The organism is Streptomyces sp. NPDC053431 (genome assembly GCF_044544925.1).
In the GTDB taxonomy this organism is placed as follows: domain Bacteria; phylum Actinomycetota; class Actinomycetes; order Streptomycetales; family Streptomycetaceae; genus Streptomyces.
Map to the genome: position 1 here is coordinate 1142092 of NZ_JBITXX010000001.1, position 56553 is coordinate 1198644.

At 73.2% G+C, this 56553-nt stretch carries 50 protein-coding genes (1 of these 50 only partly in view); 31 read left to right on the forward strand and 19 right to left on the reverse strand.

Going from position 1 to position 56553, the window contains the following annotated elements; genetic code table 11:
• Nucleotides 1-21: 21 nt before the first annotated feature.
• The gene (locus ACIGXE_RS05055) at nucleotides 22-192 is read right to left on the reverse strand and encodes a hypothetical protein (protein ID WP_399743150.1); all 171 of its coding nucleotides are present in this window, start codon (nucleotides 190-192) and stop codon (nucleotides 22-24) included.
• 150 nt (nucleotides 193-342) lie between these two features.
• Here ACIGXE_RS05055 and ACIGXE_RS05060 point away from each other — a divergent pair, with 150 nt between their 5' ends.
• On the forward strand, nucleotides 343-1077 hold the full coding sequence (locus tag ACIGXE_RS05060; protein WP_382483013.1) for a hypothetical protein: 735 nt from the start codon (nucleotides 343-345) through the stop codon (nucleotides 1075-1077).
• 428 nt (nucleotides 1078-1505) lie between these two features.
• On the opposite strand, the gene ACIGXE_RS05065 is transcribed toward ACIGXE_RS05060, so the two are convergent.
• The gene (locus tag ACIGXE_RS05065) at nucleotides 1506-2717 is read right to left on the reverse strand and encodes a pyridoxal phosphate-dependent aminotransferase (RefSeq protein ID WP_399743153.1); all 1212 of its coding nucleotides are present in this window, start codon (nucleotides 2715-2717) and stop codon (nucleotides 1506-1508) included.
• 84 nt (nucleotides 2718-2801) lie between these two features.
• Here ACIGXE_RS05065 and ACIGXE_RS05070 point away from each other — a divergent pair, with 84 nt between their 5' ends.
• Nucleotides 2802-3440, forward strand: coding sequence for a winged helix-turn-helix transcriptional regulator (locus tag ACIGXE_RS05070; protein ID WP_399743156.1), 639 nt, complete (start codon nucleotides 2802-2804; stop codon nucleotides 3438-3440).
• Between the two features lie 109 nt (nucleotides 3441-3549).
• Here ACIGXE_RS05070 and ACIGXE_RS05075 read toward each other — a convergent pair whose 3' ends face one another.
• Together ACIGXE_RS05075 and ACIGXE_RS05080 are read right to left on the reverse strand one after the other, a co-directional pair.
• A complete protein-coding gene (locus ACIGXE_RS05075; protein WP_399743159.1) occupies nucleotides 3550-3972 on the reverse strand; it encodes a MerR family transcriptional regulator in 423 nt (140 codons plus the stop codon).
• A gap of 26 nt (nucleotides 3973-3998) precedes the next feature.
• The gene (locus tag ACIGXE_RS05080) at nucleotides 3999-4763 is read right to left on the reverse strand and encodes an SDR family NAD(P)-dependent oxidoreductase (RefSeq protein ID WP_399743163.1); all 765 of its coding nucleotides are present in this window, start codon (nucleotides 4761-4763) and stop codon (nucleotides 3999-4001) included.
• A 61-nt stretch (nucleotides 4764-4824) separates the two neighbouring features.
• Between ACIGXE_RS05080 and ACIGXE_RS05085 the strand changes: the two genes are divergently transcribed.
• The gene (locus tag ACIGXE_RS05085; protein ID WP_399743166.1) at nucleotides 4825-5460 is read left to right on the forward strand and encodes a uridine kinase; all 636 of its coding nucleotides are present in this window, start codon (nucleotides 4825-4827) and stop codon (nucleotides 5458-5460) included.
• Nucleotides 5461-5487: 27 nt separating this feature from the next.
• Here ACIGXE_RS05085 and ACIGXE_RS05090 read toward each other — a convergent pair whose 3' ends face one another.
• Genes ACIGXE_RS05090 through ACIGXE_RS05105 form a run of 4 tightly spaced genes read right to left on the reverse strand, consistent with a single transcriptional unit; the run spans nucleotide 5488 to nucleotide 9394 of the window.
• Nucleotides 5488-6378, reverse strand: a complete 891-nt coding sequence (locus ACIGXE_RS05090; protein WP_399743168.1) for a carbohydrate kinase family protein — start codon at nucleotides 6376-6378, stop codon at nucleotides 5488-5490.
• Entirely contained in the window at nucleotides 6375-7286 is a 912-nt protein-coding gene (locus ACIGXE_RS05095; RefSeq protein ID WP_399743171.1) for a pseudouridine-5'-phosphate glycosidase, read from the reverse strand. Before ACIGXE_RS05095 ends, ACIGXE_RS05090 begins: the two co-directional genes overlap by 4 nt.
• A 49-nt stretch (nucleotides 7287-7335) precedes the next feature.
• The gene (locus ACIGXE_RS05100) at nucleotides 7336-8544 is read right to left on the reverse strand and encodes a hypothetical protein (protein ID WP_399743174.1); all 1209 of its coding nucleotides are present in this window, start codon (nucleotides 8542-8544) and stop codon (nucleotides 7336-7338) included.
• Nucleotides 8528-9394 (reverse strand): hypothetical protein, encoded by an 867-nt coding sequence (locus ACIGXE_RS05105; protein WP_399743176.1) that lies wholly within the window; start codon nucleotides 9392-9394, stop codon nucleotides 8528-8530. The genes ACIGXE_RS05100 and ACIGXE_RS05105 overlap by 17 nt, the downstream gene beginning before the upstream one ends.
• 569 nt (nucleotides 9395-9963) lie before the next feature.
• On the opposite strand from ACIGXE_RS05105, the gene ACIGXE_RS05110 reads away from it, so the two are divergent.
• From ACIGXE_RS05110 to ACIGXE_RS05125, 4 genes are all read left to right on the forward strand, one after another.
• Entirely contained in the window at nucleotides 9964-10320 is a 357-nt protein-coding gene (locus tag ACIGXE_RS05110) for a cupin domain-containing protein (protein WP_399743179.1), read from the forward strand.
• 376 nt (nucleotides 10321-10696) lie between these two features.
• Complete coding sequence (locus ACIGXE_RS05115) at nucleotides 10697-12064, forward strand: discoidin domain-containing protein (RefSeq protein ID WP_399743182.1); 1368 nt, start codon at nucleotides 10697-10699, stop codon at nucleotides 12062-12064.
• Nucleotides 12064-13335, forward strand: a complete 1272-nt coding sequence (locus tag ACIGXE_RS05120) for an MFS transporter (RefSeq protein WP_399743184.1) — start codon at nucleotides 12064-12066, stop codon at nucleotides 13333-13335. Before ACIGXE_RS05115 ends, ACIGXE_RS05120 begins: the two co-directional genes overlap by 1 nt.
• Nucleotides 13332-14321, forward strand: coding sequence for a TolB family protein (locus ACIGXE_RS05125; RefSeq protein WP_399743187.1), 990 nt, complete (start codon nucleotides 13332-13334; stop codon nucleotides 14319-14321). Before ACIGXE_RS05120 ends, ACIGXE_RS05125 begins: the two co-directional genes overlap by 4 nt.
• 15 nt (nucleotides 14322-14336) lie before the next feature.
• Here ACIGXE_RS05125 and ACIGXE_RS05130 read toward each other — a convergent pair whose 3' ends face one another.
• Together ACIGXE_RS05130 and ACIGXE_RS05135 are read right to left on the reverse strand one after the other, a co-directional pair.
• Complete coding sequence (locus tag ACIGXE_RS05130; RefSeq protein ID WP_399743189.1) at nucleotides 14337-15629, reverse strand: MFS transporter; 1293 nt, start codon at nucleotides 15627-15629, stop codon at nucleotides 14337-14339.
• Nucleotides 15630-15713: 84 nt separating this feature from the next.
• Complete coding sequence (locus ACIGXE_RS05135; RefSeq protein WP_399743192.1) at nucleotides 15714-16277, reverse strand: methylated-DNA--[protein]-cysteine S-methyltransferase; 564 nt, start codon at nucleotides 16275-16277, stop codon at nucleotides 15714-15716.
• Nucleotides 16278-16433: 156 nt separating this feature from the next.
• Here ACIGXE_RS05135 and ACIGXE_RS05140 point away from each other — a divergent pair, with 156 nt between their 5' ends.
• The 5 genes from ACIGXE_RS05140 (at nucleotide 16434) to ACIGXE_RS05160 (ending at nucleotide 23602) form a co-directional block, all read left to right on the forward strand.
• A complete protein-coding gene (locus ACIGXE_RS05140; RefSeq protein ID WP_399743194.1) occupies nucleotides 16434-17345 on the forward strand; it encodes an MHYT domain-containing protein in 912 nt (303 codons plus the stop codon).
• A gap of 71 nt (nucleotides 17346-17416) precedes the next feature.
• Nucleotides 17417-19549 carry an excinuclease ABC subunit UvrB gene (uvrB, locus tag ACIGXE_RS05145; RefSeq protein WP_399743196.1) on the forward strand — a complete coding sequence of 711 codons (2133 nt, stop codon included), beginning with the start codon at nucleotides 17417-17419 and terminating at the stop codon, nucleotides 19547-19549.
• A gap of 129 nt (nucleotides 19550-19678) precedes the next feature.
• Nucleotides 19679-20257, forward strand: a complete 579-nt coding sequence (locus tag ACIGXE_RS05150; RefSeq protein WP_399743199.1) for a TerD family protein — start codon at nucleotides 19679-19681, stop codon at nucleotides 20255-20257.
• A gap of 66 nt (nucleotides 20258-20323) precedes the next feature.
• The gene (locus ACIGXE_RS05155; RefSeq protein ID WP_399743202.1) at nucleotides 20324-22351 is read left to right on the forward strand and encodes a TerD family protein; all 2028 of its coding nucleotides are present in this window, start codon (nucleotides 20324-20326) and stop codon (nucleotides 22349-22351) included.
• Nucleotides 22352-22570: 219 nt separating this feature from the next.
• Nucleotides 22571-23602 carry a TerC/Alx family metal homeostasis membrane protein gene (locus ACIGXE_RS05160; RefSeq protein ID WP_399743205.1) on the forward strand — a complete coding sequence of 344 codons (1032 nt, stop codon included), beginning with the start codon at nucleotides 22571-22573 and terminating at the stop codon, nucleotides 23600-23602.
• 120 nt (nucleotides 23603-23722) lie between these two features.
• Here ACIGXE_RS05160 and ACIGXE_RS05165 read toward each other — a convergent pair whose 3' ends face one another.
• The 3 genes from ACIGXE_RS05165 to ACIGXE_RS05175 form a co-directional block, all read right to left on the reverse strand.
• Complete coding sequence (locus tag ACIGXE_RS05165; RefSeq protein WP_399743787.1) at nucleotides 23723-25015, reverse strand: MFS transporter; 1293 nt, start codon at nucleotides 25013-25015, stop codon at nucleotides 23723-23725.
• A 131-nt stretch (nucleotides 25016-25146) separates the two neighbouring features.
• Complete coding sequence (locus tag ACIGXE_RS05170; protein ID WP_399743208.1) at nucleotides 25147-25803, reverse strand: MBL fold metallo-hydrolase; 657 nt, start codon at nucleotides 25801-25803, stop codon at nucleotides 25147-25149.
• Nucleotides 25804-25864: 61 nt separating this feature from the next.
• The gene (locus ACIGXE_RS05175) at nucleotides 25865-26566 is read right to left on the reverse strand and encodes a maleylpyruvate isomerase family mycothiol-dependent enzyme (RefSeq protein WP_399743211.1); all 702 of its coding nucleotides are present in this window, start codon (nucleotides 26564-26566) and stop codon (nucleotides 25865-25867) included.
• 214 nt (nucleotides 26567-26780) lie between these two features.
• Between ACIGXE_RS05175 and uvrA the strand changes: the two genes are divergently transcribed.
• Nucleotides 26781-29777, forward strand: a complete 2997-nt coding sequence (gene uvrA / locus ACIGXE_RS05180; protein ID WP_399743214.1) for an excinuclease ABC subunit UvrA — start codon at nucleotides 26781-26783, stop codon at nucleotides 29775-29777.
• Nucleotides 29778-29912: 135 nt separating this feature from the next.
• On the opposite strand, the gene ACIGXE_RS05185 is transcribed toward uvrA, so the two are convergent.
• The gene (locus ACIGXE_RS05185) at nucleotides 29913-30806 is read right to left on the reverse strand and encodes a carbohydrate kinase (RefSeq protein WP_399743217.1); all 894 of its coding nucleotides are present in this window, start codon (nucleotides 30804-30806) and stop codon (nucleotides 29913-29915) included.
• Nucleotides 30807-30934: 128 nt separating this feature from the next.
• On the opposite strand from ACIGXE_RS05185, the gene ACIGXE_RS05190 reads away from it, so the two are divergent.
• Nucleotides 30935-31360 carry a Rieske (2Fe-2S) protein gene (locus ACIGXE_RS05190; RefSeq protein WP_399743220.1) on the forward strand — a complete coding sequence of 142 codons (426 nt, stop codon included), beginning with the start codon at nucleotides 30935-30937 and terminating at the stop codon, nucleotides 31358-31360.
• Nucleotides 31361-31553: 193 nt separating this feature from the next.
• Here ACIGXE_RS05190 and ACIGXE_RS05195 read toward each other — a convergent pair whose 3' ends face one another.
• Complete coding sequence (locus ACIGXE_RS05195; RefSeq protein WP_399743222.1) at nucleotides 31554-32486, reverse strand: hypothetical protein; 933 nt, start codon at nucleotides 32484-32486, stop codon at nucleotides 31554-31556.
• 234 nt (nucleotides 32487-32720) lie between these two features.
• On the opposite strand from ACIGXE_RS05195, the gene ACIGXE_RS05200 reads away from it, so the two are divergent.
• Together ACIGXE_RS05200 and ACIGXE_RS05205 are read left to right on the forward strand one after the other, a co-directional pair.
• The gene (locus ACIGXE_RS05200) at nucleotides 32721-33353 is read left to right on the forward strand and encodes a papain-like cysteine protease family protein (protein ID WP_399743224.1); all 633 of its coding nucleotides are present in this window, start codon (nucleotides 32721-32723) and stop codon (nucleotides 33351-33353) included.
• Complete coding sequence (locus ACIGXE_RS05205) at nucleotides 33350-34246, forward strand: hypothetical protein (protein ID WP_399743227.1); 897 nt, start codon at nucleotides 33350-33352, stop codon at nucleotides 34244-34246. The genes ACIGXE_RS05200 and ACIGXE_RS05205 overlap by 4 nt, the downstream gene beginning before the upstream one ends.
• Before the next feature lie 862 nt (nucleotides 34247-35108).
• Here the strand turns inward: ACIGXE_RS05205 and ACIGXE_RS05210 are convergent.
• Entirely contained in the window at nucleotides 35109-35864 is a 756-nt protein-coding gene (locus tag ACIGXE_RS05210; RefSeq protein ID WP_399743230.1) for an SDR family NAD(P)-dependent oxidoreductase, read from the reverse strand.
• 58 nt (nucleotides 35865-35922) lie between these two features.
• Here ACIGXE_RS05210 and uvrC point away from each other — a divergent pair, with 58 nt between their 5' ends.
• The 10 genes from uvrC to ACIGXE_RS05260 all read left to right on the forward strand — a co-directional run bounded on the left by uvrC (nucleotide 35923) and on the right by ACIGXE_RS05260 (nucleotide 48091).
• A complete protein-coding gene (gene uvrC / locus ACIGXE_RS05215) occupies nucleotides 35923-37902 on the forward strand; it encodes an excinuclease ABC subunit UvrC (protein ID WP_399743233.1) in 1980 nt (659 codons plus the stop codon).
• Nucleotides 37899-38858, forward strand: coding sequence for an RNase adapter RapZ (gene rapZ / locus ACIGXE_RS05220; protein WP_399743236.1), 960 nt, complete (start codon nucleotides 37899-37901; stop codon nucleotides 38856-38858). Before uvrC ends, rapZ begins: the two co-directional genes overlap by 4 nt.
• On the forward strand, nucleotides 38855-39892 hold the full coding sequence (gene yvcK / locus ACIGXE_RS05225; protein WP_399743239.1) for a uridine diphosphate-N-acetylglucosamine-binding protein YvcK: 1038 nt from the start codon (nucleotides 38855-38857) through the stop codon (nucleotides 39890-39892). The genes rapZ and yvcK overlap by 4 nt, the downstream gene beginning before the upstream one ends.
• Nucleotides 39883-40872, forward strand: coding sequence for a DNA-binding protein WhiA (gene whiA, locus ACIGXE_RS05230; RefSeq protein ID WP_030205188.1), 990 nt, complete (start codon nucleotides 39883-39885; stop codon nucleotides 40870-40872). Before yvcK ends, whiA begins: the two co-directional genes overlap by 10 nt.
• A 158-nt stretch (nucleotides 40873-41030) precedes the next feature.
• Complete coding sequence (locus tag ACIGXE_RS05235; RefSeq protein WP_399743242.1) at nucleotides 41031-43982, forward strand: M14 family zinc carboxypeptidase; 2952 nt, start codon at nucleotides 41031-41033, stop codon at nucleotides 43980-43982.
• Nucleotides 43983-44228: 246 nt separating this feature from the next.
• A complete protein-coding gene (gene gap / locus ACIGXE_RS05240; protein WP_384421891.1) occupies nucleotides 44229-45236 on the forward strand; it encodes a type I glyceraldehyde-3-phosphate dehydrogenase in 1008 nt (335 codons plus the stop codon).
• Nucleotides 45237-45344: 108 nt separating this feature from the next.
• A complete protein-coding gene (locus ACIGXE_RS05245; protein WP_399743247.1) occupies nucleotides 45345-46556 on the forward strand; it encodes a phosphoglycerate kinase in 1212 nt (403 codons plus the stop codon).
• Nucleotides 46557-46563: 7 nt separating this feature from the next.
• Nucleotides 46564-47340, forward strand: coding sequence for a triose-phosphate isomerase (gene tpiA, locus ACIGXE_RS05250; RefSeq protein WP_399743250.1), 777 nt, complete (start codon nucleotides 46564-46566; stop codon nucleotides 47338-47340).
• A 107-nt stretch (nucleotides 47341-47447) separates the two neighbouring features.
• Nucleotides 47448-47678, forward strand: coding sequence for a preprotein translocase subunit SecG (gene secG / locus ACIGXE_RS05255; RefSeq protein WP_265866124.1), 231 nt, complete (start codon nucleotides 47448-47450; stop codon nucleotides 47676-47678).
• A gap of 77 nt (nucleotides 47679-47755) precedes the next feature.
• Nucleotides 47756-48091 carry an RNA polymerase-binding protein RbpA gene (locus ACIGXE_RS05260; protein ID WP_003957010.1) on the forward strand — a complete coding sequence of 112 codons (336 nt, stop codon included), beginning with the start codon at nucleotides 47756-47758 and terminating at the stop codon, nucleotides 48089-48091.
• A gap of 82 nt (nucleotides 48092-48173) precedes the next feature.
• Here ACIGXE_RS05260 and ACIGXE_RS05265 read toward each other — a convergent pair whose 3' ends face one another.
• Entirely contained in the window at nucleotides 48174-49028 is an 855-nt protein-coding gene (locus ACIGXE_RS05265) for a MurR/RpiR family transcriptional regulator (RefSeq protein WP_399743254.1), read from the reverse strand.
• A gap of 64 nt (nucleotides 49029-49092) precedes the next feature.
• On the opposite strand from ACIGXE_RS05265, the gene ACIGXE_RS05270 reads away from it, so the two are divergent.
• From ACIGXE_RS05270 to ACIGXE_RS05290, 5 genes are all read left to right on the forward strand, one after another.
• Complete coding sequence (locus ACIGXE_RS05270; RefSeq protein WP_399743257.1) at nucleotides 49093-50010, forward strand: N-acetylglucosamine kinase; 918 nt, start codon at nucleotides 49093-49095, stop codon at nucleotides 50008-50010.
• Between the two features lie 131 nt (nucleotides 50011-50141).
• Nucleotides 50142-50906 carry a sugar isomerase domain-containing protein gene (locus ACIGXE_RS05275; RefSeq protein ID WP_399743260.1) on the forward strand — a complete coding sequence of 255 codons (765 nt, stop codon included), beginning with the start codon at nucleotides 50142-50144 and terminating at the stop codon, nucleotides 50904-50906.
• 92 nt (nucleotides 50907-50998) lie between these two features.
• Nucleotides 50999-52657, forward strand: a complete 1659-nt coding sequence (pgi, locus tag ACIGXE_RS05280; RefSeq protein WP_399743790.1) for a glucose-6-phosphate isomerase — start codon at nucleotides 50999-51001, stop codon at nucleotides 52655-52657.
• Between the two features lie 10 nt (nucleotides 52658-52667).
• Nucleotides 52668-53168, forward strand: a complete 501-nt coding sequence (locus tag ACIGXE_RS05285; RefSeq protein WP_399743263.1) for a PH domain-containing protein — start codon at nucleotides 52668-52670, stop codon at nucleotides 53166-53168.
• Nucleotides 53165-54709, forward strand: a complete 1545-nt coding sequence (locus ACIGXE_RS05290) for a PH domain-containing protein (RefSeq protein ID WP_399743266.1) — start codon at nucleotides 53165-53167, stop codon at nucleotides 54707-54709. Before ACIGXE_RS05285 ends, ACIGXE_RS05290 begins: the two co-directional genes overlap by 4 nt.
• A 25-nt stretch (nucleotides 54710-54734) precedes the next feature.
• Here ACIGXE_RS05290 and pgl read toward each other — a convergent pair whose 3' ends face one another.
• Both pgl and opcA read right to left on the reverse strand, forming a co-directional pair.
• Nucleotides 54735-55517 carry a 6-phosphogluconolactonase gene (gene pgl, locus ACIGXE_RS05295; RefSeq protein WP_399743269.1) on the reverse strand — a complete coding sequence of 261 codons (783 nt, stop codon included), beginning with the start codon at nucleotides 55515-55517 and terminating at the stop codon, nucleotides 54735-54737.
• Nucleotides 55514-56553 carry the 3' portion of a glucose-6-phosphate dehydrogenase assembly protein OpcA gene (gene opcA / locus ACIGXE_RS05300; RefSeq protein ID WP_399743272.1) on the reverse strand. The gene runs 22 nt beyond the window's last position, so 1040 of the gene's 1062 nt are visible here — the last part of the coding sequence; the start codon falls outside the window, past its right edge — the gene reads right to left on this strand; its stop codon occupies nucleotides 55514-55516. The genes pgl and opcA overlap by 4 nt, the downstream gene beginning before the upstream one ends.

Below are 56553 nucleotides of genomic sequence, written 5' to 3' on the forward strand. Positions count from 1 at the left end.
CCGGTTCTACCCGTGCGCGCCTCAGCGCACGCCCGGCGCGGCGGCCTCGACGAACCGGGCCAGGGCCTCCTTCGCCTCGTCCGAGCGCCGCAACCGGTCGGCGTCGTCCGTCGCCTCGTGCATGCGGTGGGTCGTCTCGAAGGCGGTCTCGGCGAGCCGGCGGGCGCGCGGGTCCTCGCAGCCGAGCTGCACCCGGAAGAGGGCCTGGCGGGCGGCGGTGCGCTGCCGGTACGACGCGTGCCGGGAGGCCTCCGCGTCCTCGGAGCCCGGCTCGTGCTGGCCTTCTCAACCGGCAGGAAAAACAGTTCGATTCGCGGGGTGCCGACCTCTAGGGTCGGTCCCGTGGCAACGAAACTCAATCAGATCATCGCAGTAGAGAAAGGCGTCAAGTCCCGGGCGCATCAGGACCTGACCACCGCCCACCACGGACTGCAGAAGCCCGCCCTGCTGGCCGGCATCTCGCGTACCTACCAGCCGAAGGACGAGGAGGGCGAGCAGCTGCCGCCCGAGTCGACGCTGGTGCAGGTGAAGGCCGAGGACGTGCTGCGCGACACCGCGCGGACGCTGACCCGCCTCTTCGACGTCACCGCCACCAAGGACTGGGCGAACTGCGAGGCCCGCGCCGACATCACCGTCGACGGCCGGGTCCTGGTGAGCGACGTGCCGGTCGCGTATCTGCTCTTCCTGGAGAAGCAGCTGACGGACATCCTCACCTTCGTCCGCAAGCTGCCGGTGCTCGACGCCGCCGAGTCGTGGACGCAGGACCCGTCGACGGACGCGTGGAAGACCGAGCCGGTCCGCACGGTCCGTACGAAGAAGGTGCCGCGCAACCACGTCAAGGCGGAGGCGACCGAGAAGCACCCGGCGCAGGTCGAGGTGTACTACGAGGACGTGCCGGTCGGGTACTGGACGACCGTGAAGTTCTCCGGCGCGCTGCCCGCCCGGCGGGTGAACGAGCTGACCGAGCGGGTCGAGAAGCTCCAGCAGGCGGTGAAGTTCGCCCGCGAGGAGGCGAACGGCAGCGAGGTCACCGACCAGCGGGTCGGCGACGCCGTCTTCGGCTACCTTTTCGGATAGCCCCATGAACTCCCCGGCCGCGAGCGCGGCCGGGGTGCGCGAGGAGCGCAAAGCTGAAGCTGAGCCTTGTCGTGAAATCCGCGGTTCCAGTGGAGGTTCGAGTCCTCCTCCCGGCGCTCTTCGTCCATGCCGGGATAGCCCAAGCAGGCAGAGGCAGACCGCGATCAATCTCAGACTATTGCTCCAGACTCAGCATGCGCCGCTCATCGCCGGATCGACCGGGCCCGGGCCCTGGTGCGTCGAAATGCCAGTTCGAATCTGGTCCGCCGAGCTTCGATCGGCGGTGGTCCAACGGCAGGACGCGACGCAATGACGACTGACCCGGGTCCTCAAGTGCGCCGGCGTGTGAAGAGGAGCGGCATCGACAGGGTCCGGGGGCAGGCTACGCCCTCGGACCCGCCGCCGTTTCCGGCGGAGGAACGGCCCCGCTACTGGCGGTAGCTGCTCAGGAAGCGTCCGATGCGGCTGATCGCGGCGTCGAGGTCGTCCGCGTACGGCAGGGTCAGGATGCGGAAGTGGTCCGGGCGCGGCCAGTTGAAGCCGGTGCCCTGGACGACCTGGATCTTCTCCCGCAGCAGCAGGTCGAGGACGAACTTCTCGTCGTCGTGGATCCGGTGCACGGCGGGGTCGAGGCGCGGGAAGGCGTAGAGCGCGCCCTTCGGCTTGACGCAGGTGACGCCGGGGATCTCGTTGAGCTTCTCCCAGGCCCGGTCGCGCTGTTCGCGCAGCCGGCCGCCGGGAGCGGTGAGCTCGTGGATGGACTGCCGGCCGCCGAGCGCGGCCTGGATGGCGTACTGGGCGGGCGCGTTGGGGCACAGACGCATGGAGGCCAGCATCGTCAGGCCCTCCAGATAGCTCTTGGCGTGCTCCTGGGGGCCGGTGACCACCAGCCAGCCCGAGCGGAAGCCGGCCACCCGGTAGGTCTTGGAGAGGCCGCCGAAGGTGAGCACGACGAGGTCGGGGGCGAGGGAGGCGGTCGGGTAGTGCACGGCCTCGTCGTAGACGATCTGGTCGTAGATCTCGTCGGCGAAGACCATCAGGCCGTGGCGGCGGGCGAGGTCGAGGATGCCCTCGACGATCTCCTTCGGATAGACCGCCCCGGTGGGGTTGTTGGGGTTGATGACGACGACGGCCCGGGTGCGGTCGGTGATCTTCGACGCCATGTCGTCGAGGTCCGGGTACCAGTCGGCGGACTCGTCGCACAGGTAGTGCACCGGCTTGCCGCCGGCGAGGGTCGTGACGGCGGTCCACAGCGGGTAGTCCGGGGCCGGGATCAGGACCTCGTCGCCGTCCTCCAGGAGCGCCTGGGTCGCCATGGAGATGAGCTCGGAGACACCGTTGCCCAGGTAGACGTCGTCGACGTCCACGTCCGTCAGGCCCATCGACTGGTAGCGCTGGGCGACGGCGCGGCGGGCGGAGAGGATGCCACGCGAGTCGGTGTAGCCGTGCGCCCTGGGCAGCATCCGGATCATGTCCTGGACGATCTCCTCGGGCGCCTCGAAGCCGAAGAGCGCGGGGTTGCCGGTGTTGAGGCGCAGCACGCTGTGGCCCGCCTCCTCCAGGGCGTTGGCGTGTTCGATGACCGGGCCGCGGATCTCGTAGCAGACCTCGCTCAGCTTGCTCGACTGCCGGAACTCCATGCGCCGACCTCCCCAGAAGTGTTGTTGCTTGGTTTTACCAAGTTCGAGCTTGGAAAGTCCAACAACATGTCTAGACTGCGTCGCATGCCACCTCAGTCACGCCAGGCGCGTCCGTCCCGCCGCCGGAGCTACGACCAGTACTGCGCCGCAGCGCGCGCCCTCGACGCCGTCGGGGACCGGTGGACCCTGCTGATCGTCCGTGAACTCCTCGCCGGACCACGCCGCTACACCGATCTGCACGCCGATCTCCCGGGCGTCAGCACCGACATGCTCGCGGGCCGCCTCAAGGACATGGAAGGCGCCGAACTCGTCACCCGCCGACGGCTGCCGCCGCCCGTCTCCGCGTACGTGTACGAGCTGACCGAGCGCGGCCGGGCGCTGCTGCCCGTCCTGCGCGCGCTCGCCGCCTGGGGCGCGCCCGCCCTCGACGAACCCCGGCCGACCGACGCCGTCCGCGCGCACTGGTTCGCCATCCCGCTTCTCTCCGCCCTGGAGGGACTCGGCGCCCGGGTCGTCGGAATCACCCTGGACGAAGGGGAGTTCCACGTACGGACCGGGGACGGCGGTCAGCTGACGTACGGGGAGGGCCCGGCCGACGACGCCGACGTGCGGCTGCGGACCGACGTGGCGACCTGCCGGGCGCTCGCCGGCGGGCAGCTGACCCTGGCGGAGGCGGTCGAGGCGGGCCGCGCCGTCCTGGAGGAGCCGGCCCGAAGCTCCTGAGCGAAGGCCCTCGGCCGCCCTTCCCGGCCGCGACCCCGGGAGCGCCGGGGCGCGCCCCGTTTCCCCGAGCGCGGCCCCGAAGCGGCGAGCCCCTCGGGCGCTCCCGCCCCTACCCGCTGACCCGGGGCGTGCCGTCGTCCGTCGAGGAGCCGGCCGCGCGCCGCGCGACGCCCACCGGTCGGCCCTCCGCGGCGGAGGCCAGGGCGGCGGCGAGCCGGTCCCTGGCCTCCGTCTGCGCGGCGATCCGCGCGTCGAGCACCGCGAGCCGCTCGCGGGCGATCTCCAGGCCCCGGGCCGAGGGCGGCGCCGCCGGCACGTTCCCGTCGAGGCAGGCGGCGAACACGGCCACGTCGTCCAGCGTCAGGCCCGCGTCCAGGAAATGACGGATGTTGGACACCCGCACCACGGCACCCTCGTCGTACACCCGGTACCCGTTGTCCGCGCGCGTCGAGGAGATCAGCCCCGCCTGCTCGTAATGGCGCAGCGCCCGTGCCGTCGTCCCCGTCTGCCGGGCCAGTTCACCGATGCGCAAGGCCCCCACCTCCCCGCGCAGTCGTATCACGACACCAGGGCGCCTCCGTCGACGGGCAGCACCGTGCCCGTCAGATATCCCGCGTCCGGCGCGGCCAGCGCGGTGATCGCCCAGGCCACCTCCTCCGGGCGGCCGATCCGCCCCAGCGGGATGTGCGCCAGTTGCCACGCCCGTACCGCCTTCCGCTGCTCCGCATCGAGCCCCATGTGGTCGGCGATCGGCGTCTCGATCGCACCCGGCGCGACCGCCACCACCCGCACCCCGCGCGGCGCGAGCTCCACGGACCAGCAGCGGGTCAGCGTCTCCAGCGCGCTCTTCGTCGCCGGATAGACGGAGTTGCCGGGCCAGCCGCGCTGCCCGACCGTCGTGGTCACGTTGACCACGACGCCCCGGGAGGCCTCGAGAGCCGGCACGGCCGCCTGCGTGAGCAGGACCGGGGCCACGAGATTCGTCTCCAGGAGCGGGCCGATCACCTCACGGGCCAGCGTGCCGAGCGGACCGCCGCCCGCGACGCCCGCGTTGTTCACGAGCACGTCGAGCCGTCCGTACCCGTCGACCGCCGTGCGCACGATCTCCTCCGGCGCGCCCGGCGCCGTGATGTCCGCGACCAGCGGCCGGACCCCCGGACTCTCCGCCGCCGTCTCGTCGAGCGGCCCCGGCCTGCGCCCCACGGCGACCACCGTCGCCCCCTGGCGCGCGAAGGCCACGGCCGTCGCCCGGCCGATCCCGGTGCCGGCACCGGTGACGACGACGACACGACCGGTGCTCCGCTGCTGCGTGGTGCTGTCCATGCGGTGATCCTCGAACCCTGCCGCCAGTGGCAAGGTCAAGCCCGTGCGGCAGGATGGACGGATGCGACTCGAAGCGATCAGCTGGGAGCGTCTCACCGAGGCCGTGACCGAACGGGTCGACCGGGCCGCGCCCGGCGACGGCAGCGACTGGCTCAAGGTGGGCGTCGACGGCGCACCGGCCGCGCCGGGCGCGGAGTTCGCCGACCGGATCGCCGACGCGCTGCGGCTGCGCGGACGGTCCGTGCTCGTGGTCGCGACCGGCGGATTCCTGCGGCCGGCCTCGCTGCGCTTCGAGCACGGCAAGCAGGACCCCGACGCGTACTACACCGACTGGTACGACACCGGCGCGATGTGGCGGGAGGTGTTCGGCCCGCTGGAGCCGGGCGGCAGCGGGAAGGTGCTGCCCGACCTGTGGAACCCCGTCACCGACCGCGCCACCCGCAGTCCCGCGGTGCCGCTGCCGCCCGGCGGAGTCCTCGTCGTCCACGGCCCGTTCCTGCTGGGCCACTGGTACCCCTTCGACCTGAAGCTGCACCTGCGCCTCTCACCCGGCGCACTCGCCCGCCGCACCGACCAGCCCTGGACCCTGCCCGCCTTCAGGCGCTACGAGCAGGAGGTCGGCCCCGCCGACACGGCCGACGCCGTCATCCGCGCGGACGACCCCAGGCGCCCGGCCTGGACCGGCTTCCGGGACTAGGCGAGTAAGTCCGAAGTCTGGTCAGTCCTAAGGCCGCCCGCCCACCCGCGTCACCGCACGTGCCCCCGCCCGGCAGCCCGACTCGGCCGCGCGGATTGGGTCCGCGCCCGTGACCCGGGCGGCCAGGAAGGCGCCCGTGAAGGCGTCGCCCGCGCCCGTGGAGTCCACCGGGCGGGCCGGCGGGGCGGTCACGCGGGCCGTCACCTGGCCGTCGGCGGCGAGGACGGCGCCCGCCGCGCCCAGGGTGACCGCGACCACCGGGAAGCGCCGGCTGAGGGCCGCCGCGGCCGCGGCGGGGTCCGGAAGGCCGGTCAGGAAGCGGGCCTCGTCGGCGTTCGGCAGGAGACACTCCGCGCCGTCCACCGCGGCCAGGAACGGCGCCGCGCCCAGGTCCGCGAGGAAGCCCGCGGAGGCCGGGTCCACGCTCACCGGGACGCCCGCCGCGCCCGCGTCGCGCAGCACCCGCGCGGCCGTCTCGCGGCTCGGCGCGGCGAAGAACAGATAGCCGGACAGATGCACCCGGGCGACCCCGTCGAGCAGCGCCGGCGTCCAGTCACCGGGCGCGAGCCGCAGCGCCGCCCCGCTGTCCGTCAGGAACGTGCGCTCCGCGTCCGCGCCGACCAGCGCGATCACCGACGCGGTGGGCGCGTCCGGATCCGGGACGAGCGTCGGCCGTACGCCCGCCCGGCGCAGCGCCCGGTCGTGCCAGGACAAGGAGTCGGTGCCCACGCGGGCCAGCAGCCGGACGTCCGCGCAGCCCGAACGCGCCGCCCAGCAGGCCACGTTCGCCCCGGCGCCGCCCGGCAGCGTCCGGATCTCCGCCGCCGTGTCGGTCGCGGGCGCGAGCGGCGTGCGGTGCCGGGCCACGATGTCGGTGACGACGTCCCCGACGACCAGGAGCGCGCCGCGACCGGTCACGGCCTGCCGCGGTCGGCCGCCGCGACGAGGGCCGCGAGCCGCACGTTGCCCCGCACCGCCGCCAGGTTCGCCTCCAGGGACGCCCCTTGGGTGTGCACCGTCAGGTACTCCAGCAGGAACGGTGTCACGGCCTGCCCCGTGATCCCCTTCGCGCGCGCCTCCGCGAGACCCGCCGCGAGCACCCGGTCGTGGAGCGCCGGGTCGAGCTGCCGCTCGGCCGGGACGGGATTGCCGACGACCAGCGCCGCGCGCGGCCCGCCCAGCTCGTCCCGGGCGCGCATCACGCGGGCCACGTCCTCGGGGGACCGTACGGTCCAGTCGACGGGCTCGCCGGAGGAGGCGAGGTAGAAGCCGGGGAACCGGTCCGTCCCGTAGCCGACGACCGTCACCCCCAGGGTCTCCAGCCGCTGGAGGGTGGCCGGCACGTCGAGGATCGACTTCACCCCCGCGCACACCACCGTGATCCCGACCTGGGCGAGGAGACGCAGATCGGCGGACTCGTCCTGGGTCTCCGCCCACTCGCGGTGCACCCCGCCGAGGCCGCCGGTCGCGAAGACCCGTATGCCCGCGGAGTCGGCGAGCCAGGCCGTCGCCGAGACCGTGGTGGCCCCCGTCGTCCCGGTCGCGAGCGCCGGCGCCAGATCGCGATGGCCGAGCTTGCGCACCGACGGGTCCTCGGCGATCCGGGTCAGACCGGCCTCGTCCAGGCCGATCCGGGCCACCCCGTCGAGCACCGCGACGGTCGCGGGCACGGCCCCGCCCTCCCGCACCAGGGCCTCCAGCTCGCGGGCTACCGTCAGATTGCGCGGACGCGGCAGACCGTGGGCGATGATCGTCGATTCGAGCGCGACGACGGGGCGCCCCTCGTGGAGCGCCTCCCGTACCTCTTCGGACACCTGTGTGGGCATGGTGGATCTCTGGCGCGCCCGCCCGCCCCGCAAACCTCACCGGCGCACATCAGCCACAGCGCGGCAGCGGGGGCAGCCGGCCCGCGTCCACCACCTGGATCACCGCCCGGGCACCGGCCGTCTTGGCGTTCCCGACGCTGTACGCGACGGCCAGCGCGTTCCCGCCGGCCGCCGCGTAGCCGTACGCCGGGGTGATCCTCGTGTACGCGCCCGAGGCGAGATCGAGGGCGTACGAGGTCTCGGGGGTGCGCCAGGTGACGAGCCGTCCGGCGATCCGCAGCTGGTCCATACCGTCCACGGCGGGGGAACCGGTCACGGCGGCCGAGGGCCGGGCCTCGCCCGTCCGCCACACCATCAGCCGTGGCTCCGCCTCGCCCGCCACCCACGCCCAGGTCGTGCCGTCGGAGACGAGGGCGCGGACGTCACGCAGGGCGGCGACCGGCGGCGGTGGCGCGGCCGGGCGGCCGTCCCGGAGGGAGACGGCCGCCGGCCGGGTGTGCTCTCCGTCGGCCTCGCGCCACACCAGGAGGCCGCCCGCCGCGAACGGCGTGTCGAACACTCCCGTGTGCCACGCGCGCGCGTGCCCGCCGGCGGCCGGGGCGGCGAAGACCGTGGCCTTCCCGGCGCCGGTGCCCTGCGCCCACACCACGGTGCCGTCGTGGACGACCGGGCGGGGGAGCGGACCCGGCCGGTCGGCGCGGGCGAGCCGCCGGGTCGTCCCGGTGGCCAGGTCCGCCACGTACAGGCTCCACGGGCTGTCGAGGGTCCGGCCCTCCAGGACGGCGAAGGCGGCCCAGCGGCGCCCGTCGAAGTCGGCGGCGAGCAGCTGGTGTTCGACGGGATCGGCGAACCGGAGCAGCGTGTGTGCTGCCCGTTCGCCGCGGCGGACCAGGACGGCACGGCGCCCGCCGGAGCCGGTGGGGCCGCCCGCACCGGTCAGCTGGAGCGCCGTCCAGCCCGGGCCCGCCTCCGTGAGTACCGCCCGCTCCCCGGCCGGCGGGCGGTACGCGCCCGCCGCGAAGGCGGTGCGCCAGGCAGCCGGAGTCGCCACCTCGCAGGCCGCCGCCCGCGCGGGCGAACCGGCCGTGGCGGGTGGACCGGTGGGGGCGGGTGGACCGGTGGGGGCGGGCGGACCGGTGGGGGCGGGCGGCCTCCCGGCCCCGCCGGCCGAGCACCCCGCCAGCAGCAGGGCGCCCGTCAGGAGCGGGACCGGAAGGCACAGCGCCGCGCGGAGCCGTCGGCTACCAGACGTAGCCACGGCCGCCCATGATGGTGGTGATCGTGTCGGACGAGATGTGCGCCGACTTCGGCACCGACCCGGCCCACGAGATGACGCTGGTGCTGACCCCGCCGACCGGGTCGAGGTAGTTGACCTGCCCGGCCGCCGTGTCGGTGTTGTAGCCGTCGATCGCGACCCAGTGGAAGATCTCGATGTTGGGGTGACCCACGAGGTGCGGACCTCCCGGCACCTCCCAGGCGTTGCCCGCGATCGCGTAGTCGTTGTCGGTGTTGTGCGTGATGTGCTGCTTGAAGGTCGCCTTGTCGGTGGCGGTCGGGGTGTAGGGCAGCGCGTGCGGCACGTAACCGGCGCCGGGCAGGCGGTAGTTGAGGGCGTCCGCCATCGGGTAGCCGGTCGGGTCGGGCACGTTGATGTCGATGCCGTACCAGGCGGTGCCGCTCGAGTTCGTTCTCAGCAGGGTCGCCGCCTCCTGCTGCGAGCGGCCGCCGACCTCGTCGTGGGCGGACTGGGCGATCACCAGGGTGGCCGGGCCGCACCAGTAGGAGGTCTGCTGCGACTGGTGGATCGCGCCGGAGAGCTTGTAGCCGGTGAGGGCCTCCGGGGTGCCGAGCGGGAACGTCCGCTCGTACGTTCTCTCCGCGTCGATCTGCTTGGCGGCGGAGACGCTGCGCTGGGCCCGCGTCAGGCGCTGCGGCCCGAGGGTGTCGTGGACGGCCTTGTACCAGGCGCCCGGCGCGGGTTCGGCGCCGGCCGCGTGCGCCGGGGCGGCGGGGGCGGTTGGGGCGGCCGCGGCGACGGGCGCGGCCATGGCGGCGGTCAGCAGGGCCGCGGCGCCGAGCACGGCGGCACGGAGTCGAGTGGGGGGCATCGCACACTCCTGTCCGGGGTGGGGGGAGGGGAGGAAAGGGGACGGAGAAAAGAGGACGGGGAGGGGGGGAGCGGAGACGGGGAGCGGAGAGCGGGAACGGAAGGGGTCGCAGGTGGAGGTCGCCGGGGGACGGCGCGGACGCGCGTCCCGGTGGGGGAACTTGCGGGGAGTGTGACGCCTCCGTGGCACGCCTGTCAGCGGACGCGACGGGATCCCCCCGACCAACATTGGGCCCACCAAAGGCGCTGCCCCCGACCAGCGGCGACGTGTGCGGGCGACGCCCGCGCGGGGAGCGGTTTTCGGCGCCTCGGGGGACCCGATCTCGCCCGTACGGCCGAACGCGCCTCCCCGCTCGGCCGGGCGGACCCCTGCGGAATCGGTGCCGCGGAACGCGGTTCCGCACCGCCGGACCCCCGCTTCCGGCGCGGTCCCGCGGCAAACCCCCGCTGCGGATTCCGTCGCGCCGAGCGGACCGGAGAAGTGCCTGGTCGCAGCGGCGAAGGGAGCTCCTCGACCGACCGGGTCCCACCCCGTACGCGGCCCCCGAAGGCCCGCTACAGTCACCGCCCATGACCACTCACGCGCAGCCCTCGTTCGCCGTCCACATCCCCGACGCCGCCCTCGAGCCCGAGCCGCTCGACCCCGGCCAGATCGTCTCCGGCACCCCCGAGGTGACCGGCAAGGTCCTGTGGGAGTCGGCGGACGGCAAGCAGATCCGCGGCATCTGGCAGATCACCCCCGGCGTGGTCACCGACACCGAGGCGAACGAGCTCTTCGTCGTCGTCAGCGGCCGCGCCACGGTCGCGGTCGAGGGCGGCGAGACCCTGGAGATCGGCCCGGGCGACGCCTGTGTGCTGCGCGAGGGCGACCGCACCACCTGGACCGTGCACGAGACGCTGCGCAAGGCGTACCACATCAGCCTCTGAACCCCGCTTCAGGCGAGGCGAGTTCGAGAGCGCCGAACGGGCGTCAGAAGGCGCGTAAGAAGGCGCGTGACAAGACGCGTAACGACACGCGTAACGAGACGCGTGACGAGACGCGTGACAGGGCGCGTAAGAAGGGCGCCTCAGAAGCCGTCCAGGGTCTGGTAGGAAACTTTCCTGTCAGCTAGCATCCCGGGCGGCGGCTTGGCGCGGCGCCCGCTCCCGCTCTCCGGGGGAGCGGGCGTGACGCGCTCAGCGAGAGCTCTGACCCGGCCGCCACGCACGCGCACGCTCCGTGGCACACGCCGCGACGGGGCCGGCCCGCGCTGCCCGCACCGGTGCCCAGCTCTCACCCCTCTCAGGCAAGGGAGTCCCAGGTATGCACCTGAACGCCTCCGCCCCACCGCGCCGCACCACCACCCTGTCCCTGCTCCTCGCCGCCGTCCTGCTCCTCACCGGCGGCCTCGTCCTCGCCGCGACCGGCCGCGCCGACGCCGCCGACCCGCTCCTGTCCCGCGGCAAGCCCGCCACCTCGTCCTCCGACGAGGACGACTCGCTCACCCCCGACCGGGCCTTCGACGGCGACACGTCCACCCGCTGGGCCAGCGAGGAGGGTTCAGACCCCCAGTGGCTCCGGGTCGACCTCGGCGCGAGCGCCGCCGTCTCCCGCGTCCGCCTCAACTGGGAGGTCGCCTACGGCAAGGCCTACCGCGTCGAGATCTCCGCCGACGGCGCCACCTGGACCACGCTCGCCACCGAGACCGCCGGCAACGGCGGCACGGACGACTGGACCGGACTCAGCGGCAAGGGACGCTACGTCCGCGTCTACGGCACCGCCCGCGGCACCTCGTACGGATACTCCCTCTACGAGATGGAGGTCTACGGGACGCCCGACGGCACCACACCGCCCACCACCCCGCCGCCCACCAGCCAGCCGCCCACCACCGGCGCCTTCACCGTCGTCGCCGCCGGTGACATCGCCGCCCAGTGCACCGCCTCCAGCAGTTCCTGCGCCCACCCCAAGACGGCCGCGCAGGCCCAGCGGATCAACCCGAAGTTCTATCTGACGATGGGTGACAACCAGTACGACGACGCCCGGCTGTCCGACTACCGCAACTACTACGACAAGACCTGGGGCGCCTTCAAGGCCAAGACCCGGCCCGTCCCCGGCAACCACGAGACCTACGACCCGGCCGGTCCGCTCGCCGGCTACAAGTCGTACTTCGGGGCGATCGCCTACCCGCAGGGGAAGCCCTACTACAGCTACGACGAGGGCAACTGGCACTTCGTCGCCCTCGACTCCAACTCCTTCGACGACGCCGCCCAGATCCAGTGGCTCAAGGACGACCTCGCCCGCACCACCAAGGGCTGCGTCGCCGCCTACTTCCACCACCCGCTCTACTCCTCGGGCGGCCACGGCAACGACCCCGTCTCCAAGCCCGTCTGGGAGATCCTCTACGGCGCCAAGGCCGACCTCGTCCTCAACGGGCACGACCACCACTACGAGCGGTTCGCCCCGCAGGACCCGAACGGCCGGGCCACCGCCGACGGCATCGTCGAGATCGTCGGCGGCATGGGCGGCGCCGAGCCGTACCCCATCGAGACCGTCCAGCCCAACAGCCAGAAGCGGATCAGCGGCCCGTACGGGGTGCTGAAGCTCGACTTCACCGACACCACCTACACCTGGCAGTACGTCGGCACCGACGGCCAGGTCAAGGACACCGGCCCGACCTACACCTGCCACTGATGTACCTCGCGACCACCGGTCGCCGGGACGCGTCGCCCGCCCCCTCCGGGGCGCGGCGGCGCGTCTCCGCCACCGTCCTCGCCCTCGGCACGGTCAGCCTGGTCACCGACGTCTCCTCCGAGATGGTCACCGCCGTCCTGCCGCTCTACCTGGTCCTCGGCCTCGGCCTCACCCCGCTCCAGTTCGGCTTCCTGGACGGCCTCTTCACCGGCGCCACCGCCCTCGTGCGGCTCGTCGGCGGCCACGCCGCCGACCGCGGCGGACGCCACAAGGCCGTCGCCGGGATCGGCTACGCGCTCTCCGCCTGCTCCCGGCTGGGCCTGCTCCTCGCCGGCGGCGCGACCGGCGGGATCGCCGCCGCCCTCGCCGCCGACCGGCTCGGCAAGGGCATCCGCACCGCCCCGCGCGACGCCCTGATCACCCTCGAGAGCCCGCCCGACGGCCTCGGCCGCGCCTTCGGCGTGCACCGCGCCATGGACACCACCGGCGCCCTCCTCGGACCCCTGGCCGCCTTCGCGCTCCTGTGGGCCACCGCCGACGCGTACGACGCGGTCTTCGTCGTCAGCTTCTGCACCGGGCTGCTCGGGGTGCTCCTCCTCGTCGTCCTCGTACCCGGCGGACGACGGAAGCCCGTGGGCGCCCCCGCCCACCGCATGCGTGACCTCGCTGCCCCGCTCCGGCTGCCCGGCGTACGCCGGATCGTGCTCGGCGCCGCGCTCCTCGGCGCGGCCACCGTCGGCGACGCCTTCTTCTACCTGCTGCTGCAGCAGCGGACCGAACTGGCCGCCACCTGGTTCCCGTTCCTGCCGCTCGGTGCCTCCGCCGCCTACCTGCTGCTCGCCGTGCCGGCCGGGCGGCTCGCCGACCGCGTCGGTCGGCGCCGCCCCTTCCTGTACGGGCACGGGGCCCTGCTCCTGGCCCTCGGACTGCTCCTCGCCCCGGTGCCGGGAGCGCTGCTCCTCGTCGGTGTCCCGCTGCTGCTCGGCGTGTTCTACGCCGCCACCGACGGGGTCCTCATGGCGCTCACCGGACCGCTCCTGCCGCCCGCGCGACGGGCGAGCGGGCTCGCGCTCGTCCAGACCGCGCAGGCCCTCGCCAAGGTGGGCGCCGCGGCCGGCTTCGGGGCCGCCTGGACCCTGTGGGGGCCGACGACCGCGCTCCTCCTCGGCCTCACCGGACTCACGGCGGCCCTGTGCGGCGCGGCCCGCCTGCTGCCGGCCGAGCCGCCCTCCGGATCCGCACCGTCCCCTGCGAAGGAGGCCTCCTCATGACCGCCGTGACCGCCCCGAACCGGCGCCGCCTGTGGGCGCTGGTCCTCGGTGTCCTGCTGCTCGCCGGCGGTGCCACCGGGTACACGCTGCACGCCGCCGCGGGCCGCCCCGGCGCCGCCGGCGCGACGGCCGACGCCGGCTTCACCCTCGACACCGGCTCCCCGGGGGCGCTCTGGTTCCGCGACACCGCCACCGGGCGCGTCGCCCGCCAGGAGCCGGGCGCGCCCGGGAACCGGGTGGCGCTCGGGCCCCGCTGCGACCGCTTCCACGCCGCCGCGGCCACCGCGCTCTGCCTCCAGCTGCGGCCCGGGGTACCGGCCCGCTCGTACGTGCTCGTCCTCGACCGGAGCCTGCGCGAGGTGCGTCGGATGAGCCTGCCCGGGATCCCCAACCGGGCCCGGGTCTCCGCCTCCGGCCGCGTCCTCGCCTGGACCACCTTCGCGAGCGGCGACTCCTACGCCACCTCCGCGTTCTCCACCCGGACCTCGATCCTCGACCTGCGCACCGGCTATCTGATCAAGAGCATCGAGCAGATCCCGCTGACCCTGGACGGGCGCCGCCACCACGCCCCCGACGTCAACTACTGGGGCGTCACCTTCGCCCGCGACGACAACCGCTTCTACGCCACCGTCGCGACCCAGGGGCACACCTACCTGGTCGAGGGCGACCTGAGGAAGTGGTCGGCGCGGGCGCTGAAGGAGAACGTCGAATGCCCGTCGCTGTCGCCGGACGGCACCCGCGTCGCCTACAAGAAGAAGGTCTCCACCGACCCGCGCGCACCCTGGCGCCTGCATGTCCTCGATCTCGCGACCCTGCGCGAGCACCCGCTCGCCGAGGCGCGCTCCGTCGACGACCAGGCGGCCTGGACCGGCCCGGACACCGTCGCCTACGCGTACGAGGGCGCGGTGTGGACCGTGCCGGCCGACGGCACGGGCGCGCCGCGGCGGGTGGCGCCGGGGGCGACGTCCCCGGTGGTGCCGAGATGAGCGGGCGCGCGCGCCTCAGGCCCGCCGCACCGCGCCGCGCACCGCGAGCAGCGTCATGGGCAGCAGCAGGCACGCGCCGACGGCGTTCAGCCAGCCGTATCCCGCCTGCGAGACGATCAGGCCGGCCGCAAGGCCGCCGACACCGGCCGAGGTGTTCATGATGAAGTCCGAGAGGCCCTGGACGGCGGCCCTGGCCGCCGTCGGGACGGAGTCGGTGAGCAGGGCCGAGCCCGAGACGAGGCCGGCCGACCAGCCCAGGCCCAGCACGAACAGGCCGAGCGCGACCTGCCCGTGGCTCGCTCCCCCCGTGCCCGCGAGCAGCGCGGCCACCGAGATCAGGGCCACCGCGAGGCCGATCACCGTGAGCCGCCCGAGCCGGTCGGAGAGCCAGCCCATGACGGGCGAGAACGCGTACATGCCGGCGATGTGCCCGCTGATCACCAGGCCGATCAGCCGGATCCCGGCGCCGTGGTGGCTGAGCGCGACCGGCGTCATCGACATGATCGACACCATCGCGGTGTGCGAGCCGGCCACGGTCACCAGGGCCAGCCGGGCGCGCGAGGATGCCCGTACGGCCCGCATCCCGGCCCTCAGCGAGCGCCCGTCGGCCGCGGCGGCCTCCTCGGGGCCGGCCAGCGCCCGGGCGGTGAGCAGCGGGTCGGGCCGCAGCAGCAGCGCCACCATCACGGCGGAGCACACGAACACACCGGACGCCCAGACGAAGGGCCCGGCGGCGGCCGGGATGCCGAGGCCGGCCACGCTCTCGCCGGCGGGAGCGGCCACGTTGGGCCCGAGAACGGCGCCGATGGTGGTGGCCCACACCACCGTGGAGATGGCCCGGGCCCGCCGGTCCGGCTCCGCGAGGTCCGCCGCGGCGAACCGGGCGGCGAGGTTGGCCGAGGAGCCGGCCCCGAAGCCCACGAGGCCGACCAGGAGCAGCGGGAAGCTGCCGAGGACCGCGCCGAGGACGACGACGCCCGCGCCGAGGGCCCCGACGAGATAGGCCAGGACAAGCCCGGCGCGCCGGCCCCGGCGGCTCATCAGCGAGGCGAGCGGCATGGCGAGCAGCGCCGGCCCGGCCACGGTGGCCGTGGACGCCAGACCCGACAGCGCCTCCGTGCCGCTCACCTCCTTCGCGAGGACCGCGGAGAGGGCCACCCCGATGGCGATGCCGAGTCCGCCGAGGATCTGGGTGGCGATCAGCACCGCCCGGACGCGGCGGCGCAGGGCCGGCAGCCCGGCGGGGGAGACGGGGGCGGATATCGCGGTCGACGGAGGGGCGTCAGGAGCGTCGGGCACGTGGGTCACTGACGCATAGTGCCAGCCGTCCCACCAGGTGGGAACGCCCGGGCCGCCGGCCCTCGGCCGTCCGCCGGCTCCGACCGGGGCCGTTCAGAAGAGCGGTTCCGGCAGCACCCCCTCCAGGGCCAGGAGTCTCCGCTTGGTCTCCAGGCCCCCGCCGAAGCCGCCGATCCCGCCGTCGCTCTCCACCACCCGGTGGCAGGGCACCACCACCGGCAGCGGGTTCGACCCCATCGCCGCGCCCACCGCCTGCGCGGCCGCGGGCTGTCCGACGCGGCGTGCCAGGTCCCCGTACCCCACCACCGTGCCGTACGGGACGCCGTCCGCCAGCTCGCGCAGCACCTGGCGGTTGAATCCGGTCACCAGCGTCCAGTCCAACTTGACGTCGAAGCTCCGCAGCCTCCCGTCGAAATACGCCCCGAGCTGCCGGATCGGCTCGGCGAGCCGGCCCTCCGCGCTCTCCACGAGCTCCCCGCCGAGCGCCCCGGCCAGCCGCTCCAGGGCCCGCTCCCGCACCCGTCCGCCGGCGTGGAAGACCACGCTCACCAGACCCCGATCGGTCGCGGCGAGCAGCAGTGGGCCTATGGCGCTGGGCACCACGGCCCACTCCACCCGCCCCACCGACACCTCCGTCACCGGCTTCTCACGCTCCATGCCGATCACGGTACGACCCGGCACCGACAACCGGGCAGATCAATTCCCTGACCCCGTGGCCGGAGGGCCGCACCGGGCGCCATAATCCGGTAGCACTACTCAGCGGTACCGACTGTTTTCGGACGACGTTGCACCAGGGGTGGAGGACAGACGCTCATGCAGGGCACGGTCGACGGATTCAGCTACGGACTCGTCACGCCGGTGGCGGCCTTCCTCATGGCCTGCCTGGGCGGAGCGCTGGGCCTGCGCTGCACCACGAGATCACTGCGCCACGACGACACCTTCAAGGCGGGCTGGCTCGCCCTCGGCGCCACGTCCATCGGCACCGGCATCTGGACCATGCACTTCATCGCCATGATGGGTTTCAGCGTCCAGCAGGCCCCGATCAGCTACGACCTGCCCATCACCTTCGCCAGCCTGGGCGTCGCCGTCGTCATGGTCGGCATCGGCATCTTCATCGTCGGCTACCGCGGCGCCACCGCGCTCACCCTGGTCACCGGGGGCACCATCACCGGCCTCGGCGTCGCGACCATGCACTACCTGGGCATGGCCGGGATGCGCCTGCACGGACAGATCGAGTACGACACCCCGACCGTCGCCCTGTCCGTCGTCATCGCCGTCGTGGCCGCCACCGCCTCCCTGTGGGCCGCCGTCTCCGTCCACGGCTTCGCGGCCAGCCTCGGTGCGAGCCTGGTGATGGGGCTCGCGGTCAGCGGCATGCACTACACCGCCATGGCGGCCGTCGACGTCCGGCTGCACGGCACGACCGCCCCGGCCGCCACCGGCGACAGCGCCACCTCGCTCCTGCTGCCCCTGCTGATCGGACCGGCCGTCTTCCTGCTGCTCGCCGCCGTCGTGGTCATGTTCGACCCGCTGCTCGTCATGGGCGAGCCCGACTGGCAGAAGCCCAGCGCCCGCGGCGGCTACCGCCACGGCGCCCCCGGAGTGCCCGCCCCGCGCCGCGCCCCGGCCTACGGGGAGCCCGCGAACTGGTCCTCCGCCCGGCCCGCCGCCCGCACCGGCCGCAGGACCGTCCAGCGCGACGCGTACCGCTCCCAGGACTGGTGAACCACCCCGCACGACCCGGGGCCGGGGCCGATCACCCTCCGGCTGTCAGTGCCGGGTCGTACGGTGGTTGCATGCGGCCCGTTTCCAAGATCGAACGTACGGTGGCGCCCTTCGAGGTCGTCAGCCCCTACCAGCCCAGCGGCGACCAGCCGGCGGCCATCGCCGAGCTCGACCGCCGCATCCGCGGCGGCGAGAAGGACGTCGTGCTGCTCGGCGCCACCGGCACCGGCAAGTCGGCGACCACCGCCTGGATGATCGAGAAGCTTCAGCGCCCCACCCTCGTGATGGCGCCGAACAAGACCCTGGCCGCCCAGCTGGCGAACGAGTTCCGCGAGCTCCTGCCGAACAACGCGGTCGAGTACTTCGTCTCGTACTACGACTACTACCAGCCCGAGGCGTACGTCCCGCAGTCGGACACCTACATCGAGAAGGACTCCTCCATCAACGAGGAGGTCGAGCGGCTGCGCCACTCCGCGACCAACTCGCTGCTGACCCGCCGCGACGTGGTCGTGGTCGCCTCCGTCTCCTGCATCTACGGCCTCGGCACGCCGCAGGAGTACGTGGACCGCATGGTCTCCCTCAAGGTCGGCGACGAGATCGACCGCGACCAGCTGCTGCGCCGCTTCGTCGACATCCAGTACACGCGCAACGACGTGGCGTTCGCCCGCGGCACCTTCCGGGTCCGCGGCGACACCATCGAGATCTTCCCGGTCTACGAGGAGCTCGCCGTCCGCATCGAGATGTTCGGCGACGAGATCGAGGCGCTCTCCACCCTCCACCCGCTCACCGGCGAGGTCATCAGCGACGACCGGCAGCTGTACGTCTTCCCCGCCAGTCACTACGTCGCCGGCCCCGAGCGCATGGAGCGGGCGGTCAACGACATCGAGCGCGAGCTGGAGCAGCGGCTCAAGGACCTCGAGAAGCAGGGCAAGCTGCTGGAGGCCCAGCGGCTGCGGATGCGCACCACGTACGACATCGAGATGATGCGCCAGATCGGCTCCTGCTCCGGCATCGAGAACTACTCGATGCACTTCGACGGCCGCGAGCCCGGCTCCCCGCCCAACACCCTCCTCGACTACTTCCCCGAGGACTTCCTGCTGGTCATCGACGAGTCGCACGTCACCGTCCCGCAGATCGGCGCCATGTACGAGGGCGACGCCTCCCGCAAGCGCACCCTGGTCGACCACGGCTTCCGGCTGCCCTCCGCGCTCGACAACCGCCCGCTGAAGTGGGAGGAGTTCCAGCAGCGGATCGGCCAGACCGTGTATCTCTCCGCCACCCCCGGCACCTACGAGCTGTCTCGCTCGGACGGCTTCGTCGAGCAGATCATCCGCCCGACCGGCCTCGTCGACCCCGAGGTCGTCGTCAAGCCCACCGAGGGCCAGATCGACGACCTGGTGCACGAGATCCGGCTGCGCACCGAGCGGGACGAGCGCGTCCTCGTCACCACGCTCACCAAGAAGATGGCCGAGGACCTCACCGACTACTTCCTCGAACTGGGCATCCAGGTCCGCTATCTGCACAGCGACGTCGACACCCTGCGCCGCATCGAGCTGCTGCGCGAGCTGCGGGCCGGCGAGTACGACGTCCTCGTCGGCATCAACCTGCTCCGCGAGGGCCTCGACCTGCCCGAGGTCTCCCTCGTCGCGATCCTCGACGCCGACAAGCAGGGCTTCCTGCGCTCCGGCACCTCGCTGATCCAGACCATCGGCCGCGCCGCCCGAAACGTGTCCGGCCAGGTGCACATGTACGCCGACACCGTCACCCCGGCGATGGCCCAGGCCATCGACGAGACCAACCGGCGCCGCGAGAAGCAGGTCGCGTACAACACGGCCAACGGGATCGACCCGCAGCCGCTGCGCAAGAAGATCAACGACATCGTCGCGACCATCGCGCGCGAGGAGGTCGACACCGAGGAGCTGCTCGGCTCCGGTTACCGCAAGGGCAAGGACGGCAAGGGCGCCAAGTCCCCGGTCCCCTCGCTCGCCGCCCACGCACCGAAGGGCAAGGGGGCGAAGGCGGGTGCGACCGTCGAGCTCGGCGACCGCCCGGCGACCGAACTGGCCGGAATCATCGAGGAGATGACCGACCGGATGAAGGCCGCCGCCGCCGAGCTGCAGTTCGAGGTCGCCGCCCGGCTCCGCGACGAGGTGTCCGAGCTGAAGAAGGAACTGCGCCAGATGAAGGAGGCCGGTCTCGCCTGACCCGCCCGCCCCACGCCCCGCGCGGACCGGCCCGGTGTGTTGCAAGACCGACACAAAACCGGGCCTGTCCGGGCAGGTTGTCAGTGCCTCTGCGTAGGGTGCTGCTCACACCGATGAGAGGGGCAGCGCGTGACGGTCAACATGACCAAGGGGCAGGCCATCAGCCTGGAGAAGAAGGACGGAGGGAGCCTGACCTCCGTGCGGATGGGTCTCGGTTGGCAGGCGGCGCCCCGCCGCGGCCTGTTCGGCTCGCGCACGCGTGAGATCGACCTGGACGCCTCCGCCGTCCTCTTCGCCGACAAGCAGCCGGTCGACGTGGTCTTCTTCCGTCACCTCGTCAGCGACGACGGCTCCGTCCGCCACACCGGCGACAACCTGGTCGGCGGCGCGGGCCAGGGCGGCGACGACGAGTCGATCCTGGTGGACCTCCAGCGGGTCCCGGTCCACATCACCCAGATCGTGTTCACGGTGAACTCCTTCACCGGCCAGACCTTCCAGGAGGTGCAGAACGCGTTCTGCCGCCTCGTGGACGAGACCAACGGCCAGGAGCTCGCCCGCTACACCCTGAACGGCGGCGGCCAGTACACGGCCCAGATCATGGCCAAGGTGCACCGGGCCGGCGCGGGCTGGCAGATGACTGCCCTGGGCAACCCGGCCAACGGCCGCACCTTCCAGGACCTGATGCCGTCGATCCTCCCGGTCCTCTGACCTGACCGGGACGGGGCCCCGAGCGGGCCCCTTCAGCACAGCCACGCGCACGGAGAGACGGAGCAGATGACCGCCGAGCTGGTCCGGGGGCAGAACCACCCCCTGCCCCACACCCGCCTGGAGATCCGGGTCTCGGCCGGTCATCCGGTCGTCGCCGCGGCCACCCTGGGCGACGAGCAGGGCCGGATCGCGGGGGCCGAGGCCGTCGCCCACCCCGGCGCCGCCGCGCTGCCCGGGGTCGAGGTGCCCCGGCAGGCCGCGACCGAGCACCGGCTCGCCGTCGACCTGGAGGCCGTACGGGACGCCGTCCACCGGGTCTCCGTCCTCCTCGCCCTGCCCGTCGGCGTGGACGGCCCCGACCGGTTCGGCGCCTCGGCCGCCCCCGTCGTGACCGTCACCGGCCCCGACGGCACGGGCATCGCGGGCTACACGATCACCGGACTCGACCGCGAGTCCGCGCTCGTCGCCCTGGAGCTCTACCGCCGCCAGGGCGCCTGGAAGGTGCGGGCCGTCGGCCAGGGCTACGAGGGCGGGCTCGCGGCGCTCCTCGCCGACCAGGGCCTCGACCGCCCCGCCGAGCTCGCCGGTTCCGTCCTGGAGGCGGTCGCCCAGGGCCTGGCCCGCTCGGTCGCCGCACCGCCGCCGCGGGTCCCGGAGGCGGACCGCGTCCGCCGGCCGGCCCAGGCCCAGGCACAGGCACAGGCCCACGCCCAGCCTCAGTCCCCGGCGCAGCCCCACACTCCGGCCCAGTCCGCGACCCAGGGACAGCCCCAGGTCCCGGCGCAGCCCGCAAGCCTGGGGCAGCCCCAGGTCCCGGCGCAGCCCGCGACCCCGCCCGCGCCGGCCGCGTCGCCGGCCCCCGCCGGCGGGCCCGTCGACTACACCCACCCGGGCCGCCGACCGGCCCCCGCCGCCGCCCCGCCGCCGCAGGACCCGGCGCCCACCGCGTATCCGACCCCGGTCGCCGGGGACGCCACCGGCTGGTCGATGGACGAGCGGCTCTACAACCAGGTGTGGGGCATGTTCGAGGACCTGGCCCGCACGACCGCCGCGTACCGCAGCGCCTGCCAGTTCGCCGAGTCCCGGCTCGACCAGGAGCTCGACCGGGCCCTGTCGGACCCCCGCAACCGGATCGGCGGGGCCGGTGACGCCGCCCGGGCCGAGGCCAAGGCCAGGCACGACGAGCTGACCGCCCGCGCCCAGGAGGCCCTGGATCGCGACCTCGCGCAGCTCGCCGCCGAGTCCGAGGTGGTCGAGCCCGCGCTGCCCGCCGCCTACGCCCGCTGGGACAGCCCCGTCTGGCAGGCCTACCGGGTGCCCACCGAGGCGCCGATGGCGGTGCGCCTCGGCGACCTCCACCTGCCCGAGCGGACCGGCCTGCGCATCCCGTTCCTGGCCCGGCTGCCCCTGACCCGGGGTCTCTGGGTGGACTCGGGGCGCGGCCACTCCGAGGCCGCCGGACTCCTCGACGACGCCGAGCTGCGCCGGCTGGCCCTGGACAGCGCCGTCGCGCACGCCGTGCGGCTGCTCGCCGTGCACCCGGCGGACGACTTCCGGGTGCGGGTGATCGACGCGGCCGGCGCGGGCGCCGCCGCGTTCGCGCCGCTCGTCGAGTCGGGCGTCCTCGCCGCCCCGCCGGCCGCCGGAGCGGCCGGGGTCTCCGCCGTCCTGGCGCAGCTCACGGAGCGGGTCGACCTGCTGCAGATGGCGCTGCGGGCGGGCGCGTCCGAGGACCTGCCGCCGGGTCTGGACACGGCCGAGGAACTGCTGATCGTGCACGACTTCCCGCACGGCTTCGACGACCGCGCGGTCACCCAGCTGCGCTATCTCGCCGACGAGGGCCCGGCGGTCGGCACCCATCTGCTGATGATCGCGGACCGGGAGGAAGCGGCGGCGTACGGGCCGGTGCTCGACCCTCTGTGGCGGTCCCTCACACGGCTCACGCCGGTGCCCGACGACCACCTCGCCGATCCGTGGGTCGGCCACGCCTGGACGTACGAGCCGCCGGCCTTCCCGGCGGGGAGCGGGGTGCTGCGGCAGGTGCTCGCGCAGCTGTCCGACGCCCGCGGGCAGGGACGGCCGTATCGTCGCTGACCAGCGGTTTTGGGTATGCTTTACCCTTCCCTTTACCTTCCCTTGGTTCTTCGGGTAGTGTTCTTGGTGCGGAGGGGAGTACTCCCTATACGCGGCGTACCCGTCAATACGGACAGGTCGGACACCTGATCCCGGGGCGCCGGCCCGGCCGTCCCCCGGGTGGAAGAGACCTCCGGCTACGACGAGGCTGATCATCAGCCGTACGACGCCGGAGGCGCAGTGGACGTTTCTGTGACCCTGTGGGTGCTGACCATTCTCGGTCTGGGCGCCCTGATCGCGGTCGACTTCCTCATCGGACGCAAGCCGCACGACGTGTCGGTCAAGGAGGCCGGCATCTGGACGGTCGTCTGGATCGTCCTCGCCGCGCTGTTCGGCCTGGGGCTGCTGCTCTTCGGCAACAGCCAGGCCTCGGGCGAGTTCTTCGCCGGATTCATCACCGAGAAGTCGCTCAGTGTCGACAACCTCTTCGTCTTCGTCCTGATCATGGCGAAGTTCTCGGTGCCCTCCCACCTCCAGCAGCGCGTGCTGCTGGTGGGCGTGCTGATCGCCCTGGTGCTCCGCGCGATCTTCATCGCCGCCGGCGCCGCGATCATCGCGAGCTTCTCCTGGGTCTTCTACCTCTTCGGCGCGTTCCTGATCTACACCGCCTGGAAGCTCATCCAGGAGGCGCGCGCGGACGAGGAGGAGGACGAGTTCGAGGAGAACCGTCTCCTCAAGTCGATCGAGAAGAAGTTCGGCGTCGCCGACCGCTACCACGGCACCAAGCTCCTCATCCGTGACCACGGCAAGCGGGTGCTGACCCCCCTGATGGTGGTCATGCTCGCGATCGGCACCACCGACGTGCTGTTCGCCCTCGACTCCATCCCGGCGATCTTCGGCCTCACCCAGGACCCGTACATCGTCTTCACCGCCAACGCCTTCGCCCTGATGGGTCTGCGGCAGCTGTACTTCCTCATCGGCGGCCTGCTGAAGAAGCTGGTCCACCTGAGCTACGGCCTGTCCGTGATCCTCGGCTTCATCGGCGTGAAGCTGGTGCTGCACGCCCTGCACGAGTCCGGGGTGCACGTGCCCGAGATCTCCATCCCGGTCTCGCTCGCGGTCATCTGCGGCGTCCTCGTCATCACCACGATCACCAGCCTCGTCGCGTCGAAGAAGCAGGCCCGGCGCGAGGCCGACGAGGCGGTCGGGACGGCCGGATCCCTGGCGGGCGACGGGGCCGGCGAGTCCGAGAAGGACGGCGTCCGGGCCTGACCCGGCCGCGAGGGCCGGTGCGAGCGGCACACAGCCGCCCGCACCGGCCCTTCACCGTGTCCGGCCGTCCGGCTTGCCGGCTGTCCGCCGCACCGGCCCTTCGCCCGTGACCGCTCGCCGCTATACCGGCTCGGGCGCCGGCTCCGGGGCCGGGCGCGCGGTCCGCTCCGGCAGGGTCTCCGGGAGCAGCGCGAAGCAGCCCAGGCTCACCAGGGCCACGACCGTCAGATAGGCGGCCACGCCCCAGGGCGGCCCCGAGCCGCCGTCCGAGACGGCCGTCGCCACGAGCGGGGTGAGCGCCCCGCCGAGCACCCCGGCCAGGTTGTAGCCGACGGCCGCGCCGGTGCAGCGCACCCGCGGTTCGTAGAGCTCCGGGAGGTACGCGCCGACCACCGCGAACATCGTGATGAAGGCCAGCAGCGAGCCGAGGAAGCCCAGGAACATCAGCGGCGGGCGCCCGGTGTGCAGCAGCGCCACCATCGGGAACATCCACAGCGCCGAGCCCGCGCAGCCGGCCAGGCACATCGTGCGGCGGCCGAAGCGGTCGCCGAGCAGCGCCAGGAACGGGGTCACCGCCCCCTCGATCGCGACCGCCGCCATCACGCAGGTCAGCATGACCGTGCTCGACACCCCCAGCCGCTCGGTGCCGTAGGCCAGGGCCCAGGTGGAGACCGTGTAGAAGACGGCGTAGCCGACGGCCAGCGCGCCCGCGGTGAGCAGGACGAGCCGCCAGTGCCCGCGGACGACCTCCTTCAGCGGCGCGGTCGCCCGCCGCCCCTCGGCGGCCAGCTCCTCGAACCGCGGGGTCTCCGCGAGCGAGGAGCGCAGGCCGAGCCCGGCGGCGGCGAGCAGCCCGGCCGCCCAGAACGGCACCCGCCAGCCCCAGGAGCGGAACTCCGCGTCGCTCAGCCCGGCCGTCAGGGCCAGCATCACCCCGTTGGCCAGCAGGAAGCCGACCGAGGGGCCGATCTGCGGGAAGCTCGCCCAGAGCGCCCGCCGGCCCGCCGGGGCGTGCTCGGCGGTGAGGAGCACCGCGCCGCCCCACTCCCCACCGAGGCCGAGCCCCTGGAGGAAGCGCAGGACGAGCAGCAGCACGGGCGCGGCGATGCCGATCGTCTCGTAGCTCGGGACGCAGCCGACCGCGACGGTCGCGCCGCCGGTGAGCAGCAGTGAGGCGAACAGGACCGGGCGCCGGCCGTGGCGGTCGCCGACGTGGCCGAAGAGGACCGAGCCCAGGGGGCGGGACACGAAGCCGACGGCGAACGTGCCGAAGGCGGCGAGGGTCCCGGCGACGGGGGAGAAGGTCGGGAAGAAGAGCGGGCCGAGCACGAGCGCGGCGGCGGTCCCGTAGACGAAGAAGTCGAAGAACTCGATGGCCGTGCCGACGAGCGAGGCGGCGGCGAGCCGCCCCATGGAAGGCGACGGGCGGGCCGCGGGCGGCGACGGAGCGTGACTGTGGCGCATGTCGCGCCAACTACCCGTCCGCCGCCCGGGTTACGGGGGCGCGCGGTGGCACCCCCGGGCTCGGCGCCCGCGCGCGGAGGTCACCAGCCGCGCTCGCGCCACTCCGCGAGGTGCGGGCGCTCGTCACCGAGCGTGGTGTCCCTGCCGTGGCCCGGGTAGATCCAGGTCTCGTCCGGGAGCACGTCGAAGAGCTTGGTCTCCACGTCGTGGATCAGGCTCGCGAAGGCCTCCGGGTCCTTCCAGGTGTTCCCGACCCCGCCCGGGAAGAGGCAGTCGCCGGTGAAGACGTGCGGGTGCCCGTGCGGGTCGTCGTAGATCAGCGCGATCGAGCCGGGGGTGTGCCCGACGAGCCGGCGGGCGGTGAGCTCTACCCGGCCGACGGTGATCGTGTCGCCGTCCTCCACGAGCTCGTCGGTCCCGACGGGGATGCCCACCGCGTCGTACGCCCCCGCGTAGGTGCGGGCGCCGGTGGCGGCGACGACCTCGGCGAGGGCCTGCCAGTGGTCACCGTGCTGATGGGTGGTGACGACGGACGCGATGCCGTCGTCACCGATCAGGGTGAGGAGGGTGCCGGCCTCGTTCGCCGCGTCGATCAGGAGCTGCTCGCCGGTGGCCCGGCAGCGCAGCAGATACGCGTTGTTGTCCATCGGGCCGACCGCGACCTTCGAGATCATCAGGTCGGTCAGCTCGTGCACGTCGGCGGCCCCGCCGACCTTCACCACTCCGCTGTACGTCATGGCCTCAGCCTAGCCCCGGGTGCCGATGGCCGGCGGGGGCGACCCGGGGCGGCAACTGCGGTTACAGCGGCGGGAGCTCGGGCAGGCCGTCGCCGGCAAGGACGGCGAGACGGGCGCCCTTGTCGCCGCGGCCGGACAGCCAGCCGAGCAGCTCGGCGGCCGTTCCGCCCAGGACGACCGGGGTGCCCTCGGCGCCGCCGGTGTGCCAGGTGGGGTCGCCCTCGGCGGACCCGAGCCGCAGGGTCACCGGAGGCACCTCGGGGCGGCCGGACCAGCGGTCGGCGAGGAACGCGATCTCGCGCAGCAGGAACTCCTCCGGGAGGTCCTCCAGCTCGTAGCCGGCGTCCAGGTCGACGTGGTGCAGGTCCACCTCGACCCAGCGGCGGAACGGCACCCGGGCCGCCTGGTCGGTGACGCCGTTGCGCAGCTCCACCACGCGCTCCCAGTCGGCGGGCTCGCGGCACACCTCCTCGAAGCGGTCGGCGGTGGCACGCAGGTCGGCGAGCTGCACGTCGAGGGGCCGGCCGGCGTCCCGCTCGATGTCGGCGTCGCGGGTCTCGGCGTCCTTGTACATCGGCAGGCCCTGGAGGACGTTCACGAGCGCGTCCGCGTTGCGGGCCAGGTGGGCCAGGACGTGGCCCCGGGTCCAGCCGGGAAGCCGTGACGGCGCGGTCAGCGCCGCGTTGTCCAGGGAGGCGGCGGCGGACAGCAGCCGGTCGGTCGCTGCGCGCACGGAGGCGATGTCAGACACATGGTCGATCATGGGGCCGACCCTAGGGGGTGGGAGGCCGGTCCGGCCAGAGGCTCCGGGGCTCCGACCAGGGGCGGAAGCGGCGGGCGGCCACTCGTTCGGGTGAAGCGGGCGGCGAGCGGCCGGAAATCGAATGTGCGTGCTATAAGCTCGATGGAAGCATCCGGCATCCTTGGTTGTTGGGTGTTCAGGCACATCCGCTCTCTCAAGAAAGGTGCGGACCGGCGTGACCGACCGTCTCATCGTTCGTGGCGCTCGCGAGCACAATCTCAAGAACGTCTCGCTCGACCTGCCCCGTGACTCGCTCATCGTCTTCACCGGGCTCTCCGGGTCGGGCAAGTCGTCCCTCGCGTTCGACACGATCTTCGCCGAGGGGCAGCGCCGGTACGTCGAGTCGCTCTCCTCCTACGCCCGGCAGTTCCTCGGCCAGATGGACAAGCCGGACGTCGACTTCATCGAGGGTCTGTCGCCCGCGGTCTCCATCGACCAGAAGTCGACCTCGCGCAACCCGCGCTCGACGGTCGGCACGATCACCGAGGTCTACGACTACCTCCGTCTGCTCTTCGCGCGCATCGGCAAGCCGCACTGTCCCGAGTGCCGCCGCCCGATCTCCCGCCAGTCGCCGCAGGCCATCGTCGACAAGGTCCTGGAGCTGCCCGAGGGCAGCCGCTTCCAGGTCCTCTCGCCGCTGGTGCGCGAGCGCAAGGGCGAGTTCGTCGACCTGTTCGCCGACCTCCAGACCAAGGGCTACAGCCGCGCCCGGGTCGACGGGAAGACGATCCAGCTCAGCGAGCCGCCGACGCTGAAGAAGCAGGAGAAGCACACGATCGAGGTGGTCATCGACCGCCTCACCGTGAAGGACGGCGCCAAGCGCCGCCTCACCGACTCGGTCGAGACCGCGCTCGGCCTCTCCGGCGGCATGGTCGTGCTCGACTTCGTCGACCTCGCCGAGGACGACCCCGAGCGCGAGCGGATGTACTCGGAGCACCTCTACTGCCCGTACGACGACCTCTCCTTCGAGGAGCTGGAGCCCCGCTCCTTCTCCTTCAACTCGCCCTTCGGCGCCTGCCCGGACTGCACCGGCATCGGCACCCGCATGGAGGTCGACCCCGAGCTGGTCGTGCCCGACGAGGAGCGGTCGCTCGACGAGGGCGCCATCCACCCCTGGTCGCACGGCCACACCAAGGAGTACTTCGGCCGGCTCATCGGCGGCCTCTCCCAGGCCCTCGGCTTCCGCACCGACATCCCGTACGCCGGGCTGCCGCAGCGGGCCAAGAAGGCCCTGATGTACGGCCACAAGACCCAGGTCGAGGTCCGCTACCGCAACCGGTACGGGCGCGAGCGCGCCTACACCACCCCCGCCTTCGAGGGCGCCGTCTCCTTCGTGAAGCGGCGGCACAGCGAGGCCGAGAGCGACTCCAGCCGCGAGCGCTTCGAGGGGTACATGCGCGAGGTGCCGTGCCCCACCTGTGAGGGCACGCGTCTGAAGCCGATCGTGCTCGCGGTCACCGTGATGGAGAAGTCCATCGCGGAGGTCTCCGCCATGTCGATCAGCGACTGCGCCGACTTCCTCGGCCGGCTGACCCTCAACGCCCGCGACAAGAAGATCGCCGAGCGGGTCCTCAAGGAGGTCAACGAGCGGCTGCGCTTCCTCGTCGACGTCGGCCTCGACTACCTCTCGCTCAACCGGGCCGCCGGCACCCTCTCCGGCGGCGAGGCCCAGCGCATCCGGCTCGCCACCCAGATCGGCTCCGGCCTGGTCGGCGTGCTCTACGTGCTCGACGAGCCCTCCATCGGCCTCCACCAGCGCGACAACCACCGGCTCATCGAGACCCTGGTGCGGCTGCGCGACATGGGCAACACCCTCATCGTGGTCGAGCACGACGAGGACACCATCAAGGTCGCCGACTGGGTCGTCGACATCGGCCCCGGTGCCGGTGAGCACGGCGGCAAGGTGGTGCACTCCGGCCCCTTGAAGGAGCTCCTCGCCAACAAGGAGTCGATGACCGGGCAGTACCTGTCCGGCCGACGGGCCATCGGCACCCCGGACATCCGCCGCCCCGTGGACCCGGGCCGCCGCCTCACGGTGCACGGCGCCCGCGAGAACAACCTGCGGGACATCGACGTCTCCTTCCCGCTGGGCGTCCTCACCGCCGTCACCGGTGTCTCCGGCTCCGGCAAGTCGACCCTGGTCAACGACATCCTGTACACGCACCTGGCGCGCGAGCTGAACGGCGCCAAGTCGGTGCCCGGACGGCACACGCGCGTGGACGGCGACGACCTCGTCGACAAGGTCGTGCACGTCGACCAGTCGCCCATCGGCCGCACCCCGCGCTCGAACCCGGCGACGTACACCGGCGTCTTCGACCACGTCCGCAAGCTCTTCGCGGAGACGATGGAGGCGAAGGTCCGCGGCTATCTGCCGGGCCGCTTCTCCTTCAACGTCAAGGGCGGCCGCTGCGAGAACTGCTCCGGCGACGGCACGATCAAGATCGAGATGAACTTCCTCCCGGACGTCTACGTCCCGTGCGAGGTCTGCCACGGCGACCGGTACAACCGGGAGACCCTGGAGGTCCACTACAAGGGCAAGTCCATCGCCGAGGTCCTGAACATGCCGATCGAGGAGGCCCTGGACTTCTTCGAGGCCGTCCCGACCATCGCCCGCCATCTGCGCACGCTCAACGAGGTCGGCCTCGGCTACGTCCGGCTCGGCCAGTCCGCGCCGACCCTCTCCGGCGGCGAGGCCCAGCGCGTCAAGCTCGCCTCCGAGCTCCAGAAGCGCTCCACGGGCCGCACGGTCTACGTCCTGGACGAGCCGACCACGGGCCTCCACTTCGAGGACATCTCGAAGCTGATCAAGGTCCTGTCCAACCTGGTCGACAAGGGCAACTCGGTGATCGTCATCGAGCACAACCTGGATGTCATCAAGACCGCGGACTGGGTCATCGACATGGGCCCCGAGGGCGGCAGCGGCGGCGGCCTGGTCGTCGCCGAGGGCACGCCCGAGGAGGTCGCCTCGGTCCCGGCCAGCCACACCGGCAAGTTCCTCCGCGAGATCCTGGGCGCCGACCGCGTCAGCGACGCCGCGATCCCGGCCGCGCGCAGCGCCAGGAAGGCGCCCGCGAAGAAGACGGCGGCCGCGAAGGCGACCGCCGCCAAGAAGGCCGCGCCGGCGAAGAAGACCGCCGCCAAGAAGACGACCGCCCGGGCCCGCAAGGCCTGACGCCGTCGACCGGCACCACCACGAGGGGGCGCCCCGCCGAGAGGCCGGGGCGCCCCCTCAGGCGTCGGCCCCGCCGGACCCGCCCGTGGAGCCGCGCTCCCCGGCGCCGGCCGGGACCGGCCCCAGGGCGCTTCCTCAGGCCTCGCGCAGTTCGTGCCCGTACGGCGGCTCCGCGCCCGCTCGCGTGCACGTGACCGCCGCCGCCCGCGCGGCGAAGGACAGCAGCCCCCGCCAGTCCTCCGGGGACAGCGCGGCCGGCGCCCGGTGGGCCAGACCGTGCAGCAGCGCCGCGTTCACCGTGTCGCCCGCGCCGATCGTGTCGACCACCCGCACCCGCACGCCCGGCACCGACACCTCGTCACCGGGCGTGAAGACGGTCATGCCCGCCGCGCCCCGGGTCAGCACCACCGCGGCCGGACCCGCGGCCAGCCACTCCTCGGGCCCGCCGCCCAGCCAGTCCGCGTCCTCCTCCGAGAGCTTCAGGAGCGAGACGTACGGCAGCCAGCCCGCGAACCGCTCCCGGTACGCCACCGGGTCCGGGATCAGGCCCGGCCGGATGTTCGGGTCCAGCAGGGTCAAGGCGCCGTCCCGCGACGAGCGCCGCAACAGCGCCTCGTAGGCGCTCGCGCCCGGCTCCAGGGCCAGCGAGCAGGTCCCGAAGGCCACCGCCCGCACCCCTTCCGGCAGCCGCTCGGGCAGCGCGAATAGCCGGTCCGCCGTGCCCTCCACGTAGAAGCCGTAGCGCGCGGAGCCGTCCGGGCCCACCGAGGCCACCGCCAGCGTCGTCGGCTCCGGCCCGCGCTGCACGAGGCCGGTCGCCACCCCCGCCGCCCGCAGCCCCGCCACCAGCGCCTCCCCGAAGGCATCTGTGGAGATCCGGGAACAGAAGGCCACGTCCGCGCCGATCCGGCCCAGGGCCACCGCCGTGTTGTACGGTCCGCCGCCCGGGCGGGGCAGCAGCGGGGACAGCGGGCCCGGCGCCCCGTCGGGGACCAGGTCGATCAGGGACTCACCGGCGACGACGATCACGTACCGGAACGTAACCCATGCCCCGCCCACGAGGACAGGCCCCGCCGCGGCCGCCCGCGGCCCCGCCGGTATCGTCGGTTCGGTCCCCTCTCACGACGTCTTGTCCCCGACCCGACCCTGGAGCGCTCATGTCCGGCCAGACCCCCCGCCGCACCGTTCTGAAAGGCGCCGCCCTCGCCGGGGCCGCCGGGCTGGGTGTCGCCGCCTGCTCCACCGACTCCAAGCTGGGCCACGCCCAGGACCCCACGCCGACCGCACCGGTGACCCTCGGCGCGCCCGACGAGATCCCCGTCGGCGGCGCCAAGCTCTACCGTGAGCAGCGGGTCCTCGTGCACTGCCCGGCCCAGGGCCAGTACAAGGCCTTCAGCGCCCAGTGCACCCACGCCGGCTGCGTCCTCGACAAGATCGAGAAGAACGAGGGCAACTGCCCCTGCCACGGCAGCCGCTTCGACGTGACCACCGGCACCGCGGTCCAGGGCCCGGCGACCGCACCGCTGCCCGAGGTCCCGGTGCGGGTCGAGAACGGCAGGCTGATCGCGGGCCCGAAGGCGTAGCACCGCCGGGCCGGGGGTGCCTCCGCCGAGTCCGGCGGCGCATCCGCCGAGTCCGGGCGGCGCATCCGCCGGGCGGGGCGTAGCACCCGCCGGGTCGGGGCGGCCTGGCGGCGTCGGACCGGGGCGGCGCATCCGCCGGGTCGCGGCGGCCTGGTGCCCCGGGGACGGGGCGGCCCGGTGGCGTCGGGATCCGTCAGGTCCAGTCCCAGTCGATCCCCAGGATGCCCGGGCGCACGCCCTGCTCCACCAGGTGCACCGCGCGGTGCCGGCCGCTCAGCGTCAGTTCGGCCCGTCCGCCGCGCGGCGCACCCGTCGACGCCTGCGCGAAGCGGCGGCAGCGCACCGGGAGCGCGGCCTCGTCGAAGCGGACCTGGAGCACGTACTGCCCGCCCGCGAAGCTGAACCCGCGCACGTACTCCCGGCTCGGCCCGCCCGTACCGTCCGCGAAGCCGTACGAGAAGACGTACGTGTCCCCGGCCCGCAGCCGGGTGTCGAAGAGCAGCTCCGCGACCAGCACCCCGGTCGCCGCGTGCCGCCGCACCCGCCCGACCCGGCAGTTCTCCGTCGCCCGCACCTCCACCCGGTGCGGATCGCAGCCCGGATCGCCCCGGTGGATCGCCAGATAGCGGTCGATCCCGTCCCGGTGCGCCCGCACCACCTGCTGCGAGTCCCGCCCGAGCAGCTCCCGGCCCGCCCCGATCCGCACCCGCTCCTGGTGCCCCACGGTGTGCAGCCCGCCGTCCGTCGGGGACTCCAGCTCGGCGAGCAGCTCCTCCACGACCCCCGAGGCCTCCACCAGCGAGCGGTACGAGCGGGCCGCCGGGCGCCGCTCCGTCTCGGCGCGGACGGCGGCGTCCTCGGCGAGCAGCCGGATCAGCGAGTTCCCCGGGAGCTGGAGCACCTCCTCCAGGGCCCGCACCGCCTTCATCGACTCCGGCCGCTGCGGCCGGCGGGCGCCCTGCTGCCAGTAGCTCAACGACGTCACGCCGACCTTCACGCCCCGGTGCGCCAGATGGTGCTGCACCCGCTGCAGCGGCAGCCCGCGCACGGCGAGCGCGGTGCGCAGCGCCAGATGGAACGGACCGGTGTGCAGCAGCTGCACCAGATCGGCCTCGGTGTGGCCCACGAGGACTCCTCAGTGAACGTTCACGGCAGGTGAGGCGGCGCGTCCGGCCGTCCCGGCGGTCGGGCAGGTGGGCCGGGGACGGCCGTTCACACCCGGGTCGCACCGTTCACAGCTCGCCGTCACCCCGCATTGAAGCGTGTTGACCCGATCCGGACAACGCCCGATGCTCCAGACCAGCGTCCGGACGCGCTCCTCTCCTCCGACTCCCCACATCCCCACACCGGGAGGAACGCGATGCGCAGTAGCAAGGTCCTCGCGAGAAAGGCCCTCGCGGCACTCGTCGCGGCCGCCGCCCTCTTCCTCGTCCCCGCCCCGTCGGCGTCCGCCGCGCCGACGGCCGGCCGGGACGGCGTGACGGGCGGCGCGGCGGACGGACTGTCCGCCCTCGCCTACAAGCGGCTGAACATCACCATGCAGGCCCAGCAGAAGACCAACTGGTGCTGGGCGGCGAGCGGCAACACCATCGCCACCTGGTACGGCCGGAACTACAGCCAGAACCAGTTCTGCAACGCCGCCTTCGGCCGGCAGCAGGGCTACGACTGCCCCAACTGGCAGGCCACCCTGGGCAACGTCCAGGACGGGCTGAGCTGGGCGGGCATCAACCCCGGTTCGTACGTGACCGGCTGGCTGCGGTACTCGACCGTGCAGACCGAGATCAACGCCGACCGGCCCGTCGAGACGCGGATCCAGTGGTCGAGCGGCGGTGGCCACATGCACGTCGTCTACGGCTACGACGACGCCAACAGCTGGGTGTACTGGGGCGATCCATGGCCCTCCAGCGACCGCTACAACTGGGCCTCCCACGCCTGGTACGTCGACAACAGCTCCTTCTCCTGGACCCACTCGCTCTACCGGATCGGGGCGTGACGACGATGGACCTGCGCATACGTGTCCGCGCCTTGGGCGCCGGTCTGCTGGGGGCCGCGGCCCTGGTCGCCCTGGGGGCGGTGCCGGCCGACGCGGCCGCCGCGGCCGGTGGGGCGAGTGCGGCGGGTGCGGCGGGTGCGGCGGATGGTTCCGCCGCGGCCGGTGGGGCCGGTGCGGCCGGTGCCGCCGGGGCGCTGCCGGTCGCGCCGACGCCCGAGCAGGCGGCCGCCGCGCCGCGCACCCTCGACACCGTGGCCCGGTTCTTCGCCCGCGACCCCCATGGGGCCGCCCTCGCCCGCACGGCGGCGGCCCCGCCCCGGATCGAGGGCGCCTCGGTGCCCGTACGGCTCCTCTCGCCGGACTTCGTGGCCGGGAAGCCGGGGGCGCCGGTGGCCCGCGTCGAGTTCCACGCCAGCAAGGCGGTCGCCGCCGACGGGCGGACGGCCTCGCTCTGGTCCGTGCGCGGGCCGGGCGGCGGCTGGCAGGTGGTGAACATCGCCACCGGTGACGACGAGATCCGCTACAGCGAGCAGGGGCTGCGGCTGCTGCCGGGCGGGATCGTCTTCCGGGAGCCGCAGATCGACGCGTGGTACGTGCAGAAGGGGGCGAAGGTGCTGCCGCTGGACGAGGACGCGGTGCGGGCGGTGGGCCGGAACGGGACCTCGCTGGGCGCCTATCGGATGCGCGTGACGAAGGCGTACGGCGACAAGCTGCCGGGGTCGGGGTATGCGCGGAAGGGCGCGGCCGGGGGCTACGACACCGGGGCTGCCGCGCCGGTGGCGACGGCCGGACCGGCGTCGCACGTGCCGGTCGCGTCGGTCGCGGCGGGCGCGGGCGGGCTCCTCGCAGCGACGCTCCTCGCCACCAGGTCCCTGCGCCGCCGCAGGCCGTAGCTCGACGGCGGCCCCCTTCGCTGCCGCGGGCCGTAGCTCCACGGCGGGCCCCTGCGCTGCCGCGGGCCGTAGCTCGACGGCGGGCCCCTGCGCTGCCGCGGGCCGTAGCTCGACGGCGGGCCCCTGCGCTGCCGCGGGCCGTAGCTCGACGGCGGGCCCCTGCGCCGCCGCAGGCCGTAGCTCCACGGCGGGTTCCTTCGCCGCGCGCGGGCCGTAGCCGCCTGGACCGGCGGGGCGCTCCACCTGCCCCGCCGGTCCACGCCCGAACATCCGGGAGGCTCCCGGGCGCGACCGCACCACCGCCCCAAGCGCCCTCGCTGAGGGGCCCGCCCCACGCGGGTCCCTCAGCGCGCGTGCGCAGCCGCCCATCCCACTCACGAGCCCCCCACGCGGGACGGCTCCTCCTTGGGCCTTACTGGCCCCCATACCCCCCCGTGCGGGCCGCGCGCTCGCCGCCATCGTCGCGTGGGACGCTCGCCCGCCTCCGTGTGGGCAGTCGTCCCGGTGGGGCGGGACGGGTGGGCACACGGGACCGCGCTTGGCGGCGCGTCCGCTCCTTGTACCTACGCCCGCCCCTTACGGCGCCGCGCTCTCGTGGCAGGCGTCAAAGCGGTAGGGGCCTGGGCGCGGCAAGGCGCTGCGTTCCGTTGTGCCCACCCGTTCCGCCCCAGCGGAACGACTGCCCACAACGAGGACGGCGGGCGGCGGGCGCAGCCCGCAACGAGGACGGCCTGGCGCAGCCCGCGACGGGGACGGTCGGGCGCAGCCCACAACAAGGGGGGCCGGGCGCCGCCCGCGACGGGGTGGGCGGCGAGCTCGGCCCACAGCGGGGGGTGCGGGGCGGTGGGGGAAAGGGTGCGGGTTATTGGGAGAGGTAGCCGCCGTCCACCGGGAGGATCGCGCCCGTGATGAACGACGCCTCGGACGACGCGAGGAACAGGATCGCCGCCGCCACCTCCTCCGGCCGGCCGAAGCGCGCCATGGGGTGCGCCGCCGCCACCGTGGCCAGGTATTCCGGGCCGCCCGGCTCGTCCCGGACCGCGGCCACGCGCTCGGTCTCGATGGTGCCCGGGGCGACCGCGTTGACGCGGATGCCGTGCGCCGCCCACTCCACCGCCAGGTGCTTCGTCAGGCCCGTGGCGACGAACTTCGCCGGGCCGTAGACCGCCTGCCGGGCCTGGCCCGCGACGCCCGAGACCGACGAGGTGCAGACGATCGCGCCGCCGCCCGTGCCGAGCATCGCCTCGATCGCGTACTTGCAGGTCAAGAACATGCCACGACCGTCGACCGCCATCACCGCGTCGAAGTCGGCGGCGCTCGCCTCCCGGACGTCCAGGAGGGGGATCACGCCGGCGTTCGCCACCAGGACGTCCAGGCGTCCGAAGCGGTCCACCGCGGTGGCGATCATGCGGCGGGCGTCCGCGTCGTCCGAGACGTCGCCCACCACCGGCACCACGGCGCCGCCCAGCGTCGCCAGCCGCTCCGCGTCCACGTCCGCCGCCACCACCCGCGCGCCCTCCGCGGCGAAGCGCAGCGCCGTCGCGCGGCCGATCCCGCTCGCCGCTCCCGTCACCACGCACACCCGGTCCGCGAGCCGTCCTGAGGTCTCCGTCGCCATGCCAGGCCAACGAGCGGACGCGGCCTGAGTGTCGGTCCCCGCCAGTAGGGTGGGAGCCATGGCCGACCCCTCCAGCTACCGCCCCAAGCCGGGACAGATCCCCGACTCGCCGGGGGTCTACAAATTCCGCGACGAGCACCGCCGGGTGATCTACGTCGGGAAGGCGAAGTCCCTGCGCCAGCGCCTGGCGAACTACTTCCAGCCGCTGGCGAGCCTGCACCCGCGCACCGCGACGATGGTGACCACGGCCGCCTCCGTGGAGTGGACCGTCGTGGCGACCGAGGTCGAGGCGCTGCAGCTGGAGTACTCCTGGATCAAGGAGTTCGACCCCCGGTTCAACGTGAAGTACCGGGACGACAAGAGCTATCCGTATCTCGCCGTCACGCTCGGCGAGGAGTTCCCGCGCGTCCAGGTCATGCGCGGGCACAAGAAGAAGGGCGTGCGCTACTTCGGGCCGTACGCGCACGCGTGGGCCATCCGCGAGACCGTCGACCTGATGCTGCGCGTGTTCCCGGTCCGTACGTGCTCCGCGGGGGTCTTCCGGAACGCCGCGTCGGCCGGGCGGCCCTGTCTGCTCGGCTACATCGGGAAGTGCTCGGCGCCCTGCGTCGGGCGGGTCGGCCCGGAGGAGCACCGCGAACTGGCCGAGGACTTCTGCGACTTCATGGCCGGCCGCACCGGCACGTATCTGCGCCGCCTGGAGAAGCAGATGATGATCGCGGCCGAGGACATGGAGTACGAGAAGGCGGCCCGGCTGCGCGACGACATAGAGGCCCTGCGCAAGGCCATGGAGAAGAACGCGGTGGTGCTCGCCGACGCCACCGACGCCGACCTGATCGCGCTCGCCGAGGACGAGCTGGAGGCCGCCGTCCAGATCTTCCACGTGCGCGGCGGCCGGGTCCGCGGTCAGCGCGGCTGGGTCACCGACAAGGTCGAGGCCGTCGACACCGCCGGGCTCGTCGAGCACGCCCTCCAGCAGTTGTACGGCGAGGAGAGCGGCGACGCCGTCCCCAAGGAGGTGCTGGTCCCCGCGCTGCCGGAGGACTCCGGTGCGGTCACCGCCTGGCTCTCCGGGCGCCGCGGGGCGAACGTGTCGCTGCGCGTCCCGCAGCGGGGCGACAAGAAGGCCCTGATGGAGACCGTCGCCCGGAACGCCCAGCAGTCCCTCGTGCTGCACAAGACCAAGCGGGCCAGCGACCTGACCACCCGCTCCCGGGCCCTTGAGGAGATCGCCGAGGCCCTGGACCTGGACTCGGCGCCACTGCGCATCGAGTGCTTCGACATCTCGCACCTGCAGGGCGAGGACGTCGTGGCCTCCATGGTCGTCTTCGAGGACGGGCTGCCCCGCAAGAGCGAGTACCGCCGCTTCCAGATCAAGGGCTTCGAGGGCCAGGACGACGTCCGGTCCATGCACGAGGTGATCAGCCGCCGCTTCCGGCGTTATCTCGCCGAGAAGGAGAAGACCGGCGAGTGGGTCGACGGCGAGGTGCCCGAGTCGGCCCCCGAGGACGACGGGCGGCCCAAGCGGTTCGCCTATCCGCCGCAGCTCGTCGTCGTCGACGGCGGGCAGCCGCAGGTCGCCGCCGCCCGGCGGGCCCTGGACGAGCTCGGCATCGACGACATCGCGGTCTGCGGCCTCGCCAAGCGCCTGGAGGAGGTCTGGCTGCCCGGCGACGACGACCCGGTGGTGCTGCCCCGTTCCAGCGAGGGCCTGTACCTCCTCCAGCGGGTACGTGACACGGCTCACGACTTCGCCATCCGTTACCAGCGGTCCAAGCGGAGCAAGCGCATCCGTAGCAGCCCCCTGGACGCCGTCCCGGGCCTGGGGGACACGCGGAAACAAGCGCTCATCAAGCATTTCGGCTCGGTCAAACGGCTCCGACAGGCGACAATCGAGCAGATCTGCGAGGTCCCCGGCATGGGCCGCAAGACGGCCGAGGCCGTGGCGGTGGCCCTCGCGCAGGCGGCCCCGGCCGCGCCAGCCGTGAACACGGCAACAGGAGAGATCATGGAAGACGACGGGGGCAGCACCGCATGACCACGCACGACGCGTACGAGCACGAGAACGAAGACGGAGCACCGGACATGAGTACGGGCACGACGGAGCCCGACGGCGAGAACAACGCCGACGCGGCCATCCCCGAACTGGTGATCATCTCCGGCATGTCCGGGGCCGGGCGGTCCACCGCGGCGAAGTGTCTGGAGGACCTCGGCTGGTTCGTCGTGGACAACCTGCCGCCCGCGCTGATCCCCACCATGGTCGAGCTGGGCGCCCGCTCCCAGGGCAACGTGGCCCGGATCGCGGTCGTCGTCGACGTCCGCGGCCGGCAGTTCTTCGACAACCTGCGCGACTCCCTGGCCGACCTCGACGCCAAGCAGGTCACCCGCCGGATCGTGTTCCTGGAGTCCTCCGACGAGGCCCTGGTCCGCCGCTTCGAGTCGGTCCGCCGGCCGCACCCGCTGCAGGGCGACGGGCGCATCGTCGACGGCATCGCCGCCGAGCGAGACCTGCTGCGCGAGCTGCGCGGCGACGCCGACCTGGTGATCGACACCTCCAGCCTCAACGTGCACGAGCTGCGCGCCAAGATGGACGCCCAGTTCGCGGGCGACGAGGAGCCCGAGCTGCGGGCCACCGTGATGTCCTTCGGCTTCAAGTACGGCCTGCCGGTCGACGCCGACCTGGTCGTCGACATGCGCTTCCTGCCGAACCCGCACTGGGTCCCCGAGCTGCGCCCCTTCACCGGCCTCAACGAAGAGGTCGCCAACTACGTGTACAACCAGCCCGGTGCCAAGGAGTTCCTGGACCGCTACACCGAGCTGCTCCAGCTGATCGCCGCCGGCTACCGCCGCGAGGGCAAGCGCTACGTGACGATCGCCGTCGGCTGCACCGGCGGCAAGCACCGCTCCGTGGCCACCGCCGAGAAGCTGGCCGCCCGCCTGGCCTCGGAGGGCGTCGAGACCGTCGTCGTCCACCGGGACATGGGGCGCGAGTGAAGCCGTACCGTCGGCGTACGTCCACCCTGTCGGTGCGGCGTACCCTCCGCAGGCGCGGCGCCCAGCCCAAGGTCGTCGCCCTGGGCGGCGGCATGGGACTGTCGGCCTCCCTCGCCGCCCTGCGCCGCATCACCGGCGACCTGACCGCCGTGGTCACCGTCGCCGACGACGGGGGCTCCAGCGGCCGGCTCCGCGAGGAGCTGGGCGTGCTGCCCCCGGGAGACCTCCGCAAGGCGCTCGCCGCGCTGTGCGGCGACGACGACTGGGGCCAGACCTGGGCCCGGGTGATCCAGCACCGCTTCCAGTCCAAGGGCGAGATGCACGGCCATGCCGTGGGCAATCTGCTGATCGTCGCCCTCTGGGAGCAGCTGGGCGGCGACCCCGTGCAGGCCCTCGACCTGGTCGGCAAGCTGCTCGGCGCGCAGGGCCGGGTGCTGCCCATGTCCGCCGTGCCGCTGGAGCTGCAGGCCCTGGTCAAGGGGCACGACCCGGCGCGCCCGCAGGACGTCGACACGGTGCGCGGCCAGGCCACGGTGGCGCTCACCCCCGGCGAGGTGCAGTCCGTGCACCTGGTGCCGAACGACCCGCCGGCGGTGCCCGAGGCGGTCGCCGCCGTCCTGGACGCGGACTGGGTGGTGCTGGGCCCCGGGTCCTGGTTCTCCTCCGTGATCCCGCACCTGCTCGTGCCCGAGCTGCTCGACGCCCTCGTGGAGACGAAGGCCCGTCGGGTGCTCTCGCTGAACCTCGCGCCGCAGCCCGGAGAAACCGAGGGCTTCTCCCCGCAGCGTCATTTGGAGGTTTTGGCACGACACGCCCCTAAACTCGCCCTGGACGTGGTGCTGGCCGACGAGGCCGCCGTGCGCGACGTGTGCGCCAGGGAGCCTCTCGCCGATGCCGCCAAGCGGCTCGGCGCTGCGGTCGAGCTGGCGCCGGTCGCCAGGCCCGACGGTGCTCCGAAGCACGACCCGGAGCTGTTGGCCGCCGCGTACGACCGTATTTTTCGGATGCATGGAAGGATCGGCCCATGGCGATGACGGCAGCGGTGAAGGACGAGATCTCCCGGCTCCCCGTCACCCGGACCTGCTGCAGGAAGGCAGAGGTCTCGTCGATCCTGCGGTTCGCGGGCGGGCTGCACCTGGTGAGCGGGCGGATCGTGATCGAGGCGGAGCTGGACACCGCGATGGCGGCCCGCCGGCTGAAGCGGGACATCCTGGAGATCTTCGGGCACAGCTCCGAGCTGATCGTGATGGCCCCGGGCGGGCTGCGCCGCGGCTCGCGCTTCGTCGTGCGGGTGGTGGCGGGCGGCGACCAGCTGGCCCGCCAGACCGGCCTCGTGGACGGCCGGGGGCGCCCGATCCGGGGCCTGCCCCCGCAGGTGGTCTCCGGGGCCACCTGCGACGCCGAGGCGGCCTGGCGCGGCGCCTTCCTCGCACACGGCTCGCTGACCGAGCCGGGCCGCTCCTCCTCCCTGGAGGTCACCTGCCCCGGCCCCGAGGCCGCGCTCGCCCTGGTCGGCGCGGCCCGCCGGCTGTCCATCGCGGCCAAGGCCCGCGAGGTCCGCGGCGTGGACCGGGTCGTGGTCCGGGACGGCGACGCCATCGGCGCCCTGCTCACCCGGCTCGGCGCGCACGAGTCCGTGCTGGCCTGGGAGGAGCGGCGGATGCGGCGCGAGGTCCGCGCCACCGCCAACCGGCTGGCCAACTTCGACGACGCCAACCTGCGCCGCTCGGCCCGGGCCGCGGTCGCCGCGGGCGCGCGGGTGCAGCGGGCCCTGGAGATCCTGGGCGAGGAGGTGCCCGAGCACCTCGCCGCCGCCGGCCGGCTGCGCATGGAGCACAAGCAGGCCTCCCTGGAGGAGCTGGGCGCGCTCGCCGACCCGCCGCTCACCAAGGACGCGGTGGCCGGCCGGATCCGCCGGCTGCTCGCCATGGCCGACAAGCGGGCCCAGGACCTGGGCATCCCCGGGACCGAATCCAACCTGACGGAGGAGCTGGACGACAGCCTGGTCGGCTGAAAACCCCCAACTCTCCGCTGCCGGTGCCTTTCTGAGGTACCGGCAGTTCCGTTTGGCGGGCTTCGGCCGACGCGCCGCAGGCACTCTTGACAGGGGTATGAGCCGCCACGAATCTGGCGTCCGTTCACATTCGTGGCAGACGACAGCAAGGGGGGCTGATGAGGCGCACCGCGAGATCGATTCTCGCCGTGGCATCACTGCTGGTCGCGGGTCTGGCGACGGCGCCCGGCGCCGGGGCGCGGACCGGTGGCGGCGGGGACGCCGAGCACCTCTCCGTATGGCGGGCGACGGTCGGCCGGGAACAGGTGCCGCTCCTCCTCGACGCCGGTGCCGACGCCCACGAGCTGACCGAGCAGGTGCCCGCGCGGGGCACCGCGACCGTCGAGCTCTACCTCACCGGGAAGCAGGCGGGGCAGCTGCGCCGGGCGGGCGTCGCGCTCGCCGAGCACACCCTGACCGCCCAGGCGGAGCGCAGGGTCGCGAACGCCGGGGACGGCGTGTTCCGCCCGTACGGCGGCAAGGGCGGCCTCAAGCAGGAGATCCTGGACACCGCCCGGGCCCACCCGGAGCTCACCAAGGTCGTCTCCATCGGCAGGACGGTCAAGGGCCAGGACATCCTCGCCCTCAAGCTGAGCAAGGGCGCCCGGAAGTCCGCGGACGGCAGCAAGCCGGCCACGCTGTACCTGTCCAACCAGCACGCCCGCGAGTGGATCACCCCCGAGATGACCCGCCGGCTGATGCACCACTATCTGGACGGCTACGGCAGGGACCCGCGGATCACGCGGATCGTCGACACCACCGAGCTGTGGTTCGTGCTCTCGGCCAACCCCGACGGCTACGACTTCACCCACGCCGACCCGGCCAACCGCCAGTGGCGCAAGAACCTGCGCGACAACAACGGCGACGGCCGGATCGAGTCCGGCGACGGCGTCGACCTCAACCGCAACTTCGCCTACAAGTGGGGCTACGACGACGAGGGCTCCTCGCCCGACCCGGCCGACGAGACCTTCCGCGGCAGCGGCCCGATGTCCGAGCCCGAGACCCGGGCGCTGGACGCCTTCCAGAAGCGCGTCAAGTTCCGCTACGCGATCAACTACCACTCCGCCGCCCAGCTGCTGCTGTACGGCGTGGGCTGGCAGGTCGCCACCGACACCCCCGACGACGTGGCCCTCAGGGCGCTCGCCGGCACCCCGCAGAAGCCCGCGGTCCCCGGCTACCGCTCGCAGGTCTCCTCCGAGCTCTACATCACCAACGGCGAGGCCGACGGACACGCCGCCAACGTCAACCGGACGCAGATGTTCACCCCGGAGATGTCGACCTGCGCCACCGCCTCGCGCGTCGACCCGAACGACGCCTGGGACCCGGCCGACTGCGCCTCCGTCTTCACCTTCCCCGACGACGAGAAACTGATCCAGGCCGAGTTCGCCAAGAACATCCCCTTCGCGCTGGCCGTCGCCGAGACCGCCGCCCACCCCGACCGCCCGGTCTCCCCGGTCGGCATCGAGGCGCCCGACTTCACCCCGGACGCCTTCACCACCTCCTACGCCCGCGGCGCCGGCCAAGAGGTCTCCGTCACCGCCCGCAAGTCGCTGCGCGGCAAGACCCTGAACTTCCGGATCAACGGCGGCCGCACCCGGCACGAGAGTCTGGAGCCCTGGCAGGGCGGCGAGACGTACGGCGGCGGGGACAACCTCTACTTCGACGAGTACCGCGCGCGGGTCGAGGGCGCCAGGACCGGCGACACGGTCGAGGTCTGGTACACCGCCCGCACCCGCGAGGGCCGGGCGACCGCGTCCGCCCCGTTCACGTACACCGTGGCCGAGCGGCCCCGTGCCGACGTCCTCGTCCTCGCCGACGAGGGCGGCACCGCCGCCGCCCGGCACACCGACACCTATGTGCGGGCGCTCGCCGCGAACGGCCGCCGGGCCGTCGTCTGGGACGTCGCCACCCAGGGCGCCCCGCACGCGCTGGGCGTGCTGAGCCACTTCCGCACCGTCCTCTGGTACTCCGGCGCCGAGCAGCCCTCCGGCACCACCCTCCAGGCCGTCCGCGCCTATCTCAACGAGGGCGGCAAGCTGATCGACATGGGCGAGAAGTCCGGCGGCTTCGTCCAGGTCGGCCGCGCCCAGTCCAACGACTTCGCCCAGTACTACCTCGGCGCCTACCACCGGGCGGGCCTGAACGCCCCGCCGTCCTTCACCGGAGCCGGCCGGCTCGGCGCCCCCGGCACGCCCCTCGCCGCGGCGGCGGACAACGCGCTCGACAACGCCGGGGCGTACACCGTCACCTCCGACACCCTGACGCCCGACCGCTTCCCGCAGTTCGCGAGCAGCGCCGCCGCGGGCGACTACCCGGGCATCCGCACCCCCTTCGAGCCGTACGCGGGCAGCCGCTTCGCCGCGCTGCGGCACGCGGACGGCACCTGGGGCCGGCTGAGCCGGACCGTGGACCTGACCGGCGTCACGGCCGCCACGAAGCCGAGCCTGAGCTTCCAGGTCAGCTACGACACCGAGCCGGGCTACGACAACCTCGTCGTCGAGGCCCACACCGTCGGCCAGGACGACTGGACCACCCTGCCCGACGCCAACGGCGGCACCTCCGCCGAGCCGCCCGCCGACTGCGGCGAGGGCTACTACGTCCGGGAGCACCCCTTCCTCGCCCACTACCTGACCGTCGGCGCGGACGGCTGCACCGCCACCGGCACCACCGGCGCCTGGCACGCCTTCACCGGCCCGTCCAACGGCTGGCGGGAGGCGAGCGTCGACCTGAGCGCCTACGCGGGCCGGAAGGTCGAGCTGGCGATCTCGTACGTCTCCGATCCGGGCACCGGGGAGATGGGCGCGTTCCTCGACGAGCTCCGCGTCAGCGCCGGGGGCGTGGCCGACACCGAGGTCTTCGAGGCCGGAATGGGCGATTGGTCCGTCCCCGGGGCACCCGCCGGAAGCCCCGGGAACACAAATGACTGGAAGAGTTCCGCTGCTCTCTTCCACTCCCGCGCAGCGGTCACGACCCGTGACACCGTCCTCCTCGGCTTCGGCCTGGAGCATGTCCCGAATGCGACGGATCGGGCGAATCTACTCGGAAGGGCTCTTACTTCGCTCCGACGCTGAATCGGGCGCTCAGGCGAGCACCGAAAACCGTCACTCTCCGTAGTCGAAATCGGGGTCCCTTCAGGGGCCGTACCCGTTGGTAAACAAGGGCTGTAGGCCTTTTTCCAGCACTTTCCGGGCGTGTACGACTGCACCAGATGTCACGCGTAGCCATCTGGAGAGGTAGGGTCGTAAGCGGTCGGGGACATCCCAAAAAGAAGCTCGCCGGGCGTCGAAACCCGGCGTACCTAACGAGGAGATCGGTTCGTGACGATCCGCGTAGGCATCAACGGCTTTGGCCGTATCGGTCGCAACTACTTCCGCGCGCTCCTTGAGCAGGGTGCCGACATCGAGGTCGTGGCCGTGAACGACCTGGGTGACACCGCGACCACGGCCCACCTGCTGAAGTACGACACCATCCTGGGCCGCCTCAAGGCCGAGGTGAGCCACACCGCCGACACCATCACCGTCGACGGCCACACCATCAAGGTGCTCTCCGAGCGCAACCCGGCCGACATCCCGTGGGGTGAGCTCGGGGTCGACATCGTCATCGAGTCCACCGGCATCTTCACCAAGCGCGAGGACGCCGCGAAGCACCTCGCCGGCGGCGCCAAGAAGGTCCTCATCTCGGCTCCGGCCAAGGACGAGGACATCACCATCGTGATGGGCGTCAACCAGGACAAGTACGACGCGGCCAACCACCACGTCATCTCCAACGCGTCCTGCACCACCAACTGTGTGGCGCCGATGGCCAAGGTCCTCGACGAGAACTTCGGCATCGTGCGTGGTCTCATGACCACCGTCCACGCGTACACCAACGACCAGCGCATCCTGGACTTCCCGCACAAGGACCTGCGCCGCGCCCGCGCCGCCGCGGAGAACATCATCCCGACCACCACGGGCGCCGCCAAGGCCACCGCGCTGGTCCTCCCGCAGCTCAAGGGCAAGCTCGACGGCATGGCCATGCGCGTGCCCGTCCCGACCGGCTCGGTCACCGACCTGGTCGTGGAGCTCTCCCGCGAGGTCACCAAGGACGAGGTCAACGCCGCGTTTAAGAAGGCCGCGGACGGCGAGCTCAAGGGCATCCTGTTCTACACCGAGGACGAGATCGTCTCCTCGGACATCGTGAGCGACCCGGCCTCCTGCACCTTCGACTCGTCGCTGACGATGGTCCAGGAGGGCAACTCGGTCAAGGTCCTCGGCTGGTACGACAACGAGTGGGGCTACTCCAACCGTCTCGTCGACCTCACCGTCTTCGTCGGCGGTCAGCTCTAAGCTCTAGGGCGGGCTTTCGATATGAAGCAGGGCTCGGGCAGCGCGAAGACGCGCTGTACGGGCCCTGTGTCGTGTGCTCCATCGCGTGTACCAAGGAGTCAGGAACAGATGAAGACGATCGACGAGCTGCTCGCCGAGGGCGTCTCCGGCAAGCGGGTGTTCGTCCGCGCCGACCTCAACGTGCCCCTCGAGGGCACCACCATCACCGACGACGGACGCATCCGCGCCGTCGTCCCCACCGTCAAGGCGCTCGCCGACGCGGGCGCCCGCGTGGTGGTCGCCTCGCACCTGGGCCGCCCCAAGGGCGCCCCGGACCCGGCGTTCTCGCTCGCCCCCGCCGCCGCGCGGCTGGGCGAACTGCTGGGCGCCGACGTGGCGTTCGCGACCGACACCGTCGGCGAGTCGGCCACGTCGACCGTCGCGGGCCTCGCCGACGGCCAGGTGGCCGTCATCGAGAACCTCCGCTTCAACCCGGGCGAGACGTCCAAGGACGACGCCGAGCGCGGCGCCTTCGCGGACCAGCTCGCCCGGCTCGCCGACCTCTACGTGGGCGACGGCTTCGGTGCCGTGCACCGCAAGCACGCCTCGGTCTTCGACCTCCCGGGCAAGCTGCCGCACGCCGCCGGCTACCTCATCGCCACCGAGGTCGGCGTCCTGAAGAAGCTCACCGAGGACGTCAAGCGGCCGTACGTCGTCGTCCTCGGCGGCGCCAAGGTCTCCGACAAGCTGGGCGTGATCGACCACCTGCTGGAGAAGGCCGACCGCATCCTCGTCGGCGGCGGCATGGCCTACACCTTCCTCAAGGCCAAGGGCCACGAGGTCGGCATCTCGCTCCTCCAGGAGGACCAGATCCCGGCCTGCCTGGACTACCTGGCCCGCGCCGAGAAGCGCGGCGTGGAGTTCGTGCTCCCGGTCGACGTGCTGGTCTCGCCCGAGTTCCCGGACCTGAAGACCAAGGCCCCGGCCAACCCCACCACGGTCGCCGCGGACGCCATCCCGGCCACCGAGGAGGGCCTGGACATCGGCCCGAAGACCCGTGAGCTCTACGCGGCCAAGCTGGCCGACGCGGGCACCGTCTTCTGGAACGGCCCGATGGGCGTCTTCGAGCACCCCGACTACGCGAACGGCACCAAGGCCGTCGCGCAGGCCCTGCTCGACTCGCCGGCCTTCACCGTGGTCGGCGGCGGCGACTCGGCTGCCGCCGTCCGCCTGCTGGGCTTCGACGAGAATGCTTTCGGCCACATCTCGACCGGCGGCGGCGCCTCCCTCGAATACCTCGAGGGCAAGCAGCTCCCCGGCCTCGTCGCACTGGAGGACTGACCCCCTTATGAGCACCCGCACCCCGCTGATGGCGGGCAACTGGAAGATGAACCTCAACCACCTCGAGGCCATCGCCCACGTCCAGAAGCTCGCCTTCGCGCTGACCGACAAGGACCACGACGCCGTGGAGGTCGCGGTCCTCGTGCCCTTCACCGACCTGCGCTCCGTGCAGACCCTGGTCGACGGCGACAAGCTGAAGATCAAGTACGGCGCCCAGGACCTCTCGGCGCACGACTCCGGCGCGTACACCGGCGAGATCTCCGGCCCGATGCTGGCCAAGCTGAAGTGCGCCTACGTGGCCGTCGGCCACTCCGAGCGCCGCCAGTACCACGCCGAGACCGACGAGGTCTGCAACGCCAAGGTGAAGGCCGCCTTCAAGCACGGCCTGACCCCGATCCTGTGCGTCGGCGAGGAGCTGGACGTGCGCGAGGCCGGCAACGCCGTCGCGCACACCCTGACCCAGGTCGAGGGCGGCCTGAAGGACGTGCCGGCCGAGCAGGCCGAGACCGTCGTGATCGCCTACGAGCCCGTGTGGGCCATCGGCACCGGCAAGGTCTGCGGCGCCGAGGACGCCCAGGAGGTCTGCGCGGCCATCCGCGGCAAGCTCGCCGAGCTGTACTCGCAGGAGCTGGCCGACAAGGTCCGCATCCAGTACGGCGGCTCCGTCAAGGGCGGCAACGTGGCCGAGATCATGGCCCAGGCCGACATCGACGGCGCGCTGGTCGGCGGTGCCTCGCTGGACGCCGACGAGTTCGTCAAGATCGTTCGCTTCCGCGACCAGTGATGATGTAGAGCGGCGGACGAGATCCGTCGTACCCTTGCGGGGGTCGGGCAGGTACCCTGTCCGGCCCCCGTCCGTATAAGTCCGAGGAAGTTGGTCCAGCCGTGGTTATGGGGTTTTCGATCGCCCTGATCGTCTTCAGTGCGCTGCTGATGCTGCTCGTGCTGATGCACAAGGGGAAGGGCGGCGGCCTCTCCGACATGTTCGGTGGCGGCATGCAGTCGTCCGTCGGTGGCTCCTCGGTCGCCGAGCGCAACCTGGACCGCATCACCGTCGTGGTCGGTCTGCTGTGGTTCGCGTGCATTGTCGTACTTGGTCTGCTGATGAAGATGGACGGGTAACTCCAATCACTGGACGCGCGTTGGGCCTTACGTAGACTGGGGCATCTTCGAGCACCATCACGCAGGGAGTTACGACCGTGGCAAGTGGCAACGCGATCCGGGGAAGCCGGGTCGGAGCGGGGCCGATGGGGGAGGCCGAGCGGGGCGAGTCGGCACCGCGTCTCCGCATCTCCTTCTGGTGCTCGAACGGGCACGAGACCCAGCCGAGCTTCGCCAGTGACGCACAGGTTCCGGACACCTGGGACTGCCCGCGCTGTGGCTTCCCGGCCGGCCAGGACCGGGACAACCCGCCGGACCCGCCGCGCACCGAGCCCTACAAGACGCACCTCGCGTACGTACGGGAGCGGCGCAGCGACGCGGACGGCGAGGCCATCCTCGCCGAGGCGCTCGCCAAGCTCCGTGGCGAGATCTGAGCATGGTGTGACGACGACAACGTGACGAACGGGCCCTGCCCGCGAAAGGGATTCGCGGGCGGGGCCCGTTCGGCTTTCCCGCCTACCGGCGATGGCCGCCGGCGATGTGCGCGGTGAGCGCGAGGGCGGCGGTGGCCCGCGAGTAGGTCAGCTGCGCCACGCGCGCGTAGAGGCAGTCGAGGATCAGCAGCACCGAGTGCCGGGTGCCGAAGCCGCCGTGCCGGAAGCCGGTCGGGGCGGCCGTCGAGGTGAGGTGGACCCCGGCCGCGCGGGCCACCGGCGAGCGCGGGTCCCCGGTCACCGCGACCGTCGCCGCTCCCCGCTCGGCGGCCAGCCGCAGCGGGCCGAGCACCTCGCGGGTGGCGCCCGAGTGCGAGAGGGCCACGACCGCGTCCGCGGGCGTCAGCAGGGCCGCCGAGGTCTCCGCCGCGTGCACCTCGGTCCAGACGCGGGCCTCGCAGCCGATGCCGAAGAGCCGGGCCTGTGTCTCCAGGGCGAGCACGCCCGAGGCGCCGACCCCGTAGACGTCGATCCGGCGCGCCTGCGCGAGCACCCGGGCGGCCCGCTCCAGGGCGTCGAGGTCGAGCTGCTCCGTGGTGGCGCGCAGGGCCCCCAGGTCGGCCCGGGCGACGGCGGCGACCACGAGGTCGAGCGGGTCGTCGGGCCCGATCTCCGGCCCCAGCGGCCGGGGCGCCTCCTCGTCGGCGCTCTCCTGCCCCTGCTCGCGGGCGAGTTCGAGCAGCAGCGCCTGGTACGAGTCCAGGCCCAGCGCCCGGCAGAACCGGGTCACCGTGGCCTGCGAGGTGCCGGTCCGGCGCCCGAGCTCGGCCGCCGACACCCCCGCGACCCGCGCGGGGTCGGCGAGGACCCAGTCCCCGACCGTGCGCAAGGACCGGGACATCCGGGGGAGTTCGGAGCGGATCAGCGCGGTGATCATGCGGGGCCTTCTGGTCGGGACGGGGTCTTGTGACGGGCGAATCTATCAACCACCATGCGGCCTGATGAGCGAATCCGGGATTCATGACGCGTGTGTGGTCGGCATCGACGCCGGCGGTACGCGGACCAGGGTGCGGCTCGCCGACGCGGCGACCGGCCGCACGGTGGGGGAGGGCGCGGGCGGCCCGGGCAATGCGCTGAGCGTGCCGGAGCGGGCGCTCGTGCGGCACCTGACGGAGGCCCTGCGCGGGGCCCGCGCGCACGAGGCCCCGGTCGCGGCGGTGGTGGCCGGCTTCGCGGGCGGCGGACCGGGCGGCGGTCGGGAGAAGGCCCTGGCGTCCCTGCGGGCCGCGCTCGCGGAGGTCGGCGCGTCCCCGGCGCGGGTCGAGGTGCTCGGCGACGCGGAGGTGGCCTTCGCGGCCGGCCCGGGGACCCCGGCGGACGGTCTCGTCCTGATCGCCGGCACGGGCGCGACGGGGGCGCGGGTGGAGCGGCGGCGGACGGTGCGGGCCGTCGACGGCGACGGCTGGCTCCTCGGTGACGCGGGCAGCGGCTTCTGGCTGGGACGGGAGGCCCTGCGGGCGGTCCTGTGCGCGCTCGACGGGCGGGGCCCCGCGACGGCCCTCGCGGGGCCGGTGGAGGCGCTCTGCGGCGGCCTCGGCAAGGAGCGCGTCGTCCGGTACGCCTACGGAGCCCCTCCGGTCCGGCTCGCGGATCTCAGTCCGCTCGTGGTGGCCGCGGCGGGCGCGGGGGACGAGGTGGCGGCGGGGCTGCTGGACCGGGCCGCCGCCGAACTGGCCTCGACGGTCCGCGCCTTGTCCCCGCGGCCGGGCGAGCCCCTGGTGGTGACCGGCGGCCTCCTGGCGCCGGACGGCCCGCTGCTGTCCCGCCTGTCGGCCCGGGTCGCCGAGCTGGGCCTGGCGCCGGCCGCCGTGCCGGACGGCCTCGGGGGCGCGGTCTCCCTCGCCCGCCTCCCCCGCTGACGCCGCCCGAGACCTCCGGCACCGAGGTCGGGGTCCGCGCGGCCGGTGCCTTGACGGGGCTTCGGCAGGCTGGTTGATTGAACCGAAAGGCTCGCGCGGATCCGGTTCATACAACCAGGGGAGCTCCTCTCATGGCTCGACAGCCCGTCAGTGCCGCCCAGTTCGCCGACCTCGCCCGGCACGCCGTCGACCGGGTCGTCGCCGGCAACAAGGACTCCGTCCTCCGCGCCGCGCGGCTGTTCGCCGATTGCGTGGCGGCCGACGGGGTGATTCACGCGTTCGGGACCGGGCACTCGCAGGCCGCCGCGCTGGAGGTGGCCGGGCGGGCCGGAGGGCTCGTACCCACCAGCCGGATCTCGCTCGCGGATCTCGTGCTGCGGGGCGGGGAGGACCCGGCGATCCTGCGGGATCCGCTGCTGGAACGGTCCCCGGGCCTCGCCGAGCGGCTGTACGCCCTGGCCACGCCCCGCCCGCAGGACCTCTTCGTCATCATCTCCAACTCCGGGGTCAACAACGCGGTCGTCGAACTCGCGCTCAAGGTGACCGGGGCCGGTCACCGGCTCGTCGCGCTCACCTCCCTGGAGCACACGCACGCCGTGCCCGCCCTGCACGCCGGCGGGAAGCGGCTCGCCGACCTCGCCGACGCCGTCCTCGACAACGGCGCGCCCGCCGGCGACGCCGTACTGCCGCTGCCCGACGGCGGCGCGCTGTGCGGCATCTCCACGCTCACGTCCTCGCTGCTCGTGCAGATGGTCGTCGCCGAGGCCGTGTCGACGCTGCTCGCCGAGGGACACGACGCGCCCGTGTACGTGTCCGCCAACCTGCCCGGCGGCCACGAGCGCAACGCGCTGCTCGAAGCGCGTTACGCGGGACGGCTCCACCGCGGCGGCCACTGAACGCGTTTGGCACACCGGATCAATTAGGTTGGAGGTGCAGCGGGGCACAGACGCAGGACATGGAGCAACACGAAGAAATGGGCGAAGTCGAGATGACGAACGCGGGACGTACCAGGCTCAACCAGCTGCCGGAATGGGCGGCCCTCGGCAAGCACCGCGAGCAGCTGGGCGACACCCACCTGCGCGAGCTGTTCGCCGCCGATCCCGAGCGCGGCACCGGGTACACGCTGCGCGTCGGCGACCTGTATCTGGACTACTCCAAGCACCTGGTGACCGACGAGACGCTGACGCTGCTGCGCGAGCTGGCGGCCGCCACCGGCGTCGCGGAGCTGCGCGACGCCATGTTCCGCGGCGAGAAGATCAACAACACCGAGCACCGCGCGGTCCTGCACACCGCGCTGCGCGCCCCGCGCGGCGCGAGCGTCGAGGTCGACGGCGTGAACGTCGTCCCCGAGGTGCACGCCGTCCTCGACAAGATGGCCGCCTTCGCCGACAAGGTCCGCGCGGGCGAGTGGACCGGCCACACCGGCAGGCCGATCAAGAACATCGTCAACATCGGCATCGGCGGATCGGACCTCGGCCCCGCCATGGCCTACGAGGCCCTGCGCTCCTACACCCGGCGCGATCTGACGTTCCGTTTCGTCTCCAACGTCGACGGCGCCGACCTCCACGAGGCCGTCCGCGACCTCGACGCCGCCGAGACCCTGTTCATCGTCGCCTCGAAGACCTTCACCACCATCGAGACGATCACCAACGCCACCTCCGCCCGCAACTGGCTCCTCACCGAGCTGCGGGCCGGTCAGGAAGCCGTGGCCAAGCACTTCGTGGCCCTGTCGACCAACGCCGAGAAGGTCGAGGACTTCGGCATCGACACGGCGAACATGTTCGAGTTCTGGGACTGGGTCGGCGGCCGGTACTCCTACGACTCCGCCATCGGCCTGTCGCTGATGATCGCCATCGGCCCGGACGCCTTCCGCGAGATGCTCGACGGCTTCCACCTCGTCGACGCGCACTTCCGCACCGCCGCCCCCGAGGAGAACGCGCCGCTGCTGCTCGGGCTCCTCGGCATCTGGTACGGCGCCTTCTTCGACGCCCAGTCGCACGCCGTGCTGCCGTACTCGCACTACCTGTCGAAGTTCACCGCGTACCTCCAGCAGCTCGACATGGAGTCCAACGGCAAGTCCGTCACCCGCGACGGCAAGCCGGTCGACTGGCAGACCGGCCCGGTCGTCTGGGGCACCCCGGGCACCAACGGCCAGCACGCCTACTACCAGTTGATCCACCAGGGCACCAAGGTCATCCCGGCCGACTTCATCGGCTTCGCCCGGCCCGTCGACGACCTGCTCCCCGGCCTGGTCGCCCAGCACGACCTGCTCATGGCCAACTTCTTCGCCCAGACCCAGGCGCTCGCCTTCGGCAAGACGCCCGAGGAGGTCCGCGCCGAAGGCGTCCCGGAGGAGCTCGTCCCGCACAAGACCTTCCGGGGCAACCACCCCACCACCACGATCCTGGCCGACGCGCTCACCCCGTCCGTCCTCGGCCAGCTCATCGCGCTCTACGAGCACAAGGTCTTCGTCCAGGGCGCCGTCTGGAACATCGACTCCTTCGACCAGTGGGGCGTCGAGCTCGGCAAGGTGCTCGCCAAGAAGATCGAGCCGGTGCTGACCGGCGGGGAGCACGGCGAGCAGCTCGACTCCTCCACCGCCGGGCTCGTCTCCGCCTACCGCTCGCTGCGCGGCCGGAACGGATAGGTCCGAGGGGATGACGGGGGAGAACGCGGTCCGGCTGCGCCCGCCCAGGAACGCCCTCGACCGGCGGGCCGTCGGCTGGTGGCGGGTGCGGCTGCTCGTCGCCACCGCCGTACCGGCGGGCGTGCTGGCCGTGCTCGGCGCCTTCATCGGGCCGGCCAGGACCTGGCTCCTGGGCGCCGCCGCCGCGGTGACGCTGCTCGGCCTCGCCGCGACCGCGTTCCTCCCCGCCTGGTGGTTCCGGGTGCACCGCTGGGAGGTCACCGAGGACGCCGTGTACGTGCGGACCGGTGCCCTCCGGCAGGAGTGGCGGATCGCCCCCATGTCCCGGATCCAGACCGTCGACACCGTACGCGGCCCGCTGGAACAGGCCTTCCGGCTCGCCACCGTCACGGTGACCACGGCCTCCTCCAGGGGCGCGATCCGCATCGAGGGCCTCGACCACGAGCTCGCCGCCGACCTCGCGGAACGGCTCACCGCGATCACCCGGGCCACCCCCGGGGACGCGACATGAGCACCGCCGAGCCGGACGGGGAGTGGCGGCGGCTCGCCCCCCGCACCCTGCTCGCCGGCGCCGCCGTCCTGTGCGGCGTCGCCGGCGGCGCGGCGCTCCCCGCCTTCCTCAGCCTGTCCTCCGGCTCCCGGCCCGCGTGGCAGGCCGCCGCCTGGGTCCTCGCCGGGGCCGCCCTGCTCGTCGGCGGCGGCAGCGCCGCCGACTGGGTACGGCTGCGCCGCACCCGCTACCGCGTGGGCCCCGACCGGGTCGACCTCCGCACCGGGCTGCTCGTCGTCAAACGGCGCTCCCTGGCCCGCGAACGCATCCGCAGCGTCGACCTCACCGCCAACCCGCTGGAACGCCTCCTCGGCCTCGTCAAGGTCCGCATCGGCACCGGCGAGCACACCGACGGCGCATCCACCCTGGAACTCGACCTGGTCACCCGGGGCGAAGGCGAGCACCTCCGCCGCGCCCTGCTCGCCCGCCCCGCCGGCGCCGGGACCGACCCCGCGCACGACGGGGTCCTGGCCGTCCTCGACCCCCGCTGGATCCGCTACGCCCCGGTCTCCTTCGTCGCCCCGCTGCTCGGCGCCGCCGCGGCCGGCACGGTCATGCAGGTGAGCGACTGGTTCGGCGCCCAGGAGCAGGTCATCCACTGGATAGGCGCCCGCTTCGAGGACGTGTCCCTGCCCTGGATGATCGTCGACCTCGCGCTGCTCGCCACCGTCGCCGGCGTGGTCGGTGCCCTCGGGCTGTGGGTCGAGATGTGGTGGAACTACCGCCTGGAGCGCGAACCCGGCGGCACCCTCCGGGTCCGCCGCGGCCTGTTCACCGCGCGCTCCGTCTCCCTGGAGGAGCGGCGCCTGCGCGGGATCGAGCTCGTCGAACCCCTCGGCATACGCCTGTTCCACGCCGCCCGCGTCGACGCCGTCGCCACCGGCCTCGCCCAGGACGACGACGACCGGCACGCCGACCTCGAGAACCTGCTGCCGGCCGCGCCCCGCGCCGTCGCCGAACGGGTCGCCGCCCAGGTACTGCGCGAGCCCGAACCGCCTACCGGGATACCGCTCGCCGCCCACCCGCGCGCCGCCCGCGTCCGGCGGACGCGGTGGGCGCTGTGGACCGGCCTCGGCCCGGCGGCCCTCCTGGCGGTCCTCGGCCTCCGGCTCACCCCCGTGCTGCTGTACGCCGCGGCAGGCGTCGCCGCGGTCGTCACCCCGCTCGCCCTGCTGCTCGCCCGCGATGCCTACCGCAGCCTCGGACACGCCGTCAGCGGCCCCTACCTGGTGACCCGTTCGGGCGCGATCCGCCGCTCGACGGTGGCCCTCCAGCGCGCCGGGGTCATCGGCTGGACCGTCAGGCAGTCCTGGTTCCAGCGGCGCGCCGGGGTGCTCACGCTCAGCGCGACGACAGCCGCCGGAGAGGGGGCGTACGAGATACACGACGCCGGCGAGAGCCAGGGCCTGGCCTTCGCCGCCGAGGCCGTCCCCGGCCTCCTCGCGCCCTTCCTGGAAACGCCGGAGACCCGGTCCCTGGAGAGCGGGACCGGGTCTCCGTGACGTGTCGTCAGACCACCTGCGCGACTCAGGCCGAGGCCGGCGGGTACAGGCTGCGCGGCAGCTCGGACGCGGCCGCCGCGTCGAGCAGCCACAGCGTGCGCGAACGCCCCTGGGCGCCGGCCGCCGGGGCCTGCACCTCGCCCGCGCCGGACAGCGCGATGGCCGCGGCCTTCGCCTTGTCCTCCCCGGCCGCGAGCAGCCAGACCTCCTTCGCGGCCCGGATCGCCGGCAGCGTCAGCGAGATCCGGGTGGGCGGCGGCTTCGGCGCGCCGTGCACGCCCACCACCGTCCGCTCGGTCTCGCGGACCGCGGGGAGCTCCGGGAAGAGCGAGGCCACGTGCGTGTCCGGGCCGACGCCCAGCATCAGCACGTCGAAGGTCGGCACCCCGCCGTGGTCGCCGGGGCCGGCCGCCGCCGCGAGCTCGGCCGCGTAGGCCGCGGCCGCGGCGTCCACGTCCGAGCCGTACGGGCCGTCCGAGGCCGGCATCGCGTGCACCCGCGCCGGGTCCAGCGGGACGCTGTCGAGCAGCGCCTCGCGGGCCTGGGTGACATTGCGCTCGGAGTCGCCCTCGGGCAGATAGCGCTCGTCGCCCCACCACAGGTCGAGCCGCGACCAGTCGATCGCGTCCCGGGCGGGCGCCGAACGCAGGGCCGCGAGCAGCCCGTTGCCGTTGCGCCCGCCGGTGAGCACGATCGAGGCGGAGCCGCGGGCCGCCTGGGCGTCCACGACCCGGGTGATCAGCCGGGCCGCGGCGGCCTCGGCCATCAGCTCCTTGTCGCGGTGCACGACCAGCTGAGGAGTGCTCACTTGGCCGCCGCCTTCTTGGCCGGGGCCTTCCGGGCGGCCCGCTTGGAGGTCTCCTCGGTCTCGGTGACCTCCTCGACCACGACCACCTCCTCGCCCGCCGGCGCGGCCGGCACGGGAGCGGTGGTCGCCGCCTCCTCGTCGAGCCGCTCCAGGCCGAAGCGCAGCGCCGAGGCGTAGGTGTCGTCCGGGTCGAGCCGGCGCAGCTCCTCCGCGATCAGCTCGGCGGTCTCCCGGCGCTTGAGCGCCACCGCACGGTCCGGCTGCCCCATGATGGAGAGCGTGGCGAGCGAGCCGTCCGGCCGGTCGAGCACGATCGGGCCGGCGTTGGTCTCCATCCGCACGGAGGTGAGGCCGGGGCCCGCCGACTTCGAGCGCCGCACCGGCACCTTCAGCCGCTCGGCCAGCCACATCGCGAGCAGTTCGACGCTCGGGTTGAACTCCTCGCCCTCGACCTCGGCCGAGGTCACCTCGCACACGACCTGGTCGAGCGCGGCGGCCAGCATGGAACGCCAGGGGGTGATCCGGGTCCACGAGAGGTCCGTGTCGCCCGGGGTGTACGCGTCCGCGCGCGCGGTCAGCTCCTGGATGGGCTGCTCGGCGGCGTACGTGTCGGTCACACGGCGCTGGGCGAGGGCGCCCAGCGGGTCGTTCGCCGGGTCGGTCGGCGCGTTCACCGGCCACCAGACGACGACCGGCGCGTCCGGCAGCAGCAGCGGCAGCACCACCGACTGGGCGTGGTCGACGACCTCGCCGTACAGCCGGAGCACCACCGTCTCGCCGGTGCTGGCGTCGGCGCCGAGGCGGACCTCGGCGTCGAGCCGCGCCTTGGCACGGTCCCGCGGGGTCCGCGAGACCCGCTTGATGACGACGAGGGTCCGCGAGGGGTGCTCGCGGGACGCCTCGTTGGCCGCCTTCAGCGCGTCGTAGGCGTTCTCCTCGTCGGTGACGATGACGAGGGTGAGCACCATGCCGACGGCCGGGGTGCCGATGGCCCGCCGCCCGAGCACCAGCGCCTTGTTGATCTTGGAGGACGTGG

Coding starts and splice junctions, on each gene's coding strand:
- ACIGXE_RS05065 (WP_399743153.1), bottom strand. CDS start 2,717: ATGGAGTTCCGGCAGTCGAGCAAGCTGAGCGAGGTCTGCTACGAGATC.
- ACIGXE_RS05070 (WP_399743156.1), top strand. CDS start 2,802: ATGCCACCTCAGTCACGCCAGGCGCGTCCGTCCCGCCGCCGGAGCTAC.
- ACIGXE_RS05080 (WP_399743163.1), bottom strand. CDS start 4,763: ATGGACAGCACCACGCAGCAGCGGAGCACCGGTCGTGTCGTCGTCGTC.
- ACIGXE_RS05085 (WP_399743166.1), top strand. CDS start 4,825: ATGCGACTCGAAGCGATCAGCTGGGAGCGTCTCACCGAGGCCGTGACC.
- ACIGXE_RS05095 (WP_399743171.1), bottom strand. CDS start 7,286: ATGCCCACACAGGTGTCCGAAGAGGTACGGGAGGCGCTCCACGAGGGG.
- ACIGXE_RS05105 (WP_399743176.1), bottom strand. CDS start 9,394: ATGCCCCCCACTCGACTCCGTGCCGCCGTGCTCGGCGCCGCGGCCCTG.
- ACIGXE_RS05110 (WP_399743179.1), top strand. CDS start 9,964: ATGACCACTCACGCGCAGCCCTCGTTCGCCGTCCACATCCCCGACGCC.
- ACIGXE_RS05115 (WP_399743182.1), top strand. CDS start 10,697: ATGCACCTGAACGCCTCCGCCCCACCGCGCCGCACCACCACCCTGTCC.
- ACIGXE_RS05120 (WP_399743184.1), top strand. CDS start 12,064: ATGTACCTCGCGACCACCGGTCGCCGGGACGCGTCGCCCGCCCCCTCC.
- ACIGXE_RS05125 (WP_399743187.1), top strand. CDS start 13,332: ATGACCGCCGTGACCGCCCCGAACCGGCGCCGCCTGTGGGCGCTGGTC.
- ACIGXE_RS05135 (WP_399743192.1), bottom strand. CDS start 16,277: ATGGAGCGTGAGAAGCCGGTGACGGAGGTGTCGGTGGGGCGGGTGGAG.
- ACIGXE_RS05140 (WP_399743194.1), top strand. CDS start 16,434: ATGCAGGGCACGGTCGACGGATTCAGCTACGGACTCGTCACGCCGGTG.
- uvrB (WP_399743196.1), top strand. CDS start 17,417: ATGCGGCCCGTTTCCAAGATCGAACGTACGGTGGCGCCCTTCGAGGTC.
- ACIGXE_RS05155 (WP_399743202.1), top strand. CDS start 20,324: ATGACCGCCGAGCTGGTCCGGGGGCAGAACCACCCCCTGCCCCACACC.
- ACIGXE_RS05165 (WP_399743787.1), bottom strand. CDS start 25,015: ATGGGGCGGCTCGCCGCCGCCTCGCTCGTCGGCACGGCCATCGAGTTC.
- ACIGXE_RS05170 (WP_399743208.1), bottom strand. CDS start 25,803: ATGACGTACAGCGGAGTGGTGAAGGTCGGCGGGGCCGCCGACGTGCAC.
- ACIGXE_RS05175 (WP_399743211.1), bottom strand. CDS start 26,566: ATGATCGACCATGTGTCTGACATCGCCTCCGTGCGCGCAGCGACCGAC.
- ACIGXE_RS05190 (WP_399743220.1), top strand. CDS start 30,935: ATGTCCGGCCAGACCCCCCGCCGCACCGTTCTGAAAGGCGCCGCCCTC.
- ACIGXE_RS05200 (WP_399743224.1), top strand. CDS start 32,721: ATGCGCAGTAGCAAGGTCCTCGCGAGAAAGGCCCTCGCGGCACTCGTC.
- ACIGXE_RS05210 (WP_399743230.1), bottom strand. CDS start 35,864: ATGGCGACGGAGACCTCAGGACGGCTCGCGGACCGGGTGTGCGTGGTG.
- uvrC (WP_399743233.1), top strand. CDS start 35,923: ATGGCCGACCCCTCCAGCTACCGCCCCAAGCCGGGACAGATCCCCGAC.
- rapZ (WP_399743236.1), top strand. CDS start 37,899: ATGACCACGCACGACGCGTACGAGCACGAGAACGAAGACGGAGCACCG.
- whiA (WP_030205188.1), top strand. CDS start 39,883: ATGGCGATGACGGCAGCGGTGAAGGACGAGATCTCCCGGCTCCCCGTC.
- ACIGXE_RS05235 (WP_399743242.1), top strand. CDS start 41,031: ATGAGGCGCACCGCGAGATCGATTCTCGCCGTGGCATCACTGCTGGTC.
- ACIGXE_RS05245 (WP_399743247.1), top strand. CDS start 45,345: ATGAAGACGATCGACGAGCTGCTCGCCGAGGGCGTCTCCGGCAAGCGG.
- tpiA (WP_399743250.1), top strand. CDS start 46,564: ATGAGCACCCGCACCCCGCTGATGGCGGGCAACTGGAAGATGAACCTC.
- secG (WP_265866124.1), top strand. CDS start 47,448: ATGGGGTTTTCGATCGCCCTGATCGTCTTCAGTGCGCTGCTGATGCTG.
- ACIGXE_RS05265 (WP_399743254.1), bottom strand. CDS start 49,028: ATGATCACCGCGCTGATCCGCTCCGAACTCCCCCGGATGTCCCGGTCC.
- ACIGXE_RS05270 (WP_399743257.1), top strand. CDS start 49,093: ATGAGCGAATCCGGGATTCATGACGCGTGTGTGGTCGGCATCGACGCC.
- ACIGXE_RS05275 (WP_399743260.1), top strand. CDS start 50,142: ATGGCTCGACAGCCCGTCAGTGCCGCCCAGTTCGCCGACCTCGCCCGG.
- pgi (WP_399743790.1), top strand. CDS start 50,999: ATGACGAACGCGGGACGTACCAGGCTCAACCAGCTGCCGGAATGGGCG.
- ACIGXE_RS05285 (WP_399743263.1), top strand. CDS start 52,668: ATGACGGGGGAGAACGCGGTCCGGCTGCGCCCGCCCAGGAACGCCCTC.
- ACIGXE_RS05290 (WP_399743266.1), top strand. CDS start 53,165: ATGAGCACCGCCGAGCCGGACGGGGAGTGGCGGCGGCTCGCCCCCCGC.